This window comes from Streptomyces polygonati, from assembly GCF_042650325.1.
Lineage (GTDB): Bacteria > Actinomycetota > Actinomycetes > Streptomycetales > Streptomycetaceae > Actinacidiphila > Actinacidiphila polygonati.
Genome location: NZ_JBHSBB010000003.1, coordinates 169,604 through 227,274, shown reverse-complemented (window position 1 = coordinate 227,274; position 57,671 = coordinate 169,604). Strand labels below are relative to the sequence as shown.

Sequence of the window (57,671 nt, the reverse complement as noted above, 5' to 3'; positions counted from 1 at the left end):
GGTGCGCTTGCGGGAGGCGTCCCCCTCGTACATCGCGCCGATCTGCGGCACGGTGACGTGCGACTCGTCGATGACCAGCAGGAAGTCCTCGGGGAAGTAGTCGATCAGGGTGTCGGGCGCGCTGCCCTGGCCGCGCCCGTCGATGTGCCGGGAGTAGTTCTCGATGCCGGCGCAGGTGCCGATCTGCCGCATCATCTCGATGTCGTAGGTGGTGCGCATCCGCAGCCGCTGGGCCTCCAGCAGCTTGCCCTGCTTCTCCAGCAGCGGCAGCTGCGTCTCCAGCTCCTGCTCGATGCCGGCGATGGCCCGCTCCATCCGCTCGGGTCCGGCGACGTAGTGGGTGGCGGGGAACACGTAGATCTGGCGGTCCTCGGTGATGACCTCGCCGGTCAGCGGGTGCAGGGTGTAGAGCGCCTCGATCTCGTCGCCGAACATCTCGATGCGGACGGCCAGCTCCTCGTAGACCGGGAAGATCTCGACGGTGTCGCCGCGGACCCGGAAGGTGCCGCGGCTGAAGGCCAGGTCATTGCGGGTGTACTGGATCTCGACGAATTTGCGCAGCAGCTGGTCCCGGTCGATGACGTCGCCCACATTGAGCCGGACCATGCGGTCGATGTACTCCTGCGGGGTGCCCAGGCCGTAGATGCAGGACACGGAGGCGACCACGACCACGTCACGCCGGGTGAGCAGCGAGTTGGTGGCGGAGTGGCGCAGCCGCTCCACCTCCTCGTTGATCGAGGAGTCCTTCTCGATGTAGGTGTCGGTCTGCGGGACGTACGCCTCGGGCTGGTAGTAGTCGTAGTACGAGACGAAGTACTCCACCGCGTTGTTCGGCAGCAGCTCCCGGAACTCATTGGCCAGCTGGGCGGCCAGTGTCTTGTTCGGCGCCATCACCAGGGTGGGGCGCTGGAGCCGCTCGATCATCCAGGCGGTGGTCGCGGACTTGCCCGTACCGGTCGCACCGAGCAGCACCACATTCTGCTCACCTGCGAGAATGCGCTTTTCCAGGTCGGTGATGGCGGTCGGCTGGTCACCGCTGGGCTGGTAGGGACTGACGACCTCGAAGGGCGCCACACTGCGTTCGATGTCTGATACGGGCCGCATGAGTCAACGGTACGACGCCCCACCGACAATCGTCCGTGCCCGCTTCCGCCCCCGGCTGTCGGACCCCCGCCCTAGGCTTGTCGGCGTGACGGATCTTGGGTGGACGGTGATGGACGCGCCGATCGGGCCGCTGCTGCTGGGCGGGACGGAGCAGGGGCTGGCGCTGGTGTGCTTCCGGGCGGAGGGGGCGACGGTGGAGCGGGCCCTGGAGTCGGCCGGGCGGCGGCTGGGCCGCTCCCCGGTGGCGGACGCGGAGCGTCTCGCGCCGGTCACCGAGCAGTTCGACGCGTACTTCGACGGGACGCTGCGGGAGTTCTCGCTGGAGCTGGACTGGTCGCTGGTCACCGGCTTCGCCCGGCGGGTGCTGCGCGAGCTCGCCGCAGGCGTGCCGTACGGGGCGGTGGTGGGCTACCAGGATCTGGCCGACCGGGTGCGCGAGCCGGGCGCGGCCCGCGCGGTGGGGGTCGCGATGGGATCCAACCCGCTGCCGGTGGTCGTGCCGTGCCACCGGGTGATCGAGAGCGACGGCGGCATAGGCGGCTTCGGCGGCGGGCTGGAGATCAAGCGCTCGCTGCTGGCCCTGGAGGGTGTGCTGCCCGCGCCGCTGTTCTGACCGGTCCGCCCGGGCGGTCCCTGTGCCCCGCTCCTCATTCCTCCGGGCTGCGGGGGTCCGGGACGGCCGCCGGGGAGCCGGTGGGGAGCTCGGCCGGAGCCGCCCTGTCGAGTTCGGCGGGCGCGGCGTCGGCGGCGGGCTCCACCGCGGGGGGCGCCGGAGCGGGCTGGGCGGGCTGGGCCGCCGGGGCGGGTGCGGGCGGCGGCGCGGGCTGGGGGCTCTGGCCGGCCCGGTCGAAGAAGCGCAGCATCTCCACCGGGAAGGGCATCACCAGGGTGGAGTTCTTCTCGGCGGCGACCTCGACCACGGTCTGCAGCAGCCGCAGCTGGAGGGCCGAGGGATTGGCGTCCATGGTCTGCGCCGCCTCGGACAGCTTCTGTGACGCCTGGAGCTCGCCGTCGGCGGTGATGATGCGGGCCCGCCGCTCGCGGTCCGCCTCGGCCTGCCGGGCCATGGACCGCTTCATCGACTCCGGCAGCGTCACATCCTTGATCTCCACCCGGTCGATGTGCACACCCCAGCCGGTCGCGGGCGTGGACAGCATCAGCTCCAGCCCCTCGTGCAGCCGCTCCCGGCCGGACAGCAGATCGTCCAGGTCGCTCTTGCCGATGATGGACCGCAGGGAGGTCTGGGCAACCTGGAGCATCGCGAACTGGTAGTTCTGCACGTCCACCGTGGCGCGGATCGGGTCCACCACCCGGAAGTACAGCACCGCGTCCACCCGTACCGACACATTGTCCCGGGTGATGCCATCCTGAGCGGGCACCGGCATGGTGATGACCTGCATATTGACCTTGGTCATCCGGTCGGCGAAGGGCAGCAGCAGACGCGGCCCGGGCTCCTTCGGCAGCCGATTGACGCGGCCGAAGCGGTAGATCACCCCGCGTTCGTACTCCTTGACGATCCGCAGACTGCTCGGCAGCACGATCAGGCCGAGTACCGCGACGACGATCAGCAGGATGACGACGGCTTCCATGTCCCGCTCCGCTCCCCTTGACTGGCAAGGGTGTGAAGATACTGACGAATGCCGGGCCGTGCGGGGGCGACGGCGATTTTCCGGCGGGGAGCTGTGAGGATCAGCTCGGGTCGAAGCGGGCGGCGGCCAGATAGTCCGGGCGCGGGTCGAGCGCGGCGGCCAGCCGGAAGTGGCGCTTGGCCTCATCGGCGCGGTTGGAGCGCTCCAGGGTGCGGGCGAGCGCGAAGTGCGCGAACGCGTTGTCCGGCTCGCGCTCCAGCACGATCTGGAACTCCAGCTCGGCTGGCCGCAGTTGGGCCGCCGCGAAGAAGGCGCGGGCACGCAGCAGCCGGGCCGCGGTGTTCTCGGGGTGTGCGGCGATCACCGGGTCGAGGAGCTTGACCGCGCCGCGCGGGTCGCGCGCGGCGAGCAGCTGCTCGGCGGCGCGATAGTCGATGACGTGCGTTTCCGGGGTGCGTTTGGGCAAAGCCGCCTCCCTGTATCGGGGCACGGATGACGACTGGGTCGTCCGATTTCAGATACCCCAACGCGTCCGGCCGCAATCACATTCCCCCGCGGGAGGCGCCGCGGGAGACGGCGAGCAGGCCGCCCGGCCGTTCAGCGCTGCTCGCGCAGCCGGTCCCACACCGCGCGGACCTGGGGTTCCAGCGCTTCCAGCGGGCCGTCGTTGTCGATCACGAAGGTCGCCAGGGCCAGGCGCTGCTCGCGGGTGGCCTGGGCGGCGATGCGGGCCCGGGCGTCGTCCTCGGTCATGCCGCGCAGCCGGACCAGCCGGTCGAGCTGGGTGGCGGGGTCGGCGTCCACCACGACGACCTGGTCGTAGCGGCCGGCCAGGCCGTTCTCGGTGAGCAGCGGGACGTCGTGCAGCACGATGTCGTCGGGTCCGGCGGCCTGCTGGAGTTCGGCGGCGCGGCGGCCGACCAGCGGGTGCATGATCGCGTTGAGCGCCTTGCGGCGGTCCTCGTCGCCGAAGACGATCGCGCCGAGCGCCGGGCGGTCCAGCGTGCCGTCGGGCCGGAGGATCCGCTCGCCGAACTCGGCGACCACCGCGGCCAGTCCCTCGGTGCCGGGCTCCACCACTTCGCGGGAGATGCGGTCGGCGTCGATCAGCACCGCGCCGTACGAGGCGAGCAGTCGCGACACCTCGCTCTTGCCGGCGCCGATGCCGCCGGTCAGCCCCACTGTCAGCATGGCGGACAGCCTACGGGGTGCCGGCGGGCGGTCAGCGGCCGTCGTCCTCGCGGTCGGCGAGGAATCGTTCGAACTCGGCGGCGAGGTCGTCGGCCGAGGGCAGGTCGACGGACTCGGCGATCAGATTCTCCCGGCTCTGCGTGCCGGCGACCGCGTCGTACTGGCTTTCCAGGCCGCGCACCACCGAGACGAGCTCGCTGTCGCCCTCGGCCACCTGGCGGTCGATCTCGACCCGCACCGTATGTGCCTCGTTGCGCAGCGCGTGGGCGATCTCGGGCAGCACCAGGCCGGTGGCGGCGGTGATGGTCTCCAGCACCGCGAGCGCCGCGTCCGGATACGGCGAGCGGGCCAGATAGTGCGGTACGTGGGCGGCGACTCCCAGCACGTCCCGGCCGGCTTCGGCCAGGCGCAGCTCGATCAGGGAGGCGGCGCTGCCGGGCACCTGCGCCTCGTCGAACCAGGCGCGGTGGCCGGGCATCAGATCCACCCGGTTGCCGTGCGGGGTCAGGCCGACCGGGCGGGTGTGCGGGACACCCATCGGGATGCCGTGGAAGTTGATGGACAGCCGCACGCCGAGGCGCTCGACGACCTGGAGCACCGCGGTGCTGAAGCGCTCCCACTCCACGTCCGGCTCGGAGCCGGCCAGCAGCAGGAAGGGGGTGCCGGTGGTGTCCTTGACGAGGTAGAGGTCGATCTCCGGCGCCTCGTAGGCGGACCAGTGGTCGCGCTCGAAGGTCATCAGCGGGCGGCGCGCCCGGTAGTCGACCAGGCGGTCGGCGTCGAAACTCGCGATCAGCTGGTTGTCGAGGCGGTCCAGCAGTTGGCGGGCGATCTGCTCGCCGGTCTCGCCGGCGTCCATATAGCCCTCGAAGTAATAGAGCAGTACCGGCCCGGTGTCACCGACCGCCTCATCGACGGCCTCGGCCCCGCCCGGCACGTACTCGTACAGTCCTTGCGGATCCAGCACGGTGATCGTCCTCCTCGCTCTGTGTCACCCACAACGAACGGAACCTGCTCGCCATTCCCCGCCGCCCCACCCGAAGGGGTGGTTCGCGGCCGGGGATTCGGCGTCTGTCGCGCTCTCCTGGATCGAACGGCGGGTGGAACGCACCGCGGGTCCGCACCCCCCGAAAGGGGTGCGGACCCGCGGTCACCGCTGGGTGTCCTGGATCAGGACTGGCCGCCCGCGAGCTTCTCGCGGAGGGCGGCGAGGGCCTCGTCGGAGGCCAGGGCACCGGAGGTGTCCTCGGACTCCGAGGAGTACGAGCCGCCGCCACCGCCGCCACCGGCGGCCGGGGCGGGAGTCGCGGAGCCGGCTTCGGCCGCCGCCTGCTCGTCGGCCTCGCGGGACTTGATGACCTGCGCCTGGTGCTGCTCGAAGCGGGTCTGAGCCGTGGCGTACTGGCCCTCCCACTCCTCGCGCTGCTTCTCGTAGCCCTCGAGCCAGTCGTTGGTCTCGGGGTCGAAGCCCTCGGGGTAGATGTAGTTGCCCTGGTCGTCGTAGGACGCGGCCATGCCGTACAGGGTCGGGTCGAACTCGACCGAGGCCGGGTCGGCGCCGAACGACTCGTTCGCCTGCTTGAGCGACAGCGAGATACGGCGGCGCTCCAGGTCGATGTCGATGACCTTGACGAAGATCTCGTCGTTGACCTGGACGACCTGCTCCGGGATCTCCACGTGGCGCTCGGCCAGCTCGGAGATGTGCACCAGGCCCTCGATGCCCTCGTCCACCCGGACGAACGCGCCGAACGGAACCAGCTTGGTGACCTTGCCGGGGACGACCTGCCCGATCTGGTGGGTCCGGGCGAACTGCTGCCACGGGTCTTCCTGGGTCGCCTTCAGCGACAGGGAGACGCGCTCGCGGTCCATGTCCACGTCCAGGACCTCGACCGTGACCTCCTGGCCGACCTCGACGACCTCGGAGGGGTGGTCGATGTGCTTCCAGGACAGCTCGGAGACGTGCACCAGGCCGTCGACACCGCCGAGGTCGACGAACGCACCGAAGTTGACGATGGAGGAGACGACGCCGGAGCGCACCTGACCCTTCTGCAGGGTGGTGAGGAAGGTCTGGCGGACCTCGCTCTGGGTCTGCTCCAGCCAGGCACGGCGGGACAGGACCACGTTGTTGCGGTTCTTGTCCAGCTCGATGATCTTCGCCTCGAGCTCCTTGCCCACATAGGGCTGGAGGTCGCGCACCCGGCGCATCTCCACGAGCGAGGCGGGCAGGAAGCCGCGCAGGCCGATGTCGAGGATGAGACCACCCTTGACGACCTCGATGACGGTACCGGTGACGATGCCGTCCTCTTCCTTGATCTTCTCGATCGTGCCCCACGCGCGTTCGTACTGCGCACGCTTCTTCGAGAGGATCAGGCGACCTTCCTTGTCCTCCTTCTGAAGGACAAGGGCCTCGATCTCATCGCCCACCTTGACGACCTCATTGGGGTCGACATCGTGCTTGATGGAGAGCTCGCGGGAGGGGATGACACCTTCGGTCTTGTAACCGATGTCGAGCAGGACCTCGTCCCGGTCGACCTTCACGATGACGCCGTCGACGATGTCGCCGTCGTTGAAGTACTTGATCGTCTCGTCGATCGCCGCGAGGAAGGCTTCCTCGTTGCCGATGTCGTTGACCGCCACCTGCGGGGTGGTACGAGGGGCCTCGGTGCTGCTCGTCATTAGGGAAAGGACTCCGGTACGGACAGTAAGTCGTAGGTACTGCTACGCCGGGAACCCTTTTCGCTCCCTGCCGAATTCCGGACGGCCACCATGGGCCGAGAGGTCTGCGACAGATCCGAGCGCGGCCTGCTAGGTCTGAGGCGCGCAGGCTCGCAGCGCAACTTGTAGCATACGGGGGCGGCCGTGCACGGTCAATGCACGAAGAGCGCACGACGCGCGTAACGGACCGAACCGGAGCAACTCGCCCACCCGCAGGTCTTCTCAGAGAGTACGACGACTGCCGCGATGATCCAAGCACCCGAACCTGAAGCTACCCGTCGTATTGCCGGTATCGGCGAGAGCAGCCGCGCGAACCGCCACTGGTGGGACCGCAACGCGGACGACTACCAACTGGAGCACGGCGAGTTCCTGGGCGACGCCCGCTTCGTCTGGGGCCCGGAAGGACTGGACGAGGCGGACGCCGGGCTGCTGGGGCCGGCCGCCGGGCTCAAGGACCTGGCGGTACTGGAGATCGGCGCGGGCGCCGCGCAGTGCTCCCGCTGGCTGGCCGCCCGCGGCGCCCGCCCGGTGGCGCTCGACCTGTCACGGCGCCAGCTCCAGCACGCCCGGCGGATCGACGAGGAAGTCCCGGGCGGGCCGGTGCGGCTGGTGCAGGCCGACGCCGGCGCGCTCCCCTTCGCCGACGCCTCCTTCGACCTGGCCTGCTCCGCGTACGGCGCGCTGCCGTTCGTCGCGGACAGCGCGCGCGTGATGCGGGAGGTGCGGCGGGTGCTGCGGCCCGGCGGGCGTTGGGTCTTCTCGGTCACCCACCCGGTGCGCTGGGCCTTCCCCGACGAGCCGGGCCCCGACGGCCTGACCGCCGCCAGCTCCTACTTCGACCGCACCCCGTACGTCGAGCAGGACGACCGCGGGATCGCCGTCTACGTCGAGCACCACCGCACCCTCGGCGACCGGGTCCGGGAGATCGCGGCGGCCGGTCTGCGCCTGGTCGACCTGGTCGAGCCGGAATGGCCGGCCTGGAACGAGCAGGAGTGGGGCGGCTGGTCCCCGCTGCGCGGCCGGCTGCTGCCGGGCACCGCGATCTTCGTCTGCGTCGCGGAATGACGCGGCCGGCGCCGTCCGCGGTGAGCGGCCCGCCCGCGACGGCACGGAGGTGACCGGCGGCGGCCCCGGCGCCGCGCTGCGCGCCGAAGGGCACGCGCTGCCGGTCGCCTCGGCGGTGCCCGCGCTGCTCGCCGCGCTGCGGGACTCCGGCCGCGCGGTGCTGTCCGCGCCGCCCGGCACCGGCAAGACGACCCTGGTCCCGCTGCTGATCGCCGGGTCCACCGGCGGCCGGGTCCTGGTGGCCGAACCGCGGCGGATGGCGGCGCGGGCCGCCGCCCGCCGGATGGCGTGGCTGCTGGGCGAGGAGGTGGGCGGCACCGTCGGCTTCACCGTGCGGGGTGAACGCCGGGTCTCGGCCCGCACCACCGTCGAGGTGGTCACCACCGGTGTGCTGCTGCAACGCCTGCAACGGGACCCCGAACTCGGCGGTGTCGGCACGGTGATGCTGGACGAATGCCATGAACGGCATCTGGACGCGGACACCGCGATGGCGTTCCTGCTGGACGTACGGGCGGTGCTGCGGCCGGAGTTGCGGCTGCTGGCCGCGTCCGCCACCACCGACACGGGCGCGTGGGCGGCGCTGCTCGGCGGTCCGGACGGCCCGGCGGCGCCGGTGGTCGAGGCGCACGGCGTGCCGCACCCGGTGACCGTGCGCTGGGCCCCGCCGCCCCGGCCGGTCCGCCCGCCGCACGGCATGCGCGTGGACCCGGCGCTGCTGGAGCACGTGGCCGCGACGGTACGGCGGGCCCTGCGGGAGGACGACGGCGATGTGCTGTGCTTCCTGCCCGGCACCGGCGAGATCGCCCGGGTCGCCGGGATGCTCGGCGGCGCGGGTGTGGAGGTCCTGCAACTGCACGGCCGGGCGCCGGCCGCCGTGCAGGACGCCGCGCTCGCGCCCGGGGACCGGCGCCGGGTGCTGCTGGCGACCTCGGTGGCGGAGTCCAGCCTGACCGTGCCCGGGGTACGGATCGTGGTGGACAGCGGGCTGGCCCGCGAACCGCGGATGGACCACGCCCGCGGGCTCGGCGCGCTCACCACCGTCCGGGCCTCGCGGGCCGCCGCGGACCAGCGGGCGGGGCGCGCCGGGCGTGAGGGGCCGGGCACGGTGCACCGCTGCTGGGCCGAGGCGGAGCACGGGCGGCTGCCGGCCCGCCCGGCGCCCGAGATCGCCCTGGCCGACCTCACCGCCTTCGCGCTGCAGACCGCCTGCTGGGGCGACCCCGACGCGAGCGGACTGGCCCTGCTCGACGCCCCGCCCGGCGGCGCGCTGGCCGCCGCCCGCGCCACCCTGCGCGATCTGGGCGCCGTCGACGCGGCCGGCCACGCCACTTCCCGGGGCCGCCGCCTGACGCATGTGGGCCTGCACCCCCGTCTCGCCCGCGCCCTGCTCGACGCCGCCCCGGTCACCGGCCCGGGCCGCGCCGCCGAGATCACCGCGCTGCTCTCCGAGGAACTGCCCGCCTCGTACGGCTCGGACCTCGCGGCCGCCTGGCGGGCGGTGCGCCGGAGCACGGACGCGTACACCGGGCGCTGGCGCGGTGAGGCGCGGCGCCTGGAGGCGGCGCTGCGCGCCGACGAGCCGGACGGCGACAGGGGCGGGGGCGGCGGAGGCGGCGCCCGGAGCGGCGCGGTCACCGATGACACCGCCGCCGGGCTCGTCGTCGCCCTCGCCTTCCCCGAGCGGGTGGCGCGGCGGCGCGGGCCGGGGACGTATCTGATGGTGGGCGGCACCGCGGCCGAGGTGACCGGCGCGATCGGCGAGACGCCGTGGATCGCGGTGGCCGTCGCGGACCGCGGCGTGGGCAGGGCGGCGGCGCGGGTACGGGTGGCCGCCGCGGTGGACGAGGAGACCGCGCGGACCGCCGCGGCCGGACTGCTGGCGGCCTACGAGGAGGTGCGCTGGCGGGACGGGGACGTGGTGGCCCGCCGGGTGGAGCGGCTGGGCGCGGTCGAGCTGGCGGCCTCGCCGCTGCGGCGGCCCGACCGGGCGGCGGTGCGGGCCGCGCTCGTCGAGGGCCTGAGAGCCGAGGGCACCGGGCTGCTGCGCTGGTCCCGCGACGCCCAGGACGTACGGCAGCGCATCGCCTTCCTGCACCGGGTGCTCGGCGAGCCGTGGCCGGACGTGTCGGAGGGCGCGCTGCTGGCGCGGGCCGAGGAGTGGCTGGGCCCGGAGCTCACCGCGGCCCGCCGCCGGGCCGATCTGGAGCGGGCGGACGCCGGCGCCGCGCTGAACCGGCTGCTGCCGTGGGCGAGCGGCCAGGCCGGCCGGTTCGCCCAACTGGCCCCGGAGCGGCTGGAGGTGCCCAGCGGTTCCCGGATCAGGCTGGACTACGGGGGCGAGCAGCCGGTGCTGGCGGTCAAGCTGCAGGAGCTGTTCGGGCTGCGGGAGACCCCGCGCGTGGCGGGGGTACCGGTGCTGGTGCACCTGCTGTCGCCCGCCGGACGGCCAGCGGCGGTGACCGCGGATCTGGCGTCCTTCTGGCGCGAGGGCTATCGGTCGGTGCGGGCGGAGTTGCGCGGCCGCTATCCCCGGCACCCGTGGCCGGAGGATCCCTCGACGGCCACCCCGACCCGCCGAACGAACAACCCCCGCCGCTGAGCGACGGGGGTTGCCGGCTGCCGGTGTGGGAGCGGTGCGTCAGCGCGGGGCCTTGGTGACCGCCGCCTCCGTCCCGGTCGGCGACGGCGTGGGGCTGTCCGTCGGCGTGTCCGTGGCGCAAGGGTCGGGCGTCGGTGTGGCGGTGTCCGTGGGCGACGGCGAGACGCTGTCGGTCGGGGTGGGGGTCGGGGTGTCCGTCGGGCAGCCCGGCGTGGTCGGGGTGGCGGTGGGCGAATCGGTCGCCGTGGGCGTCCCGGTGGTCGGCGTGCCGGTCGGGCTTCCCGAGGTCGGGCTGGTCGTCGGCGTACCGGTCGGGCTGGCGGTCGGCGACACGGTGGGCGTCGGGGAGGAGCTGCCGCCGGCCGGCCCGCTCGGAGTGGGCGAGGCTGAGGGGGACACCGACGGGGTGGGCGAAGAGCTGGGCGACGGGCTGGTGGACGGCCTCGGCGTGCTCGGCGGCGGCGGGATGATCCCGGGGCCGGGCGTACCGGAGCGGTCCGGCACCGAGACGGCGCCGCCGGCCAGGAAGTGCTCGTACCAGGACCTCACCAGGTCCAGGTAGGCCTGCGAGTGGTTGTAGCCGAGGATGGCCCGGTCCATCTCCTGCGGGACGGCGAGGTCACGGCCGTCGGCGCACAGGTAGCGGCCCGCGGCGAGCGCGGCGTCGTAGACGTTGTTGGGGTCGCGGACCCCGTCGCCGTTGCCGTCGGCGCCCCAGGTCTCCCAGGTGGAGGGGATGAACTGCATCGGCCCCACCGCCCGGTCGTGCAGCGGGTCGCCGTCGTAGCGGCCGTTGTCGGTGTCGCTGATGTTCGCGAAGCCGTCGCCGTTCAGCACCGGGCCGAGGATCGGTGAGTAGGTGGTGCCGTTCGCGTCGACCGCGCCGCCGCGGGCCTGCCCCGACTCCACCTGGCCTATCGCGGCCAGGAGTTGCCACGGCAGATGGCAGCCCGGGTCGCTCGCGGCGAGGTCCGCCTCGGCGCGCTGATAGGCCGCCAGCACGGTCGTCGGCAGGCTCGCCCCGCCGGGCGACACCGTCAGCGACGAACCGCCGGTCGTGCCCGGCGGCACCGGGGCGAGCGGCACCGTCGGCGTGTTCAGCGGCGGGACCTCGGTGATGTACGGCGAACCGCCGTCGATCTCCGGGCCGGCCGGTGCGCCGTCGGCGAGCTGCTGCTGATCCTGTGCGGCGGCATGCGTGTGGGCCACCGGGAGAAACCCGGGTCCCTGTGAAGCGCTGAGCGCGGCCATGGCCGCCGCGGCCACCGCCGTCCCGGCCGCTGTTCTGCGAAGTCTCCGGCCGTACCGCCGCGCCGACATATCGCGGTCCCTCCCACGTACGAGATGCGCGCGCGTCCCGGCGCGACAACTCGGTTGACCCTACGGCAACTTCCTGGCCCAAACCACAGTCCGGCGGCGATACACAGGGTACGAATCAGCACAATTGCCCATCCCTCCGGGTCTGGGGAGGGACCTTTCACCGAGGGGACGCGACTCGTTCACACAGACATCGCGCAGCACCGGCCCGGAGGTGCCAACCATGCACCTCCGGGGCGGCGCGGAGCCGGTGCGTCGGCCCACCGTCAGCTCGGCGCTCGGCTCGGCTCAGCGGGTCGGCGGCTCGACGTCGGCGGGCGGCTCAGTGCGCCGCCGACTCCCAGTCCCGGCCGACGCCCACCGAGACGTCCAGCGGCGCCCGGAGCGGATACGCCCCGGACATCTCCCGGCGCACCAGCTCCTCGACCTTCTCCCGCTCCCCCGGGGCGACTTCGAGCACGATCTCGTCGTGCACCTGGAGCAGCATCCGCGAGGACAGCTCCTCCTTCGCCAGCGCGTCGGCCACCCGCAGCATCGCGATCTTCACGATGTCCGCCGCCGAACCCTGGATCGGGGCGTTCAGTGCCATCCGCTCGGCCATCTCACGCCGCTGCCGGTTGTCACTGGTGAGATCGGGAAGATAGCGGCGCCGTCCGAGCAGGGTCTCGGTGTAACCGATGATCCGGGCCTCCTCCACCGCCCGGCGCAGATAGTCCCGCACCCCGCCGAACCGCTCGAAGTACGTCTCCATCAGCACCCGGGCCTCGGCCGCGTCGATCCCCAGCTGCTGCGACAGCCCGAAGGCCGACAGCCCGTAGGCCAGCCCGTACGACATCGCCTTGATCTTGCGGCGCATCTCCGGGTCCACCTTGTCCCGCTCCACCGAGAACACCTGCGAGCCGACCGTGGTGTGCAGATCCTCACCGGTGGTGAACGCGGCGATCAGTCCCGCGTCCTGCGACAGGTGCGCCATCACCCGCAGCTCGATCTGACTGTAGTCGGCGGTCAGCAGCGACTCGTAGCCCTCCCCGACCACGAAGCCGCGCCGGATCGCCCGGCCCTCGTCCGTACGCACCGGGACATTCTGCAGATTGGGGTCGGTGGACGACAGGCGGCCGGTGGCGGCGACGATCTGGCTGAAGGTGGTGTGCACCCGCCCGTCCGGCGCCACCGACTTGACCAGGCCCTCCACGGTGACCCGCAGCTTGGCCTGCTCACGGTGCCGCAGCATGATCACCGGCAGCTCGTGATCGGTCTGCCCGGCCAACCAGGCCAGCGCGTCCGCGTCGGTCGTGTAACCCGTCTTGGTCTTCTTGGTCCTGGGCAGCGCCAGCTCGCCGAACAGCACCTCCTGGAGCTGCTTGGGCGAGCCCAGGTTGAACTCGTGGCCGACCGAGGCGTGCGCCTCGCCCACCGCGTGCTGCACCGCGGCGGCGAACTGCTGCTCCAGACCCTCCAGATGGGGCCGGTCGGCGGCGATACCCGCACGCTCCATCCGCGCCAGCAGCGCCGATGTGGGCAGCTCCACCTCGTGCAGCAGCTCGACGGCCCCGACCTCCGAGAGCCGCTCGGCGAACACCGCGCCCAGATCCAGCACCGTACGGGCCTGCACCATCAGCGCCTCGGCAGCGGCGGACTCCTCGTCGTCCCCCTCCTCACCGAAGGCCAGCTGCCCGCTCCCGGTGTCGGCCGGCGCCAGCTCGCGGCCCAGATACTCCACCGACAGCACGTCCAGCGCGAAGGAACGGCGCCCCGGCTTGATCAGATACGCCGCCAGCGCGGTGCACATGGTGATGCCCTCGATCCGCCAGCCCTGCTCGGCGAACACCCGCGTCACATTCTTCGCGTTGTGCACCACCTTCGGGGCGTCCGGATCGGCCAGCCATGCCGCGAAGGCCTTGTCGTCGGCCTCGTCCAGCCGCGACGGATCGAACCAGGCCGCGTCCTGCGCGGAGGCCATCGCCACCGCCGAGACACTGCCGCTGCCCAGCTCCCAGGTGTCCACCGTGGACAGCCCGAGGGTCGCGCCGGCGTGCTGGTCGAGCCACTGCGGCAGATCGCCCGCCGCCAGCAGCGTCCCGTCCACCGCGATGCCCTCGGCGACCGCCTCCTCCACCAGTTGCGCGCCCGGATCGGCCGCGAACAGCCGCTCCCGGAAATTGGGATTGCGGAACTCCAGCACGTCCAGCACCCCGCCGAGCGCGGTGCGGTCGTACGGCTCCCGCGCCAGGTCGGCCGCCGTGGCCGACAGCGCGACCTCGCGGTCCAGCTCCGTCAGCCGCCGGTTCAGCTTCACCGCGTCCAGATGGGCCCGCAGATTCTCCCCCGCCTTGCCCTTCACCTCGTCCGCCCGCTCGCACAGCTCCGCGAACGACCCGAACTGCGTGATCCACTTCGCGGCGGTCTTCTCCCCCACCCCCGGGATGCCGGGCAGATTGTCCGAGGGGTCGCCCCGCAGCGCGGCGAAGTCCGGATACTGCCGCGGGGTCAGTCCGTACTTCTCCACCACCTTCTCCGGGGTGAAGCGGGTCAGCTCGGAGACACCCTTGGTCGGATACAGCACCGTCACGTTGTCCGAGACCAGCTGGAAGGCGTCCCGGTCGCCGGTGACGATCAGCACCTCGTGGCCCAGCGCCTCGGCCTGGGTGGCCAGGGTCGCGATGACGTCGTCCGCCTCGAAGCCCTCCACCGCGAACCGGCGCACCGCCATCGCGTCCAGCAGCTCCCCGATCAGCTCGACCTGGCTGCGGAACTCGTCCGGTGTCTTCGTACGCGTCGCCTTGTACTCCGGATACTCGTCGAACCGCCAGGTCTTCCGGGAGACGTCGAACGCGACCGCCAGATGCGTGGGCTGCTCGTCACGCAGCGTGTTCGCCAGCATCGAGGTGAAGCCGTAGATGGCGTTCGTCGGCTGACCCGTGGACGTGTTGAAATTCTCCACCGGCAACGCGTAGAACGCGCGATAGGCCAGCGAATGTCCGTCCAGCAGCAGCAGCCGGGGGCGGTCGGTCGTCGTCTTCGTTGCTTTCTCTGCCACCCCTCGATCCTCCCACGCGGGTCCGACAACCGGCCGCCACCGAGGGTTGTCCACAGTTCTCCACAAGGCACCGGTCACCACCGCGCGGCTACGTGGCAGGGTAGGAGACATGGCGAAGAAGCCGCCGATCGGCGACCCCGTACAGGACGCACCGCACGTCGGTGCGCCGAAGCACGCCGCCGCGGGGCTGCCCGCGATCGGGCACACCGCGAAGATCGCCGGAGCCCAGATGGGCGCCCGGCGAGCCACCCTCACCCTGCTCAAGGTCAACCAGAAGGACGGCTTCGACTGCCCCGGCTGCGCTTGGCCCGAGGGCGAGCGCCGGCACACCTTCGAATTCTGCGAGAACGGCGCCAAGGCCGTCGCCGAGGAAGCCACCCTCCGCCGGGTCGGCCCCGACTTCTTCGCCGCCCACCCCGTCGCCGACCTCGCCCACCGCAGCGGGTACTGGCTGGGCCAGCAGGGCCGCATCACCCAGCCCGTGTACCTCCCCGAAGGCGGCACCCACTACGAAGCCATCCCCTGGGAGCGCGCCTTCGCGCTGATCGCCGACGAGCTGACGGCGCTGGACACCCCCGACGAAGCCGTCTTCTACACCTCGGGCCGCACCAGCAACGAAGCGGCTTTCCTCTTCCAGCTCTTCGCCCGCGAATTCGGCACCAACAACCTGCCGGACTGCTCCAACATGTGCCACGAATCGTCGGGCTCGGCACTCACCGAGACCCTCGGCGTCGGCAAGGGCAGCGTCCTGCTCGAAGACCTCTACCAAGCCGAACTCATCATCGTCGCGGGTCAGAATCCCGGCACCAACCATCCCCGGATGCTGACCGCGCTGGAGAAGGCCAAGCGCGGCGGCGCGAAGATCGTCACCGTCAATCCGCTGCCCGAAGCCGGCCTGGAGCGCTTCCGCAACCCGCAGACCGCGGCCGGCCTGGTCGGCCCGGGCACCGCGCTCAGCGATCTGCACCTGCCGATCAGACTCGGCGGCGACCAGGCGCTCTTCCGCGCCCTCGGCCGGCTCCTCATCGAAGCCGACGCCCTCGACGACGACTTCATCGCCACCCACACCCATGGCTTCGACAGCTACAGGGACGCAGCGCTCAGCACCGACTGGGACGAAGTACAGCGGGCCACCGGGCTCGACCGCGGCCGGATCGACGAGCTCTTCGCCCTTGTGCTGGGTGCGAAGAGCACCGTCGTGTGCTGGGCCATGGGCCTCACCCAGCACAAGCACGCCGTCCCCACCATCCGCGAAGTCGTCAACTTCCTGCTGCTGCGCGGCAATGTCGGCCGCCCCGGCGCCGGCGTCTGCCCCGTCCGCGGCCACTCCAACGTCCAGGGCGACCGCACCATGGGCATCGTCGAACGCCCACCGGCCGCCTTCCTCGACGCCCTGCGGCGGGAATTCGGCTTCGAGCCGCCCCGCGCCCACGGCTACGACGTGGTGCGCGCCATACGCGCCCTGCGCGACGGCGCCGCCAAGGTCTTCTTCGCCATGGGCGGCAACTTCGTCGCCGCCTCCCCCGACACCGAGGTCACCGAAGCCGCCATGCGCCGGGCCCGCCTCACCGTGCACGTCTCGACCAAGCTCAACCGCTCCCACGCCGTCACCGGCGCCCGCGCCCTGATCCTCCCCACCCTCGGCCGCACCGAGAAGGACCGGCAGACCGGCGGCGACCAATTCGTCACCGTCGAGGACTCCATGGGCATGGTCCACGCCTCGCACGGCGGCCTCGCCCCCGCCTCACCGCACCTGCTGTCCGAGACCGCCATCGTCGCCCGGCTCGCCCGCGCGGTGTTCGGCGACCGCAGCACCGTGCCCTGGGCGGAGTTCGAAGGGGACTACGACCTGATCCGCGAGCGCATCGCCCGGGTCGTCCCCGGCTTCGCCGACTTCAACACCCGCGTCCGGCGCCCCGGCGGCTTCACCCTCCCCCACGCCCCCCGCGACTCGCGCACCTTCCCCACCGCCACCGGCAAGGCCAACTTCACCGCCGCGGCCGTCGAGTACCCCGCCGTCCCCGAGGGCCGCCTGCTGCTGCAGACCATCCGCTCCCACGACCAGTACAACACCACGATCTACGGCCTCGACGACCGCTACCGGGGCATCACCGGCGGCCGGCGCGTCGTCCTGCTGCACCCCGACGACGCCACCGCCGCCGGACTCGCCGACGGCGACTACACCGACCTCGTCAGCGAATGGACCGACGGCACCGAGCGCCGAGCCGACGGCTTCCGTGTCGTCCACTACCCCACCCCGCGCGGCTGCGCCGCCGCCTACTACCCCGAGACCAACGTCCTCGTCCCGCTCGACCACACCGCCGACACCAGCAACACCCCCGCCTCCAAATCCGTCGTCATCCGGCTGGAGCGCCCGCACCCGCCGCGCCCCTGAGCACCCCGATCCGATAGAAACTCCCCAACAGCCACGGACCAGCCGCCGACCAACGGAGCCACCTCATGGGCGAGCAGACCATCACCACCGTCTTCCCCGCGGAAGTCCTCCAGCAGTACGCCGACCTCGGCGTGGAACTCCCCGCCCTCTTCTCCGGCGGCGATCTCGGCGAGCGCATGGGCATCCGGGTCCTCGAAGCGTCCCCCGACAAAGTGGTCGGCACCATGCCCGTCGAGGGCAACACCCAGCCCTACGGCCTGCTGCACGGCGGCGCCTCCGCCGTACTGGCCGAAACCCTCGGCTCGGTCGGCGCGATGCTGCACGGCGGCCCCACCAAGATCGCGGTCGGCGTCGACCTCAACGCCACCCACCACCGGGGCCTGCGCACCGGCACCGTCACCGGCACCGCCACCCCCGTCCATCGCGGCCGCTCGTCGGCCACCTACGAGATCGTCATCACCGACGAGTCCGACAAACGCATCTGCACCGCCCGCCTCACCTGCATGCTCCGCCCCACCACAGCCGGCGCGACCACCCAGACCCCGGCGTCCTAGCACCGGTGCCGGCTTGACCGGACGTGGATCCATGGACGTGCCAGGCGCGAAAGGCCGCTCGGGACATAGCGGTTGGCCGGCTAGACGAACGCGGACCGCGGCCCTCGGCGCAGGACTGATGGCGTCGCGCCGGATATCGAGGCCGTCCCGCACCCTCACCGGGGTGGACGAGAGGCACGGGTGAACTGCCTTATCGAGGGGTTCACCCGGTGCAGCGTTACTGCTGGAGCAACGCTCACCTTGGAAATGAAGGTAAAGTGCCCCGGGTCGGACTCGAACCGACACTGGATGGGTTTTGAATCCATTGCCTGCTGCCAATTGGGCTACCGGGGCCCCGCGAAACAGAGGATAGCCTACTACCTCCGCGCCCCAACCCTAGCCGAGCTGGGTAGGCTCTAAGAGCAGGTCCCGTCATGAACCGAGGAGCACCGTGAGCGCCCCCGATGAGTCCGCCACCCCCCAGGACGAGCAGCCGCCGCAGGTCGAGAAGCAGGCGGAGCCGGAGACTGAGAAGTCGCATGTGCCGCCTTTGACGACCAGGGTCGTCATCGCTGAGGACGAGGCGCTGATCCGGCTGGATTTGAAGGAGATGCTGGAGGAGGAGGGGTACTCCGTCGTCGGGGAGGCCGGGGACGGGGAGACGGCGGTGAAGCTCGCCGAGGAGCACCGGCCGGATCTGGTGATCCTGGATGTGAAGATGCCGGTGCTGGACGGAATCTCGGCGGCCGAGCGCATCGCCGGGGAGAAGTTGGCGCCGGTGCTGATGCTGACGGCCTTCTCGCAGCGGGAGTTGGTGGAGCGGGCCAGGGACGCCGGGGCGATGGCGTATCTGGTGAAGCCCTTCACGAAGAGCGATCTGGTGCCGGCCATCGAGATGGCGGTGAGCCGCTTCCAGGAGCTGCGCGCGCTGGAGTCGGAGATCGCTGATCTGTCGCTGCGTCTGGAGACGCGGAAGCTGGTGGACCGGGCGAAGAGCGTGTTGCAGACGAAGTACGGGTTGTCGGAGCCGGCCGCTTTCCGGTGGATCCAGAAGACGTCGATGGACCGGCGGATGTCGATGCAGGCGGTCGCGCAGGCCGTGATCGACGAGGTCGCCGAGAAGTAGCCCCTGGCGGACCGCGCTGTCGCGACAGGCGGAAGGGCCCGTACCCATGGTGGGTACGGGCCCTTCCGGCTGATCGGCGTGCGTGCGGGCTGCTCAGTCCTCGCCGAGGTAGGTCTTGCGGACGCCTTCGTCGTGCAGGAGTTCCTGTCCGGTCCCGGAGAGCTTGATGGTGCCGATCTCCATCACATGGGCCTGGTCGGCCAGCGAGAGCGCCGCCTGGGCGTTCTGCTCGACGAGCAGGATGGTGGTGCCCTGGGACTTGAGTTCCACGATGGTGGACATGATCTTCTGCATCATGATCGGCGACAGGCCCATGGAGGGTTCGTCGAGCATGAGCAGTTTGGGCTGGGACATCAGGGCGCGGCCCATGGCGAGCATCTGCTGCTCGCCGCCGGACAGGGTGCCGGCCGCCTGGCGGCGGCGTTCGCCGAGGATGGGGAAGAGCTCGTAGGCGCGTTCGATGTCCTTGGTGATTCCGGCCGGGTCCTTGCGGAGGTAGGCGCCGAGCTGGAGATTCTGCTCGATGCTGAGCCGGGGGAAGATGTGGCGGCCTTCGGGCGAGTGGGCCAGGCCGAGGGCCACGATCTTGTGCGCGGGGACCCGGGCGAGCGGCTTGCCGTCGAAGACGACGCGGCCGCCGACGGGCTTGAGCAGGCCGCTGAGGGTGCGCAGGGTGGTGGTCTTGCCGGCGCCGTTGGTGCCGATCAGGGTGACGACCTGGCCGGCTTCCACGGAGAAGCTGATGCCTTTGACGGCTTCGATCTTGCCGTAGGCGACGCGGAGGTTCTCGACTTCGAGCAGTGCGGTCATCGGTCGTTCTCCTGCTGCTCGTCGTCGGCCGGGGCCGCTTCGTCCGGCGCGGGCTGCTCCCCGGCCGGCTGCTCCGCCGCCGAAGCCACTTCCGAAGCCGCCGCCGAAGTCGCCGCCGGCTGCGCCTCGCCCGTTTCGCCCTCTCCGGCGATCGGCTCGCCGAGATACGCGGCGATGACCCGTTCGTCGCGCTGGACGACCTCGGAGGTGCCTTCGACCAGCAGCTGGCCCTGGACGAGGACGGCCACCCGGTCGCAGAGGTTGAAGATGAACCGCATGTCGTGCTCGATGACGAGGACGGCGATGCCCTGGTCCCGGATGGCGAAGACGAGTTCCTCGGTGGCCCGGGTCTCCTGGGGGTTCATGCCGGCGGTGGGTTCGTCCAGCAGCAGCAGTCCGGGTTCGCTGGCCAGTGCCCGGGCTATTTCGAGCTTGCGCTGTTCGCCGTAGGGCAGGTTGCGGGCGAGGTGCTCCGCCTTCTCGGCCAGGCCGGTGAACTCCAGGAGCTCCATGGCCCGTTGGCGGGACTTGGCTTCCGCCTTGTGGTAGCCGGGGCCGCGGATGAGGGCCGACAGGAGTCCCTCGCGGGTGCGGGTGTGCCGGCCGACCAGGACGTTCTCCAGCACCGTCATATTGGCGAACAGCCGGATGTTCTGGAAGGTACGGGCGAGCCCGGCCTTGGTGACGAGGTGGGGCTTGGGCGGCAGGACGGTGCCGCGGTAGCTGACGGTGCCCTCGGTGGGGACGTACAGCCCGGTGAGGCAGTTGAAGAAGGTGGTCTTGCCGGCGCCGTTGGGGCCGATCAGGCCGACGATCTCGCCGCTGTTGACGGTCAGGGACACGTTCTGAACGGCGGTGAGGCCGCCGAAGCGCATGATGACGCCGCTGGCCTGCAGCAGCGGGACGCTGTCGGGGGTCTGGGCGGGGACGGGCGCCTGGGTGCTGGTGGTGGTCATGGTGTCTTTCACGCCCCTGCCGTGCTGGCCGGGACGGTGTCGTCGCCGAGTGGGCGCTGCGCGGGGACCAGGACGGCGTCCTCGTGGAACTCCAGCTTGCGGCGGCGGTCGGCGATGACGCCTTCCGGCCGGAACCGCATGATGAGGACGAGGGCGATGCCGAAGGCGAAGAGCTGGTAGTTCGCCAGGAAGTCCAGCTTCTCCGGGATGAGGTAGAGCAGCGCGGCGCCGAGGAAGGGTCCGCTGACCGTTCCCATGCCGCCGAGCACGACGGCCGCGAGCAGGAACGCCGAGTTGGGCGCCGCGGCTCCGGCGAACTGGTAGGGGTTGGGTACGACGGCGTAGGTGACGTGCGCGCTGACCGTTCCGGCGAGTCCGGCCAGCGAGGCGCCGAGCGCGAAGGCGATGAGCTTGACCCGGAAGCCGTTGATGCCCATGGCAGTCGCGGCGGTCTCGTCCTCGCGGATGGCGACCCAGGCGCGGCCGATGCGGGAGTCGGCGGCGCGGGTGAAGATCAGGACGACGATGCCGGTGATGATCAGCATCAGGAAGAAGTAGTTGGCGAACCGGCCCAGGGTGATCGAGCCGAGGTTGTGCGCGACGCCGAGGTTGAAGCCGAAGAGCGACAGGTCGGGGATGTTCGAGATGCCGTTCGGGCCGTTGGTGATGTTGGGGCCGGAGCTGCCGTCCATGTTGTTGACGGCGATGCGGAAGATCTCACCGAAGCCGAGGGTGACGATGGCCAGGTAGTCGCCGCGCAGCCGCAGGGTCGGCGCGCCGATCAGGACGCCGAAGACCAGCGAGGCGGCCATGCCGGTGAGCGCGGCGGCCCAGAAGGGGAACTGGGTGCCGGACCAGATGGAGTACTCGGAGCCGGAGACGAGCGCCGCGGCGTAGGCGCCGACGCCGAGGAAGGCGACATAGCCGAGGTCGAGCAGTCCGGTGAGGCCGACAACGATGTTGAGGCCGAGGGCGGTGGTACCGAAGATGAGGATGTTGACGCCGATATTGGCGAAGTGGTCGTTGTGCTGGATGAACGGGTAGGCGATGGCGGCCAGGAAGCCCATCGCCCGGGTGAAGTTGCGGTTGGCGGCGCTGAGCTGGGAGAACTGCGCGGCCAGTCCGGAGGCGTTGAGCGCCCAGACACCGAAGCACAGGACGAGCGTGAACCCGACGAAGAGCTCGCCGTAGCCGGTGGCGATGCCGTAGTTGAAGAGGAACAGCCCGATGGCGGCGGCGACGGTGATGATCGCCCGCTGGAGCCAGCCGGGCAGCCTGCGCGCGTCGGGCACGGGGCGGGTGATGCCGCCGAGGCGCAGCGAGACGACGAAGGCGATGAACCCGTAGGGCAGGCCGGGTACGTGGATCCGGTTCCGGTCCGGGTCGGGCGTCCGCCGGTCGACGGGCAGGCCGAGTGCCCCGATCAGGGTGGCGAGGGTGGCGCCCGCCGCGAGGAAGGCTCCGGGGTCGAGGTTGGCCGTGCCGCCGAGTTCCGCCGCGATGGCGACGACGGTGTACCAGGTGGTGGCGAAGGCGCCGAGGGTGAAGATCAGGGTGGCGTTGTTGCTGCCGGTCGGGTTGAGCCCGCGCAGGCCGCGCAGGCCGTAGCCGGCCACCGCGTACAGCAGGGTGAGGGCCGCGGCGACGAGCGTGATGATCTGCAGGCCGCCGGGGTATCCGGTGACGGTCAGGTCGCCGGGGAAGTCCGTGGTGTAGGTCCAGGACAGGAAGGTGGAGACGATGGTCAGGGCGGCGCCCGCGGTGGTCAGCGCGCGGGCGGCGGCGGTGGGCAGCTTGATGACCGGGGAGGTCTCGTGGGTGCGCTGCTCGGAGGCGATGGGGGTCTCGGTGATGGTCATCTCGCTCACGCCCTGTCCGCTACGCGTTCGCCGAACAGCCCCTGTGGCCGTAGCAGCAGGACGACGATGAGCAGAACGAAGGACCAGACCGCCGACCAGGCCTGGCCGCCGAGCTGCTCCATGCCGGGGATGTTGGCGATGTACGCGGTGGCGAGCGCTTCGGCGATGCCGAGCACGAGGCCGCCGATCATGGCGCCGTAGATGTTGCCGATGCCGCCGAGGACGGCGGCGGTGAAGGCCTTCAGGCCGGCCTGGAAGCCCATGCTGTAGTCGACCGAGCCGTATTTGAGCCCGTAGGCGACGCCGGCGATGGCGGCGAACAGGCCGCCGATGGCGAAGGCGACCACGATGATGCGGTTGGTGTCGATGCCCATCAGCTGGGCGGTGTCCGGGTCCTGGGCGGTGGCCTGCATGGCACGGCCGGTGCGCGAGGTGCGGACGAAGAAGGCCAGCGCGGTCATGCTGATCAGACCGGCGGCGAGCAGGAAGACGTCGGCGGACTGGATGTCGACCGAGCCGAGGTGGTACGGGCCGCCGGGCAGCTGCGGGAAGGACCGCGCGCTCTTGGCGTCCGGGTACCAGTTGAAGACGGCTTGCTGGAGCGTCAGCGACAGGCCGATGGCGGTGATCAGCGGGGCCAGCCGGGGGCCGCCGCGCAACGGGCGGTAGGCGAGGCGTTCGGCACCGATGGCGATGAGGACGGCGATGATGGCGCCGCCGACGAGCATCAGCGGGAGCGCCAGCCACATCGAGGTGCCGCTGGGGAGGTTGATGTAGACCGTGAGGGCGCCGAACCCGCCGGTCATGAAGATCTCGCCGTGGGCGAAGTTGATGAGCTGGACGATGCCGTACACCATCGTGTAGCCGATGGCGATGAGCCCGTACATCGAGCCGAGGAACAGCCCGTTGGCCAGCTGTTGCGGCAGAGTGTGCACCGCATGGCCTCCATGTCGCTGGGAGCAGGGGGGTACGAGGGGTGGGGCGGGGGTGGGGCGGGGGTGGGGCGGGGGTGGGGCGGGGGTGGGGCTGGGTACGCGGGGGCCCGCGCGGCAGGCCCGGTCGCCGTTTCGGCGGAACACAGGCTGTGGCGCGGGCGGTTGGGGCCCGCGCGGTGAAGCGCGGGCGGTGGAGCGCCGGCGGCGGACCGCGGGCAGTGGGCCGCACGGCGGATGCGCAGCCGCGCGGCCCCGGGTGTTCCCGCGGTGGGAGGTCAGCCGGTGTAGGTACCGCTCTGGACCGCGACCCACTTGCCGCTCTTGACCTGGTACACGGTCAGCTGCTTGTTGGTGGTGTCGCCGTACTGGTCGAAGGAGACATGGCCGGCGATGCCGTCGAAGTCGCTCTTCTGGACCGCGTCGATGAGCTTCTCGCGGGCGACCGAACTGGCCGGCAGCTTGCCGCCGTTGGCGTCCATGACGGTCTTCACGGCCTTGATGATGGCGGTGGCGGCGTCGTAGGAGTAACCGCCGTAGGTGCCGTAGTCACCGGGGTAGTTGTTGGCCTTGTAGGTCGCGATGAAGTCCTTGGCGGCCGGCAGGGTGGTGACGGGGACACCGACCGACGTGGCCAGGTCGCCCTCGGACGCGGCGCCGGCCACCTGGATGTAGGTGTCGGAGAAGATGCCGTCGCCGCCCATCAGCGGGATGTGCGCGCCGGCTCCCTTGAGCTGCTTGGAGAGCAGCTGGGCCTCGTCGTACTGGCCGCCGTAGTAGAGCAGGTCGGCGCCCGAGTTCTTGATCTTGGTGACGAGGGTGCCGAAGTCCTTGTCGCCGGTGTTGACGTGGTCGGTGCCCGCCACCTTGCCGCCGAGCTCGGTGAAGTGCTGCTTGAACAGGTTGGCCAGGCCGGCGCCGTAGGCCTGCTTGTCGTCGACGACGTAGACCTTCTTCTTGCCCGCGTTCTTGTACGCGTACTCGGCGGCGAAGCCGCCCTGGATCGCGTCGGTGGTCGCGGTGCGGAAGTAGTCCGTGAAGGGGCGCGCCTTGGTGCCGGTCGCCCAGTCCTTGCCCTGCGTCAGGTCGACGGCGGTGTTGGACGGGGAGATCTCGACCATCTTGGCGGAGGCGAAGACCTGCTGCATCGAGCGGGCGACACCGGAGTTGAGCGGGCCGACGGCGGCGTAGATGCTGGGGTCGCCGGTGATGGCGGTGGCGTTCTGCTGGCCGGTGGCCGGCAGCGCCTTGTCGTCGAACGCCTTGAGGCTGAAGTGGACGCCGGGCACCAGGTTGTTCTTGTTGGCGTCGTCGACGGCGATCTTCACGCCGTACTGGATGCCCAGGCCGGTCGCGGAGTTGGAGCCGGTGAGCGGGGCGTCGACGCCGATGACGACGTTGGTGCTGGCGGCGCTGGTGCTGTCCCCGCTGCCCTTCTTGTCGTCGTCGCTCCGCGAGCCGCAGGCGGTGAGGGTGAGCGCTCCCGTGGCAAGCACGGAAGTCATTATCAGCAAGGAACGGTTACGCACAATCAGTCCTTTCCCCTGGCGCGGCCGTCTCTGATGAGAGGCCGAGTCGCGCGCTGGAACCCGAACTGACAAATCCGGTGGCGCAGTGACTGGCCGTGACTCTAGGCGTGGTGAGGGGGGTCGCGCAGAGGTGCGGCGAAGAGTGTGACTGTCTTGTTATGCCAATCCGAAACTTTTGAGCTTCTGCTGAGGTTTCATCAGGCCTCTCGTCCCAATTGGCCTGCTATGCGCGGCAGTCCGCATGATGAGAACCCGCACTTCCGATGTGGCGCGGACGGGCGCCGGGCGGGTGCGGGCGGTCGAACCGGCAAGATCTCACGGGTCGGGACAACGGCAGCTCGGCGGGCCGGTGCGGGACGACTTGGATCTTTGAATCCGTATTGCGTCGAGGTTACGCTGCGTTAATTGCCTGCGGATTGCCTGCCGATTGCCTGCGCCGGGCCGCTTAGCGCGCGGGCGAATGGCGGTGCCCCCGCCGGTGCGTCGGGCGGGGGCACAAGAGAGGTCAGCAGTAAAAGGGGAATAGCGCCTGTCGGTCACCGGCCCGGACGGATTCACGCTCCGCGGCGGCTGGGCGTGGCGTGCCCGCGGTCATCGCTTGGGCGAGTCGTCCTCGCCGATGTGGTGGACGCGGACCATGTTGGTGGTGCCGGGCATGCCGGGCGGGGAGCCGGCCGTGATGACCACGACGTCGCCCTTCTTGCAGCGGCCGATCCGCAGCAGCTCCTCGTCGACCTGCTGGACCATCTCGTCGGTGGTCTGCACCATCGGGCCGAGGAAGCTCTCCACGCCCCAGGTCAGATTGAGCTGCGAGCGGGTGGCGGGCTCCGGGGTGAAGGCGAGCACCGGGATCGGCGAGCGGTAGCGGGACAGGCGCCGTACGGTGTCGCCGGACTGGGTGAAGGCGACCAGGAAGCGGGCGCCGAGGAAGTCGCCCATCTCGGCGGCGGCGCGGGCGACGGCGCCGCCCTGGGTGCGGGGCTTGTTCTGGTCGGTGAGCGGCGGCAGGCCGCCGGACAGGATCTCCTCCTCGGCCGCGGTGATGATCCGCGACATGACCTTGACGGTCTCGATCGGGTACTTGCCGACGCTGGTCTCGCCGGACAGCATCACCGCGTCGGTGCCGTCCATCACGGCGTTGGCGACGTCGCTGGCCTCGGCGCGGGTGGGCCGCGAGTTGTCGATCATCGAGTCGAGCATCTGGGTGGCGACGATGACCGGCTTGGCGTTGCGGCGGGCGAGCGCGACCGCGCGCTTCTGCACCATCGGCACCGCCTCCAGCGGCATCTCGACGCCCAGGTCGCCGCGGGCGACCATGATGCCGTCGAAGGCGTCGACGATGTCGCTCAGGTTGTCGACCGCCTGCGGCTTCTCGACCTTGGCGATGACCGGGACGCGGCGGCCCTCCTCGTCCATGATCCGGTGCACGTCCTGGACGTCCCGTCCGGTGCGGACGAAGGACAGCGCGATCACGTCGGCGCCGATCCGCAGGCCCCAGCGCAGGTCGCGGATGTCCTTTTCGGACAGGGCGGGCACCGAGACCGCGACCCCGGGGAGGTTGAGCCCCTTGTGGTCGGAGATCATGCCGCCCTCGATGACCATGGTGTGCACCCGGGGGCCCTCGACGTCGGTGACTTCGAGAGTCACCCGTCCGTCGTCCACCAGGATGCGTTCGCCGCGGGCGACATCGGCGGTCAGACCCTTGTACGTGGTGCCGCAGATCTGCTGGTCACCCTCGATGTCGTCCATCGTGATGGTGAACTCGTCGCCGCGTTCAAGGAGTACCGGCCCTTCGGCGAAGCGGCCGAGCCGGATCTTCGGGCCCTGAAGGTCGACCAGGATGCCGACGCTGCGACCGCTCTCCTCGGCGGCCTTGCGAACCCTTCGGTAACGGTCCTCGTGCTCGGCGTAGGACCCGTGGCTCAGGTTCAGGCGGGCCACGTCCATGCCGGCGTCGACCAGTGCTTTGATCTGGTCGTACGAGTCGGTGGCGGGTCCCAGAGTGCAGACAATTTTGGCTCGGCGCATGTATCGAGCGTATGACTTACTCGTTGGTAGGGAACACGGTGACGGCAACTGCCCAACGACGTCTGGATTAACGCTTGTTGACAAGTATCGAAGTGTGCAGGGTCGCGCTCTGATGAGCATTCCGGTCACCCTCGGTGGCCGGGAGCGTGTCTTACCGGCACCGACCGGTGGCGCGGCGTGCCGCGAAAGGTGGCATTCGGTGCCGCGGTGAGCGGCATACGGCCCCCCGACAGGGGGTGTCGCGGCAGGGGCGTGGTGGTCCAGAATCTACGCGCGTCGTACCCCGCTCCGGCCCCTCACTTCACCGGGAGACCAGATGGCCCTCAACCGCAGGGACTTCATCAACCGATCGGCCGCCACCGGCGCCGGCCTGGCGCTGACCGGGGCGGTCGGCACCGCCGCCGCGTCGCCCGCCGAGGCTGCCGATCACCGGCACGGCCACGAGCACCCCCCGAAGACCTTCAGCCTGCGCGTGCTCGGCACCACCGATCTGCACGGTCACGCTCTGAACTGGGACTACTTCACCAACGCCGCCTACGACGACGCCACCCACAACGACGTGGGCCTGGCCAAGATCGCCACCCTGGTGGCCGGCGCCCGGCAGGAGAAGGGCCACGACCGCACCCTGCTGATCGACGCCGGCGACATCATCCAGGGCACCCAGCTGTCGTACTACTACGCCCGGGTCGAGCCGATCACCGGCGCGCACAAGGGCCCGCGCCACCCGATGGCGCTGGCCATGAACCATCTGAAGTACGACGCCGCCGCGCTCGGCAACCACGAGTTCAACTACGGCATCCCGCTGCTGCGCGCCTTCCAGGAGCAGTGCGACTTCCCGCTGCTGGCCGCCAACGCGGTCGACGCCAAGACGCTGCGGCCGGCCTTCCCGCCGTATCTGGTCAAGGAGATCCGCGTCGAGGGCCGCCCGGCCGTCAAGGTCGGCATCCTGGGCCTGACCAACCCGGGTATCGCGGTGTGGGACAAGGCGAATGTGCAGGGCAAGCTGGCCTTCCCCGGCCTGGTGGAGCAGGCGAAGGTCTATGTGCCGAAGCTGCGGGCGCTGGGCTGCGACGTGGTGATCTGCACCGACCACTCCGGTCTGGACGGCAGCACCTCCTACGGGGACGCGGTGCCCTACCCGGAGAACGCCTCCTCGCTGGTGGCCCAGCAGGTCCCCGGCATCGACGCGATCCTGGTCGGCCACACCCATGTGGAGCGGCCGCAGACGCTGGTCGTCAACCAGCAGACCGGCAGGACGGTGGTGCTGTCCGAGCCGCTGTACTGGGGCATGCGGCTCAGCGTCTTCGACTTCGACCTGGAGTTCGAACACGGTCGCTGGCAGGTCACCTCGGTCACCGCCGAGGTCCGCAACGCCAACACCGTCGAGGAGGACCCGGTGGTGGCCCGGCTGGTGCACGACGAGCACCAGAAGGTGGTGGGCTATGTCAACCAGGTCGTCGGCAGCTGCTCCGAGGCGATGTCGGCGGCCGAGTCGACGTACAAGGACACCCCGATCGTCGACTTCATCAACCTGGTGCAGGCCGACACCGTCCGGGCCGGGCTGGCCGGCACCGCCTACGCCTCGCTGCCGGTGCTGTCCGAGGCGTCGCCCTTCTCCCGGACCGCCGCCATACCGGCCGGGCAGGTGTCGCTGCGCGATGTCGCCGGGCTCTACGTCTACGAGAACACCCTGGACGCGAAGATCCTCACCGGCGCCCAGGTGAAAGACTACCTGGAGTGGTCCGCGGCCTACTTCGTGCAGACCGCGCCGGACGCCCCGGTGGACGTCACGAAGATCACCAACGCCAACAACACCCCCGACTACAGCTATGACGTGCTCAGCGGGGTGTCGTACGACATCGACATCTCCCAGCCGGCCGGCTCACGGATCACCGCGCTGACCTTCGGCGGCGCGCCGGTCGACCCGGCGGCCTCCTTCGTGCTGGCGGTCAACAACTACCGCTCCGGCGGCGGCAGCAACTACCCGCATGTCGCCGCCGCGACCTCGGTGTGGTCCAGCTCGGACGAGATCCGCAACACGATCATCGCCTGGGTGCAGGCGCACGGCACGATCGACCCGTCGTCCTTCGGCGGCGACACGTGGCGGCTCACCCGCGCCGGAGTGCCGCTGTTCGGGTAGGCACGTCGCTCGCGGCGGTTCCGTCGAGGCCGAAGGTGGTGAAGGCGGTCCTGGCGGGCAGCGGATAGTGCTCCTCCCCGGTGAGCAGACCGGTGAGGTCGTTGAGCACCGACGCCGACCGCCAGGCCGCGAGTCCGAGGTCGGGGGCGCCGACGCCGTGGCTGTGGCGCTCGGCGTTCTGTACGTAGATCCGGCCGGTGATCGAGGCGTCGAGTTCGAGGCGGTGCCGGGCGTCGACCCTCGGCCGGCCCGCCGCGTCCTTCTTGATGGCCGCGTCGAGCGGGCCGAGCAGCCGGTCCAGCGGGCGCTCCCGGTAACCGGTGGCCAGCACCACGGCGCTGGTGATCAGCCGGGTACGGGTGCCCTGGTCGGCGTGCTCCAGGTGCAGTTCGATGCTCTGGGTGCCGATCCGGCCGGCCGTGCGCACGGTGACCCCGGGGGTGAGGACGGCGTCCGGCCAGCCGCCTTCGAGGGTCCGGCGGTAGAGCTCGTGGTGGATCGCGGTGATGGTCTCGGTGTCGATGCCCTTGTGGAGCTGCCACTGCCCGGGCAGCACCCGGTCGCGGACGGATTCGGCCAGCCCGTGGAAATAGCGGCTGTAGTCGGGGGTGAAGTGCTCCAGGCCGAGCTTGCTGTACTCCATCGGAGCGAAGGCGGGGGTGCGGGCCAGCCAGGTCAGGCGCTCACGCCCGGCCGGGCGCGCCCGCAGCAGGTCGAGGAACACCTCGGCGCCGGACTGCCCGGAGCCGACGACGGTGATGTGGTCGGCGGCCAGCAGCCGCTCGCGCTGGTCGAGGTAGTGCGCGGAGTGGACCACCGGCACGGTGGGGCTCTCGGCCAGCGGGCGCATCGGCTCGGGTACGTAGGGGACGGTGCCGATGCCGAGGACGAGGTGGCGGGCGTGGGTGCGGCCCAGCGCCTCGGCCTCGCCGTTCGCGTCGAGCCGGGTGTGGTCGACCTCGAAGCGGGCGGCGGCCGGATTCCAGCGCACCGAGTCGACCTGCTGCCCGAAGTGGACGCTGGGCAGTGCGTCGGCGACCCAGCGGCAGTAGGCGTCGTACTCGGCGCGGTGGACGTGGAAGCGCTCGGCGAAATAGAAGGGGAACAGGCGTTCGCTCGACTTGAGCCAGTTCAGGAACGACCAGCGGCTGGCCGGATCGGCGAGGGTCACCAGGTCGGCGAGGAACGGCACTTGGAGGAGGGCGCCGTCGATGAGCAGCCCGGGGTGCCAGTGGAAGGCCGGGCCCTGGTCGTAGAAGGCCGCGGTGAGGCCCGGGATGCCGTCGGCGAGGGCGGCCAGCGAGAGGTTGAACGGCCCGACCCCGATGCCGAGCAGGTCGTAGGGCTCCTCGGCGCCGGGCGCGGCCGGGGCGGGATCCGCCGCCGCCGGCTCCGCGGCTACCGGCTGCGGCGGCACCTCGGGCGCCGCGGCGGGAACGACGGCTACGGGGATGGTCAGCGGGACGCCCACGGGATCGGTCACCGGCCGGGTCATGGGGTCGGCCAGGGGATCGGTGGCCGGGGCGGTGACCGGCTGGGGGGCGGGCGCGGTCCCGGTGCCCGCGGCGGGCGCGGGCAGCGCGACGGTCCCCGCGGCGGGAGGGTCCGGGACGGGCTCCGGGGCCGATGCGGGCATGGGGGGCGTCGGAGCGTTCATCGGGCGGTGATGCCTTCCGTTGCGAGCTGGAGGAGCGCGTCGAGGTCTTCCGGGCGCAGATACGGGTTCAGCAGGGTCGCCTTGAGCCACAGCCGGCCGTCGGCGCGGGCCCGGCCGAAGACCGCCCGGCCCCCGTACAGCAGCCGGCGGCGCAGTTCGGCGACCGCCTCGTCGTCGGCGGCGCGGGGCCGGAACAGCACGGTGCTGATCGTCGGCTGTCCGTACAGCACCAGGTCGGGGTGCTGCTCGACCTTGGCGGCGAGGTCCCGGGCCCGGTCGCAGACCGCGTCCACCAGGGCGGCCATGCCCTCCCGGCCGAGGGCGCGCAGGGTGACGGCGACCTTGAGGACGTCGGGGCGGCGGCTGGTGCGCAGCGAGCGGCCGAGGAGGTCGGGCAGCCCGGCGTCGGTGTCGTCGCCGGCGTTCAGATAGTCGGCCTGGTGCTCCAGCGGGCGCAGGGCGGCGCTGTCGGGGACGGCGAGCAGCCCGGCCGCGACCGGCTGCCAGCCGAGTTTGTGCAGGTCGAGGGAGACCGACACGGCGGACTGGAGCCCGTCGAGCTTGCCGGACTCGCGGCGGCTGAACAGCAGCGGGCCGCCGTAGGCGGCGTCCACATGGAGCTCGGCGCCGTAGTGGGAGGTGACGGCGGCGATCTGGCGCAGCGGGTCGATCGCGCCGGTGTCGGTGGTGCCGGCGGTGGCCACCACCAGGGCGCGGACCGGCAGTTCGTCCAGCGCGCCGGCGACGGCCGCCGGGTCGAGCACGCCGGTCGGGGTGTCCACCACCATCGGGTGCGGCAGTCCCAGCAGCCAGGCGGCGCGCAGCACGCTGTGGTGGGCGCTGGCCCCGCACACCACTTGGACCCGGGGGCCGCCGGCCGCCCGCTCCCTGGCCAGCAGCAGCGCGAGCTGGTTGGACTCGGTGCCGCCGGTGGTGACCAGCGCGTCGGGCGCGGGCAGGTCGGGGAAGACCAGTGCGGCCAGGGCGCGGGTGACCCGGATCTCCAGCTCACCGGCGGCCGGCGCCTGGTCCCAGGAGTCCAGCGAGGGATTCAGCGCGGACGCGGCCAGGTCGGCGGCGGCGGCCACCGCCAGCGGCGGGCAGTGCAGATGGGCGGCGCAGAACGGCTCGGCGGGATCGGCCGCGCCCTCGGCGAGCATCCGGACCAGGGTGTGCAGGGACTCGCGCTCGCCTCGGCCGTCCCGGGGCATCGCCTCGCCCAGCGCCTCGTCGACGCCGGCCGCGACCGCGGCCGGCCCGCCGCGGGGCACCGGCCCCCCGCGCCGACGCGCCCCTTCGGTGAGCGCGTCGAGCACGAGCTGCACCAGCGGACGCAACTCCTCCGCCCCTTGACGGCCTCCGGCAAGAGCGGGCATCGGCATGGACGGTCCTCATGGCTCGGCGTATCGCCGGTGCCGCGGCCGGAAGGGCTCACCGCTTCGCGACGCCCGGCCAACCCTTCCGGCCGCGGCACCAGCTCGCCCTGCTCAACGACGATTGCGCCGAATGGGTACGTATCCGGCCGCCGACCGGCGGATTCCCGGACCCCGGCGGGCCGGGCGCGCCCGGCCCACCGCCGTGGGAGGCCGGGGGCTCAGCCGCCGAAGGCGGACCGGACCCGCAGGATCCGCTCCAGTTCGTCCAGGCGGTCGGCCAGCGCGCGGTGCAGCGCGGGGGTGAGCGTCGGGTCGCCGAGGGCGGTACGGCCCGCGGCCAGCGTCCCGGCGTCCACCGCGGTGTCCGGGAAGCCGGCCCGCCCCGCGGTCTCCGCGATGGCGGGGCCGCGCCGGGCGGCGAGGGCGGCGGCGTCGGTCCAGTAGCGGGGGACGAAGTCCCGTATCAGCTCCAGCTGTTCGGGGTGCCAGAAGCCCTCGGCGGTCGCGGCGAAGAGGTAGTTGGACAGCGAGTCGTCGTGGAACAGCGACTGCCAGGCGGCCTCCTTGGCCTCGGCGTCGGGCAGCGCCGCCCGGCAGCGGGCCGCGCCCTCACGGCCCTTGGCGCTGGGGTCGCGGGCCTCCTGCGCGGCGATGTCGGCGGGGCCGGCCGCGCCCAGCACGGTCAGCCGCAGCAGCATCTTCCAGCGCAGTTCGGGGTCGACCGGGCAGCCGCCGGGGATGGCGTCCGCGTCGTACCAGCGGCGCAGCTCGGCCGCGTCCTCGGCGGTGATCGCCGCGTCGACCAGGCTGCGGGTGGCGGCGAGCCGGCTGTCCCGCGGTCCGGTGGCCAGCAGGGCGCGGCTGGTGGCGGCGAGCGAGGTGAGCGCTTCCTGGCGCAGCCGCGGCGCCAGGAAGCGGTCGGCGACGTGGTCGCGGGCGAAGCCGAGGACGGCCTCGATGATGAACGGGTCGGTCTCGGCGGGCAGATGACGCGCGACCAGCGCGAGGTGGTCGGCGGGCGCGGTCCGCGCGTCGCGGACCAGGTCGCGGGCCGCCTTCCAGGTCACCGCCCGGCTCAGCGGGTCGGGCAGCGTGGCCAGCGCCTCGGTGACGGCCTCCCACGAGTGCTCGTCGAAGCGGACCTTGGTGTAGGACAGGTCGCCGTCGTTGAGCAGGATCACATCGGGCCGGGGACCGTCCAGATCGCGTTTGCCGACCGCCGAGGTCGCCACGATGTCGAGGGTGACGCGCTCGCGCGGCACCAGCCGGGCCGGCACGCCGGCCACCCGGTCGTAGAGCCCGGCCTCGACGCGGTGCGGGCGGCTGCCGCTGTGGGTGACCTCCAGCCGCCAGCCGCCGGGGGCCGGGGACGCCACAGGGGTGAGGATGTCGATGCCGCTGGTCCGCAGCCAGGCGTCGGCCCAGGCGGGGACATCGCGTTCGGTGACGCCGGACAGCGAGTCGATGAAGTCGGCGAGGGTGGCGTTGCCGAAGCGGTGCCGGGCGAAGTGCTCGTTGATACCGGCCAGGAAGTCCTCGCGGCCCAGCCACGCGACGAGTTGCCGCAGCGCGGAGGCGCCCTTGGCGTAGGAGATGCCGTCGAAGTTGGTGAGCGCGGACTCGGTGTCGGGCACCGCCTCGGGCTCGGGCGCCACCGGGTGGGTGCTGGGGCGCTGGTCGGCGTCGGAGCCCCAGGACTTGCGGGCCACCGCGAAGTCGGTCCAGGTGCCGGTGAAGCGGGTGGCCTCGGAGACCACCTGGTAGCCCATGTACTCGGCGAAGGACTCGTTCAGCCAGATGTCGTCCCACCAGCGCAGCGTCACCAGGTCGCCGAACCACATATGGGCCATCTCATGGGCGATCACCACGGCGCGGAACTGCGCCTCGCTGGGGGTGACCGCGGAGCGGTGCACGAAGTCGTCGCGGAAGGTGACCAGGCCCGGGTTCTCCATCGCGCCGGCGTTGAACTCGGGGACGAACGCCTGGTCGTAGGAGTCGAACGGATAGGGCTCGTCGAAGATCTCGCCGTAGTGGTCGAAGCAGCGGCGGGTGAGGTCGAACAGCTCCTCCGCCTCCCGGTCCAGGTGCTCGGCCAGCGAGCGGCGGCAGTGCAGGCCGAAGGGGAGCCCGGCGTGCTCGGTGCGCACCGAGTGGTAGGGCCCGGCGGCCACCGCCAGGAAGTAGGTGGCCAGCGGCGGGGTGGTGGCCAGCCGCCAGCGGCCGGGGGCGGTACGGGTCGCCACGCCGTTGCCGAGGACCGTCCACGGCTCGGGCGCGGTCACCTCGACGTCGAAGACCGCCTTGAGGTCGGGCTGGTCGAAGGCGGCGGCCACCCGCTGCACGTCGTCCATGAACAGCTGTGTGTAGACGTACGCCTCGCCGTCGGCCGGGTCGGTGAAGCGGTGCATGCCCTCGCCGGTCCGGGAGTAGCGCATGTCGGCCTCGACCCGCAGCTCGTGCTCGCCCGCCGCCAGCCCGGTCAGCGGCAGCCGGTTGTCCTCCAGCGACGCCGGGGCCAGCTCCGCGCCGTCCAGGGTCACCCGGTGGAGGGCGGCGGGCTTCAGCTCGGCGAAGGTGTCACAGCCGCGCAGCGCGGTGAAGCGGATCGTGGTGGTCGAGCCGAAGACCTCCTCTCCCCGGGTGAGGTCGAGGTCGATCGCGTAGTGCTGGACGGTCAGATCGTGGGCGCGGGTCTCCGCCTCGGCGCGGGTGAGAGCAGGCATGCGAATCATGTTGCCGCACGTCACCGGTCCGGGGATACCGCTTTCCGCCCCGAGCTGAGCCCGGCGGCCGGCCTGGGTCGGGCCCGGCGCGGGCTGCCGCGGGCCCGGGGCCGGGACAGCGGCCCGGTGCGGCGCGTAGGCTCGATGACCACGGGGAGGTGCCGATGGCCGAGCCGGCCGAGCCCGGTACGCCGACCGCCGCGAGCGGTCCGATCGTGCACGGCTTTCCGCATCTGGCGACGATACGGGCGGCGCTGACCGCGCTGTACCGGCGGCTGTCCGCGGACGGCGTGGCGCGGTTCGCGGCGAGCGTGCGTCCGGAGCTGGTGGACTTCCCCGACGACGAGGATCTCTATCTGGGCGCCCAGCGGGTCGCGCGGGTGATGGTGCGGCACTTCCGGCTGCCGGACGCCCGGATGGTGATCGGCTTCCGGGACATGGTGCACGCGGGCCATGTGGAACTGGCGGCGGGCCCCGAGTACTTCGTCGAACTGCACGCGCGCTTCCGTACCGACCGGCGTGATGTGGGCGCGGCGCTGGCGCACGAGGTGATGCATGTCCATCTGCACCGGCTGGGGCTGGAGTTCCCCGGCACCCGGGACAACGAGATCCTCACCGACACCGCGACGGCGTATCTCGGCGCGGGCTGGCTGCTGCTGGACGCCTACCGCGAGGAGGCCGCGATCCGCGGCGAGCGGCTGGTGATGTCGGCGTACAAGCTGGGCTATCTCACGCCCGAGGAATTCGGCTATGTGCTGGCCAAGCGGGCGCTGGCCTTCGGTGACGACATCGAGCCGTGGTTCCGCAGTCCGCAGGCGCGCGAGGCGTACCGGGTGGGGCTGGCGCGGGCCCGGGCGGATCTGCGGCGGCCGCCGCTGGCGGCGGCGGGGTGGGCGGCGCGGCGGCGGTACGCCAAGGACCGCCGGGCGGCCACGAGCCCGGGGGCGGCTCCCCCGCCCGGCGGTGATTACGCGTTCGAGGGGTCGCCCTCGGGGCTGCGGGTGTCCTTTCCCTGCCCTACGTGCCAGCAGCGGATCAGGGTGCCGTGCAGGGGGAGGGTGCGGGCGCGGTGCGGGCTGTGTCTCACCACGCTGGAGGTCGACACATGAGCCGGTGGGCGGGGCCGTGACCGCGGGCGTCCGCCTTCCGGGGAAAGGGAACAGCGCCCGCCTCCGTGGTCGGGGAGGGGCGGGCGCTGTGGGTGGTGCTGTGTACCGCACGTCGTCGGGCGGGACGGTGGGACAGGTGGGGCCCTCAGACGGTGAGGGGGCGGTCGGTCGGTCGGATCGGGGCGTGCAGGGCGGACGGCAGGCCCATGAGGTAGGTGTCCACCTCCTTGGCCGCCGAGCGGCCTTCGGCTATCGCCCAGACGATCAGGGACTGGCCGCGGCCGGCGTCGCCGGCCACGAAGACACCCTCGACATTGGTCGCGTAGGCGCCGTCACGCGCGATGTTGCCGCGGGCGTCGAGCTGGAGACCGAGCTGCTCGATCATGCCGTTGCCCTGATCGGTGCCGGTGAAGCCCATCGCCAGGGTGACCAGGTCGGCCGGGATGATCCGCTCGGTGCCCTCCTGCGGGACGAAGGTGCCGCCCTCGAAGGCGACCTCGACCAGGTGGAGTTCACGGACCCGGCCCTGCTCGTCGCCGGTGAACCGCACGGTGTTGACGGCGTAGACCCGCTCGCCGCCCTCCTCGTGCGCGGAGGTGACCTTGTAGACCATCGGCATCGTCGGCCACGGCTGGTGCGCCGGGCGGTCGTCGGACGGCCGGGGCATGATCTCCAGCTGGGTGACGGACAGCGCGCCCTGGCGGTGGGCGGTGCCGACGCAGTCCGCGCCGGTGTCGCCGCCGCCGATGACGACGACGTGCTTGCCCTCGGCGGTGATCGGCGGCGCGACGAAGTCGCCCTCCTGCACCTTGTTGGACAGCGGCAGGTACTCCATCGCCTGGTGGACGCCAACCAGTTCGCGGCCCTCGACCGGCAGGTCCCGCCACTGGGTGGCGCCGGCCGCGATGACCACCGCGTCGTAGCGCTTGGCGAGCTTGGCGGCGTCCAGGTCGGTGCCGATCTGCACACCGGTGCGGAATTTGGTGCCCTCGGCGCGCATCTGCTCGATGCGGCGGTTGATGTGCCGCTTCTCCATCTTGAACTCGGGGATGCCGTAGCGCAGCAGTCCGCCGATCCGGTCGGCCCGCTCGTAGACCGCGACGGTGTGGCCGGCCCGGGTGAGCTGCTGGGCGGCGGCCAGGCCGGCCGGGCCCGAGCCGATCACGGCGACGGTCTTGCCGGACAGCCGCTCCGGGGGCTGCGGGGTGACGTCCCCGTTGTCCCAGGCCTTGTCGATGATGGTGACTTCGACGTTCTTGATGGTGACCGCGGGCTGGTTGATGCCGAGCACGCACGCGGACTCGCAGGGCGCCGGGCACAGCCGCCCGGTGAACTCAGGGAAGTTGTTGGTGGCGTGCAGCCGCTCGCTGGCGGCGGTCCAGTCCCCGCGGTAGGCGTAGTCGTTCCACTCGGGGATCAGATTGCCCAGCGGGCAGCCGTTGTGGCAGAAGGGGATGCCGCAGTCCATGCAGCGGCCGGCCTGCTCGCTGATGATCGGCAGCAGCCCACCGGGAACGTAGACCTCGTTCCAGTCCTGCCGGCGTTCCTCGACGGACCGGGTCGGCGCTGCGACCCGTGGCGTGCTGAGGAAGCCTTTGGGGTCAGCCATTTGCCGCCTCCATCATCTTCGCGGTGGTCTCGGACTCGGACAGTCCGGCCTGCTCGGCGGCGTTCTTGGCGGCGAGCACTGCTTTGTAGTCCCTCGGCATGACCTTGCCGAAGCGGGTGAGGGCGCCGCCCCAGTCGGCGAGCAGCCGCTCGGCGACGGTGGAGGCGGTCTCCTCGCGGTGGCGGCGCACGACGTCGTGCAGCCACGTGATGTCGTCGGCGTCGAGCGCCTCGACGGCGACCATGCCCGGGTTGACGGCCGCCGGGTCCAGGTCGAGGACGTAGGCGATGCCGCCGGACATGCCGGCCGCGAAGTTCCGCCCGGTGGAGCCGAGCACCACGGCCCGGCCGCCGGTCATGTACTCGCAGCCGTGGTCGCCGACGCCTTCGGCCACCACGGTGGCGCCGGAGTTGCGGACGCAGAACCGCTCGCCGGTCCGGCCGCGCAGGAACAGCTCGCCGCCGGTGGCGCCGTAGGCGATGGTGTTGCCGGCGATGGTGGACTCCTCGGCGAGGTGGTCGGCGCCGCGGTCGGGCCGGACGATCACCCGGCCGCCGGACAGCCCCTTGCCGACGTAGTCGTTGGCGTCGCCTTCGAGCCGCAGCGTGACACCGCTGGGCAGGAAGGCGCCGAAGGACTGGCCGGCCGAGCCGGTGAAGGTGATGTCGATGGTGCCCTCGGGCAGGCCGGCGCCGCCGTACTTCTTGGTCACCTCGTGGCCGAGCATGGTGCCGACCGTGCGGTTGACATTGCGGATCGGCAGCTGGGCGCGGACCGGGGCGCCGGACTCCAGCGCCTCGGCGGCCAGCCGGATCAGCTCGTTGTCCAGCGCGCGGGCCAGACCGTGGTCCTGGCCGGTGCTGTGGTGCAGCACGGCGCCCTCGGGCAGCTCCGGCACGTACAGCAGCGGGGCCAGGTCCAGGCCCTGTGCCTTCCAGTGGTCGACCGCGCGGCCGGCGTCGATCAGCTCGGCGTGGCCGACGGCCTCCTCCAGGGTGCGGAAGCCCAGCTCGGCGAGGATCTCCCGGACCTCCTCGGCGATGAACTCGAAGAAGTTCACCACGAACTCGGGCTTGCCGCTGAACCGCTCGCGCAGCACCGGGTTCTGGGTGGCGACGCCGACCGGGCAGGTGTCCAGGTGGCAGACGCGCATCATGATGCAGCCGGAGACCACCAGCGGCGCGGTGGCGAAGCCGAACTCCTCGGCGCCGAGCAGGGTGGCGATCACGACGTCGCGGCCGGTCTTCAGCTGGCCGTCGGTCTGCACGACGATACGGTCCCGCAGTCCGTTGAGCAGCAGCGTCTGCTGGGTCTCGGCCAGGCCCAGCTCCCAGGGTCCGCCGGCGTGCTTGAGCGAGGTCAGCGGGGAGGCGCCGGTGCCGCCGTCGTGCCCGGAGATCAGCACCACGTCGGCGTGCGCCTTGGACACCCCGGCGGCGACGGTGCCGACGCCGACCTCGGAGACCAGCTTGACGTGGACACGCGCCTTGGGGTTGGCGTTCTTCAGGTCGTGGATGAGCTGGGCGAGGTCCTCGATGGAGTAGATGTCGTGGTGCGGCGGCGGGGAGATCAGGCCGACGCCGGCCGTGGAGTGCCGGGTGCCGGCGATCCACGGGTAGACCTTGTGACCGGGCAGCTGGCCGCCCTCGCCGGGCTTGGCGCCCTGGGCCATCTTGATCTGGATGTCGTCGGCGTTGACCAGGTACTCGCTGGTGACGCCGAACCGGCCGGAGGCGACCTGCTTGATGGCGCTGCGCCGGGCGGGGTCGTAGAGCCGGTCCGGGTCCTCGCCGCCCTCACCGGTGTTGGACTTGCCGCCGAGCTGGTTCATCGCGATGGCCAGCGTCTCGTGCGCCTCGCGGGAGATCGAGCCGTAGGACATGGCGCCGGTGGAGAAGCGCTTGACGATCTCGGCGACCGGCTCGACCTCGTCCAGCGGGACCGGCGGGCGGTCGGCCTTGAGGCCGAACAGGCCGCGCAGCGTCATCAGCCGCTCGGACTGCTCGTTCACCCGCGAGGTGTACTGCTTGAAGATGTCGTAGCGCCGGGTGCGGGTGGCGTGCTGGAGCCGGAAGACGGTGTCCGGGTCGAACAGGTGCGGTTCGCCCTCGCGGCGCCACTGGTACTCGCCGCCGATCTCCAGCCTGCGGTGCGCGGCGGCGATGCCGGAGACCGGATACGCCTTGGCGTGCCGGGCGGCGACCTCCTCGGCGATGACGCCGATGCCGGCGCCGCCGATCTTGCTGTCGGTGCCGTGGAAGTAGGTGTCCACGAAGTCGGTGTCCAGGCCGACGGCCTCGAAGACCTGCGCGCCGCGGTAGGAGGCGACGGTGGAGATGCCCATCTTGGACATCACCTTCAGCACGCCCTTGCCGAGGGCCTTGATCAGGTTGCGGATCGCGTGCTCGGGGTCGCCGGCCGGCAGGAAGGTGCCGGCCCGCACCAGGTCCTCGACGGACTCCATGGCGAGGTAGGGGTTGACGGCCGCGGCGCCGTAGCCGATCAGCAGTGCCACATGGTGCACCTCGCGTACGTCGCCGGCCTCGATGAGCAGGCCGACCTGGGTGCGCTGCTTGGTGCGGATCAGGTGGTGGTGGACCGTGGAGGTGAGCAGCAGCGACGGGATCGGGGCGTGCTCGGCGTCGGAGTGCCGGTCGGACAGCACGATCAGGCGGGCGCCGTCCTCTATGGCGGCGTCGGTCTCGGCGCAGATCTCGGCGAGCCGGGCCGCCAGCGCGTCGCCGCCGCCGGTGACGCGGTACAGGCCGGACAGGGTGGCGGCCTTCATGCCGGGCATGTCGCCGTCGGCGTTGACGTGGATGAGCTTGGCCAGCTCGTCGTTGTCGATCACCGGGAACGGCAGCGTGATGTTGCGACAGGAGGCGGGGCTGGGCTCCAGCAGATTGCAGGACGGGCCGATGGTGGACACCAGCGAGGTGACGAGTTCCTCGCGGATGGCGTCCAGCGGCGGGTTGGTGACCTGCGCGAACAGCTGGGTGAAGTAGTCGAAGAGCAGCCGGGGCCGCGCGGACAGGGCGGCGATCGGCGAGTCGGTGCCCATGGAGCCGATCGGTTCGGCGCCGGCCCGGGCCATCGGCGCCAGCAGCACGCGCAGTTCTTCCTCGGTGTAGCCGAAGGTCTGCTGGCGGCGGGTGACCGAGGCGTGGGTGTGCACGATGTGCTCGCGCTCGGGCAGGTCGGCCAGGTCGATCAGACCGGCTTCCAGCCAGTCGCTGTACGGGTGCTCGGCGGCGATGCCGGCCTTGATCTCGTCGTCCTCGACGATGCGGTGCGAGACGGTGTCGACCAGGAACATCCGGCCGGGCTGCAGGCGGCCCTTGCGGACGATCTTCTCCGGGGCGATGTCGAGCACGCCGGACTCGGAGGCGAGCACCACCAGGCCGTCGTCGGTGACCCAGTAGCGCCCCGGGCGCAGGCCGTTGCGGTCCAGGACCGCACCGACCACGGAGCCGTCGGAGAAGGTGACGCAGGCCGGGCCGTCCCAGGGCTCCATCAGGGTGGAGTGGTAGCGGTAGAAGGCCCGGCGGGCCGGGTCCATCGACTCGTGGTTCTCCCAGGCCTCCGGGATCATCATCAGCACGCTGTGCGGCAGCGAGCGTCCGCCGAGGTGCAGCAGCTCCAGCACCTCGTCGAAGGACGCGGTGTCGGAGGCGCCGGGGGTGCAGATCGGGAAGATCCGCTCCAGGTCGTCGGACCCGAAGCGGCTGCCGGCGGCGCTGAACAGGTCGCTGGCCAGCTGCGACTCGCGGGCCCGCATCCAGTTGCGGTTGCCCTTCACCGTGTTGATCTCGCCGTTGTGCGCGACGAAGCGGTACGGATGGGCGAGCGGCCAGCTCGGGAAGGTGTTGGTGGAGAAGCGGGAGTGGACCAGCGCGATGGCGGTGGCGAACCGCTCGTCGGACAGGTCGGGGAAGAACGGCTCCAGCTGGCCGGTGGTCAGCATGCCCTTGTAGATGATCGTCCGCGCGGACAGCGACGGGAAGTACACGTCGGCCTCGCGCTCGGCGCGCTTGCGCAGCACGAAGGCGAGTCGGTCCAGCTCGATGCCGGAGCGCTGCCCGGACGGGTCGGCCAGGAAGAGCTGCGCGAAATAGGGCATGGTGGAACGGGAGGTGGTACCGAGCAGGTCGGGGTCGGTCGGGACCTCGCGCCAGCCGAGGACGGACAGGCTCTCCTCGGCGGCGATGCGCTCGATGGCGTCGACGGCCTTGGTGCGGTCGTCGTGCTCCGGGGGCAGGAAGGCGAGACCGACGGCGTAGTGCCCGGCGGCCGGCAGGTCGAATCCGGCGGTGGCGCGCAGGAAGGCGTCCGGGACCTGGAGCAGGATGCCCGCGCCGTCGCCCGAGTCGGGCTCGGCGCCGGTGGCACCCCGGTGCTCCAGGTTGCGCAGGACGGTGAGCGCCTGGTCGACGAGCCCGTGGCTCGCCTCACCGGTGAGGGTGGCCACGAAACCGACACCACAGGCGTCGTGCTCGTTGCGGGGGTCGTACATCCCCTGCGGGGCGGGGCGCCCGTCCATGAACGCGGAACGCGAACGCATGGCTCTCCCGTCGTCGTCTTTGGCTGATATGCATCGCCTGTTCCCAGGCGTGAGCAACAGGGACGACGTTGGCCCTCTGCGATTTCGTGCAGGTTACATGATGACCGGATGTTCGAGAAGCGGATAACTGCTTCCAGTATGTGGACATACCGGAGGGTGGAGCGATCAGTTCAGGCCAGCACGCAAGCACGATCGTCGGTCGCGTCCGTTCCTGTCACGCAGCCTGGCGGCTCTGCCGGCGCGTTACGCATTGATGCCCCGTGTGGGCGTATCCGAAACGAGCGGGAAACACGAGCTTCGCACCGCCGCGACGCGGCGTCACAGGAGCGGGGTGGGCGGGACAGGACGGGCGGCGGTCTAGCCGACCGCCGTACCGATAACCGTGCCGAGGGCGAAGGTAATCCCGCCGGCCGCGCCGCCCAGGGCCAGCTGCCGCAGTCCGCTGTACCACCAGGAGCGCGCGGTCACCCGGGCCACCGCGGCGCCGCAGCCGAAGAGCCCGGCCAGCGCGAGCAGCACGGCCGGCCACAGCGCCTGGCCGCCCAGCAGATACGGCAGCACCGGCAGCAGCGCGCCCAGTGCGAACGCCACGAAGGAGGAGGCCGCGGCTATCAGCGGCGAGGGCAGGTCGGTGGGGTCGACGCCCAGTTCCTCACGGGCGTGGATCTCCAGCGCCCGCTCCGGATCGGCCGACAGCTGCCGGGCCACCTCGTGGGCCAGCGCCGGCTCCACCCCGCGCGACACGTACAGCTCGGCCAGTTCGCGCAGCTCCTCCTCGGGGTGCCGGCGCAGTTCGATCCGCTCCACGTCCAGCTCGGCCTCGACCAGCTCGCGCTGCGAGGCCACCGAGGTGTACTCGCCGGCCGCCATCGAGAAGGCGCCGGCCGCCAGACCGGCCAGCCCCGTCACCACCACGGTCCGGCTGGAGACGTCGCCGCCGGCCACACCGGTCATCAGCGCGAGGTTGGAGACCAGCCCGTCCATCGCGCCGAACACGGCGGGGCGCAGCCAGCCGCCGCTGACATCGCGGTGGGAGTGGTGGGGGACGTGGTAAGGGGCCGCGGGCCCGGTTCCGGGGGTCTGCTCGACGGTCGCTTCAACGGCTGCGGTCATCCGGTCCACCCCTTCCCAGGGGCAGCCCACTGCCGCCCATCAGTTCGACCGTACGCACGATTCCGGTCGGCCGCCAGCAAGGAAAGGCTGCCCTGACCTGCGAGAACGCCCCTCGATGAGGGGCGTTCTCGGATGCTCCGGCGGGTGCGCGGCGGCGTTGGCGGCGGGCCGTCAGAGGCTCTTGGACGCGCTTTCGTGCTGGTCAGCCGACTCGGCGCCGGCCGGCGTGGCGGGCTCTCCGGCCGGCTCCGGATCCGGCCGGGCGGGATCGGGCGCGTCCGCGGGGGTGGCCGCCGAGTCCGCGGCCTGCTCGGCTGCGTCCCCGGTGTCTCCTGCTTCGGTGGCTTCGGGGGCTTCGTCGCCCGCGCCGGGCTCACCGCTCGCCGCGGTGACCGGCAGGGCGGCGATGTCGGGCTCGACGACTTCCTCCAGGCCCGGGTGGCGGCGGGCGGAGAGCACGAAGTAGACGACGGCGCCGGTGAAGACGACGATCGCCGTCCAGTCGTTGAGCCGCAGGCCGAGGATGTGGTGGGCGTCGTCCACCCGCAGATACTCGATCCAGAACCGGCCCACCGTGTACGAGGCGACGTACAGCGCGAACGCCCGCCCGTGGCCCAGCCGGAAGCGGCGGTCGGCCCAGATGACCAGCAGGGCCACCCCGACGCACCACAGCGACTCGTAGAGGAAGGTCGGCTGGTACGTCGCCAGGCCCGGGGTCCCCTCCGGCCGGTGCGCCGGGTCGATCTTCAGGCCCCACGGCAGTGTCGTGGCCCGCCCGTAGAGCTCCTGGTTGAACCAGTTGCCCCAGCGGCCGATCGCCTGCGCCAGGGCGATGCCCGGCGCGATGGCGTCCGCGTAGGCGGGCAGGGCGATGCCCCGGCGCCGGCAGCCGATCCAGGCGCCCAGCGCGCCGAGCGCGATGGCCCCCCAGATGCCGAGGCCGCCCTGCCAGACCTTGAAGGCGTCGACCCAGTCCTTGCCGCTGCTGAAGTACAGCTCGTAGTCGGTGATGACGTGGTAAAGACGCCCGCCGACCAGACCGAAGGGCACCGCCCACACGGCGATGTCGGCGACCGTGCCGGCCTTGCCGCCGCGGGCGAGCCAGCGCTTGCTGCCGAGCCATACGGCTACGAACACGCCGATGATGATGCAGAACGCGTAGCCGCGCAGCGGAAGCGGTCCGAGGTGGACGACTCCCTGCGAAGGGCTGGGGATGAATGCGAGGTTCATGGCAATGACCGACGCTACCTTGCCGGACGGGTGGTAGGGCAACCCGCCCGGCTACGGCTGGATAACTTCCCCCGTTCCTCTCCACTGCTCCGGCCCGGTCCGGGAGGGGGCCGGAGACGGTCAGGCGGCGGTCAGGAGGGGTTCAGGAAGGGGTCGGGCTGACCTTCCCCGGCTGTTTGCCCTTGTTCGCCCGCGCGACCATCTGCTGGAGCGAGGCGGGGGTGAGCGGGGCGCTCTGGCTGCCGAAGATGTTCTTGCCGTTGAGCAGCACGGTGGGGGTGGAGGTGAAGCCGGAGGAGTTGAAGGCGTCGTCGGACTTCTTCACCCAGCTGTTGTGTGTGCCGTTGTTCACACAGGCGGTGAAGGAGGGTGTCTTCAGGCCCTTCACCTGGCCGGCCAGCCGGAGCAGGGTGTTCTTGTCGGCGAAGGTGTCCTTCTGCTCCTCGGGCTGGTTGGCGTAGAGCACGTCGTGGTAGGCGCGGAAGTCGCCGGCGTCCTGGGCGCAGCCGGCCGCGTTCGCGGCGGTCAGCGAGCCGGAACCGCCGAGATTGCCGTCGATCAGCGTCACCAGGTGGTATTCGGTGCGCAGCTGCCCGCTGTTCTCCAGTCCCTGGATGGTCGGCGTGAAGGTCTTCTCGAAGGAGTCGCAGGCGGGGCAGCGGAAGTCCTCGTAGATCGTCAGCGCCGAGGGGGCGTCGGAGGCGCCGACCGGGATCACCAGCTTGTCGTTGCCGATCGCGCCCTTGGGGGCGCTCACCTCGCCCGCCGAGTCGCTGCCGCCGCCACCGCTGTCGTTGTCCGAGACGACCACGCCGATCAGGGCGCCGACGACCAGGACCCCGAGGACGGCGCCCGCCACGATCCCGGTCCGCTTGCGTTTGGTCTTGTTCTGCTCCTTCGCCCGCTGTTCCTGGAGCGCCTCGCGGGCGCTGCGTTTTCCGTCACGGTTCTTGTCGCTCACGCCCCTGGCAACGGTGTGGGGAGACGCTCAGCGTCTCCCCACACCGTTTTTCGCCCTCCGGGGTGAAAAGAATCCGTCCTCGGAGTGATGCGGCGGCCCCCTCAGCGGCCGTCCGCGGCTGTCAGCCGCGCTTGCGGACGCCCTCGGCGAGTTCGGCGGCCAGCGCCCGCACCGCGTCGAGTCCGCCGGCCGGGTCGTCCGCGTGGTCCAGCAGCCGCTTGACGAACGCCGAGCCGACGATCACACCGTCGGCGAAGCCGGCCACCTCGGCGGCCTGGGCCGCGTCGGACACGCCCAGGCCCACGCAGACCGGCAGCTCGGTGCCGGCCCTCGTCCGGCGCACCAGGTCGGCGGCCTGGGCGCCGACACTGGCCCGGGTGCCGGTGACACCCATCAGCGAGGCGGCGTAGACGAAGCCGGTGCCGGCCGCGGTGATCTTGGCCAGCCGCTCGTCACGGCTGGAGGGCGCGACGACGAAGACGGTGGCCAGACCGTGCAGTTGGGCCGCCTTCCGCCATACCTCGGACTCCTCCACCGGCAGGTCGGGCAGGATGCAGCCCGCGCCGCCGGCCTCGGCCAGCTCCGCGGCGAACCGCTCGGCGCCGTAGCGGTCCACCGGGTTCCAGTAGGTCATCACCAGCACCGGCTTGCCGGAGGCGGCGTGCGCCTCCCGTACGGTCCGCAGGACGTCGGCGATGCGCACGCCGTTCTTCAGCGCGATGTCGTCGGCGGTCTGGATGACCGGCCCGTCCAGCACCGGGTCGCTGTGCGGCAGGCCGACCTCGACGACGTCGGCGCCGCCCTCGAAGACGGCCTTCACCGCTTCGATACCACCGTCCACGGTCGGGAACCCGGCCGGCAGATAGGCGATGAGCGCGGCGCGGCCCTCGGCCTTGGCGCCCGCGAGGGTCTCTTCGAGCAGGGTGATCCGTCCGGCCGCTGTCTGGGTGCTCACTTCGCCGCCACCTCGTGCTCCTCGTCGACGTCGGCCGTCGGCTCGTACAGCCCGAAGTAACGGGCCGCGGTGTCCATGTCCTTGTCGCCGCGCCCGGAGAGATTGACCAGGACCAGGCCGTCGGGGCCCAGCTCGCGGCCGATCTCCAGCGCGCCGGCCAGGGCGTGGGCGCTCTCGATGGCGGGGATGATGCCTTCGGTACGGGACAGCAGGCGCAGGGCCCGCATCGCCTCGTCGTCGGTGACCGAGCGGTACTCGGCGCGGCCGGAGTCCTTCAGATAGGCGTGCTCGGGGCCGACGCCCGGGTAGTCCAGGCCGGCCGAGATCGAGTACGGCTCGGTGATCTGGCCCTCGTCGTCCTGGAGCACGTACGAGCGGGAGCCGTGCAGGATGCCGGGCTCGCCCTCGGTGAGGGTCGCGGCGTGCTCGCCGGTCCCGATGCCGTGCCCGGCCGGTTCGCAGCCGATCAGCCGCACCCCGGCGTCGGGCAGGAAGGCGTGGAACAGGCCCATGGCGTTGGAGCCGCCGCCGACACAGGCCACCGCGGCGTCGGGCAGCCGCCCGGCCCGCTCCAGCAGCTGGCGGCGGGCCTCGACCCCGATCACCCGGTGGAAGTCGCGGACCAGCGCGGGGAAGGGGTGCGGGCCGGCCACCGTGCCGAACAGGTAATGGGTGCGGTCGACATTGGCCACCCAGTCGCGGAAGGCCTCGTTGATGGCGTCCTTGAGGGTGCGGCTGCCGGACTTCACCGCGACGACCTCGGCGCCCAGCATCCGCATCCGGGCGACATTGAGGGCCTGCCGCTCGGTGTCGACCTCGCCCATGTAGATGGTGCAGTCCAGGCCGAACAGGGCGCAGGCGGTGGCGGTGGCCACGCCGTGCTGGCCGGCGCCGGTCTCGGCGATCACCCGGGTCTTGCCCATCCGCCGGGTGAGCAGGGTCTGGCCGAGCACATTGTTGATCTTGTGCGAGCCGGTGTGGTTGAGGTCCTCCCGCTTGAGGAAGACCCGGGCGCCGCCGGCCTGCTCGGCGAACCGCGGCACTTCGGTGAGGGCGCTGGGGCGGCCGGCGTAGTTGACCATCAGGTCGTTCAGCTCGGCGGCGAAGGCGGGGTCGGCCTTGGCCTTCTCGTACTCGACGGCGACCTCGTCCACGGCGGCGACCAGCGCCTCCGGGATGAATTTGCCGCCGAAGGCCCCGAAATACCCCTCGGGGGTCGGCACGACGCCTTCGGGGTCGGGAAAGAAGAACTCGTTTTTTTCTGACATGGGTGTCCCCTGGCAGGTGGGTCAGTGGCTGAGGAGATGCTGGAGCCGCCGGACGGTCGCCTCTACGCCGCCGCCGGCCAACGCTGTACGCGGATCAGCCGCGACGCCATCGCCTGCCGTTCACCTGACCGGGCTCTCCCCCGATCACGTACCGCACCCGCCGCCCGAGCACCCGCCTGGCCGGCGCACGGCAGCCGCGGGGGCGGCAACCGGGAGCGAGACGGGAGGCGATGGGCACGGGTGGGAGTCTAGCGGGTGCCGCAGGCGGCGCCGAGGCCCGGCCGTCTCCGGACCGTCCGCCAGCGGTGGCCGGGTGCTCCGGGCGGTGCCCGGACCCGGCTGCCCTGCCCACTCCGGCCGTCTCCGGACCTTCCCGGCCAGGTCGGCTTGTCGCGCAGTTCCCCGCGCCCCTGATGGGCACCGCACGGCGCCCGGTGACCCAGGCGGTGCGCCGCTGGGCCCACCTGACGCCCGACGGCTCGCCGGTAGCCAGCGGGCCGAAGGGCGCGCCGGTGTCGAAATGGGGGCACCTCCCAGCGTTAGCTGGGGGAGAGAACGCGCGGATGTCCTGAGTGGGGGTCCCCCCGGACGGAGTCTGGGGGAGAAGGATCGAGCACGATCGACCTCCCCCGGCTAACGCTGGGAGGTGCCCCCACACCGGACTTTGAGCGCCCGGCGGCGAGAGGGCGGCAAAAAGGGGGAAAGGGCGGTGCCCCCTCGGACGGTGCCCACGAAACGGCACCCATCAAAAGGCACCCGGGGGAACCCTCAGTCCCGCCCGTTTCGCAGTGCGGGATGCGCCCCCGCCGCCACCAGGTCCGCCACCGCCGTGCGGGGGTCCTTGCCGGTGACCAGGGACTCGCCGACCAGGACCGCGTCGGCGCCGTCGTGGGCGTAGGCGATCAGATCATGGGGGCCGCGGACGCCGGACTCGGCGACCTTGACGATGCGGTCCGGGATGCGGGGGGCGACCCGCGCGAAGGTGCCGCGGTCGACTTCGAGGGTCTTGAGATTGCGCGCGTTGACGCCGATCACGCGGGCGCCGGCGTCCACCGCGCGGGCGACTTCCTCCTCGTCGTGGACCTCGACCAGCGGGGTGAGCCCGATGGACTCCGCGCGCTCGATCAGGGAGACGAGTGCGGGCTGGTCCAGCGCCGAGACGATCAGCAGGGCGAGGTCGGCGCCGTAGGCGCGGGCCTCCCAGAGCTGGTAGGCGGTGACGATGAAGTCCTTGCGGAGCACCGGGACGTCCACCCTGGCACGGACCGCTTCGAGGTCGGCGAGCGATCCGCCGAAGCGTCGCTGCTCGGTGAGGACGCTGATCGCGGCCGCGCCGCCCGCCTCGTAGTCGGCGGCCAGACCGGCCGGATCGGCGATCGCGGCGAGCGCGCCCTTGGACGGGCTGGACCGCTTGACCTCGCAGATCACGGTGACGCCCTCCCCCCGCAGCGCCGCCACCCCGTCCTTGGCGTCCCGTGCGCGGGCGGCCCGCCGCTTGAGGTCGTCGAGGGTCACCCGGGCCTGTCGCTCGGCGAGGTCGGCTCGGACTCCGTCGATGATCTCGTCGAGCACACTCACGCGAGAACTCCCCTTTCGGCCGGGTCGAGCAGCGAAATGATCAAGCCAGCGGCGGGAGCCGCCGGCACCCCCGATGGTATCCGGCAGCGGCCGGACTACCCGCATCCGGTGATTCGATGGCCCCCCACCTGGACGAACGTGCGTCCGAGCCGGCCGGACCGGCCCCGGGGGTCAGGGCGCGAGCGCCGCACCGAAGGGCAGATTCCGGACAACGGTGAAGGCGATCACCAGGGCGATCGCCAGATTCCGCCAGGCCGGCCGCAGCGCGGGAGCGAAGGTCCGGCCCCGGGCCGCCCGGGTGAACCAGCCGGCCCAGAGGACCGCGAAGACCAGGTATCCGGCCACGGCGAGCGCGTTGCAGCCCAGCGCGGTGCGCAGCTGTCCGTGCGCGAGGGCGTGGGCGCCGCGCAGACCGCCGCAGCCGGGGCAGGACAGGCCGGTGTAATAGCGCAGCGGGCAGAGCGGATAGTGACCGGGGCTGTCGGGGTCGACCGCGGCGACGTAGCAGAAGGCGCCGACCACCCCGCCGAGTACGGCGACCGGTACGGCGGTGCGGCGCAGCGCGGCGCGCAGGCCGCCGGACACGGCCGGGGCTCCCGGCGGTACGGGCCCCGCGGCCGGGACGAGCCGGTCCGCGGGCCGCGCCTCGGGTCCGGCCCTGCGGAACGGCGGGGTGCGCGGCGGCGGGGTCACGCCGTCGATTCTGCCGCCGGACGCACGAAGGCGCAGCGCGCGGACGGTGGGGTCCGGCGGCTGCGCCCTTGGTGCTCGGTGTGTCCGGCGCCCGATCGCCGCGTTCTCAGGTCACCATGCCGGTCAGGCGTTCGCGGGGCTGCGGGGCTCTTCCTGCTCGGCCTTGGTGGCCTCCGCGCGGGCGCTCTCGACGTAGCCCGGCTCCTTCGCGCCCAGCCCCATCAGCTTCATCACGCCGCCCACGATGGGGCCGAGCAGGATCAGGCCGATGGACGCCCAGAAACCGGCCGGCTCGGCGGCGACCACGAATCCGCCGCCGACGCAGAACCCGATGAAGGAGATGATCACGCCGGTCCAGGCGGCGGGTGTGTGTCCGTGGTCGTGCGTGGCCGCCATGAGTACTCCCTGGTGCTCTCGGTAGGGGGCTTCCTTCGCCACCCACTCCGTCTTCCATTGTTGCGCGTGTGCCCGGCGCATCGCGCACGGGGGGTGGTCCGCCGGGGACGGGCGGGACCGGTCGGAGGGGCGGCGCGCGCGGTCGGCGCGGGCCTCAGCGCGGCGCCGTAGCCGTGGGGTCCTCGCCGCGGTCGAGCGCCTTCCACAGGTCCTCGGCGCGGTCGGGGTCCAGCGGCGCGGCGGCGGCCCGGCGGGGCACCGGCCGCTTGCCGTCGGCCCGGTCGTAGCGGCTGGACATGGCGGGCCAGCGGGGACCGTGGCGCAGCGCGAGCAGGCCCGCGATCAGCAGCAGCAGGCCGCCGGCCACCCCGACCAGCGGCCAGGACGTGGTGGTGACGTGCGTGGCGGTGGCGCGGGTGAGGCCGGTGGCGCCGGCCGCCGCGGTGTTGACGGCCGCGTGGTCGCCGCGGCGGGCGAGGACGACCGCCACCACACCGATACCGCTGAGTGTGAGCAGGCCGGAGACCGCGTAGCGGCCCACCCGGCGTACCGCGAAGACCGCGACCAGCGCGGCCAGTCCGACCAGGGCGAGGGCTCCGGGCAGCGCGGTGGTCTGGCTGCCGGTGGCGTGCACGGTGAGTTCGCGGCCGGCCGAGGACGCGGTGCCGTGCGACCAGGGCTTGCCGGCGGCGAACAGCACGAGCGCCGAGCCCAGGGCGCCCAGCGGCAGGGCGAGCGCGAGCGCCCGCATCGCGGTCCGGCGGCGGTCGGCGCCGGGCGCGGGTGCGGGGTGTTCGGTTGCCGCGCGGGGCGGGGGGACGTCGGTCACCCCTCCACTATCGCCGGTCGGCCGCGCCGCGCGGCCGCCGGGGCCCGAAGGCAAAGCGGAGGCAAAGATTCCGGCATCCCTTCTTGTTGTCGTGTGCCCATCAGCATACGTTCACCCGCGCCCCTCCAATCACTTCAGACAGCAGGAGCAACACGGGTCCCACACACCACCGTCACATCGCTCCCGCGACCTCCACTCCCCCCACAAAACAGGAGGCAGTCGCTTTGCCGTTCACTCTCGGCTCCACCCCCAGCCCCACCCCCACCCCCAGCCCCGCCCCGAGTTCCCCGAGTTCCGCCCCCGCCGCCCGCCGTACCGCTCTCACCCTCACCGCGGTGGCCGCCCTGGCCCTTTCCGGCCTGGCCCTCGCTCCGGACGCGGGCGCGCGGTCCGCCGCGCACCGCCTGACCACCGCGCGGTCCTGCGCGGTCAGTACGAAGCCCGGCATGATGGCCTGTCAGGCCGTGCGGGTCACCTCCGGCGCCGACACCCTGGCGAAATCCAGCGGTTCGACCGATGCGGCGGCCGCCCCCTCCGGCTGGGGCCCGGCCGATCTGCTCAGCGCCTACGCCCTGCCCGCCACCGGAGGCGCCGGCGCGACGGTGGCGGTCGTGGACGCCTACGACGACCCGAACGCCGAGGCGGACCTCGCCGCGTACCGCTCCACCTTCGGTCTGCCGGCCTGCGGTTCGGCCGACGGCTGCTTCCGGAAGGTCGGCCAGAGCGGCGGCGCGTCCCCGCTGCCGGTGCCCGACCGGGCCTGGGCCGAGGAGATATCCCTCGACCTGGACATGGTCAGCGCGATCTGTCCGCAGTGCCACATCCTGCTGGTCGAGGCCACCACGTCCGCGATCGACGACCTGGGCGCCGCGGTGAACACCGCGGTCTCACTCGGCGCGGGGTACGTCTCCAACAGCTACGGCGGCGGCGAGTCGTCCGCCGACCCCTTCTTCGACAGCCAGTTCTTCGACCATCCGGGGGTGGCGATCACCGCCAGCGCCGGCGACGCGGGCTACGGCGCCGAGTACCCGGCCGCCTCCCAGTACGTCACCGCGATCGGCGGCACCTCGCTGGCCAGGGACTCCTCGGCGCGCGGCTGGGGCGAGACGGCCTGGGGCGGCAGCGGCTCCGGCTGCACGTCCTTCGACCCCAAGCCGGTCTGGCAGCACGACGCCGAGTGCGCCGGACGCACCATCGCCGATGTGTCGGCGGTCTCCGACCCCAGTACGGGTGTGGCGGTGTACGACACCTACGGCGGTGACCAGGGCTGGGAGGTCTTCGGCGGCACCAGCGTCGCCTCGCCGATCATCGCCTCGGTCTACGCGCTGGCGGGTACGCCGTCACCCGGCTCGTACCCCGCGTCCTTCCCCTACGCCCACCCGGAGGGGATCAACGACGCGGCCGGCGGCTCCAACGGCTCCTGCTCGGGCTCCTATCTGTGCACCGGGCTGACCGGCTACGACGGCCCGACCGGACTGGGCACGCCCCAGGGGCTGACGGCCTTCCAGGGCTGAGCCGCCGCCGGCCGGGGGCCCGGCGGGGTCAGACCCGGTACACGCTGCGCACGTTGTCGCGCGGCGCGGGCCGTTTGCCCCCGGCCGGGCCCTCGGCGAAGGCGCGCAGCAGATTCTCGGTGGTCCTGGTGACGAACTCCCGGGCCCGCGCGTCCATGCCGTGGTCGCGGCCGTCGTCACCCGTACCCGCCATCAGCGCCTCGACCCAGCGCATCGTCCCGCTGGCGAAGACCCCCGCGCCGCTCGGCACCGTGTAGTACGCGGAGTCCGCGTGGCTGGCCCGCCCGTGGCACACCAGCGGCGAGTGGGCGACGATCTCCAGCGGCGAGGGGGCGGTGAAGTGCGGCACCACCCGGTCGTACTCCACGCCGACCAAGTGGTCGAAGGACTCGCCGCGGCCGACCCCGGTGCCCGCGAAGAGCCAGTGGCCGGGGCGTTCCACGACGTAGGGGGCGTCGGTGGGGAAGCCCTCGTAGATGACCCCGGTCAGTGCGGACTCCGGGTCGGCGGCCGGATGGCTGCGGAAGTCGGTGGTGGCCATCGAGGGGTGCTTCGCCAGATACGGATCGGCGGCGTAGTCGGTCTTGTAGCAGACCACCGTACGGACGGGCCCGCTCGGCCCGCGCTCCAGCCGGACCCGGCGGTAGCAGGTGTTGGCGCCGAGGAAGGCCAGATTGGTGCCGGCGTCCCGGGCCGCGGTGACATGCCGCCGCTGCTCGGGCGTCCAGTACTCGTCGTGCCCGAGGGCCACCGCCGCGGTGGCGCCGCGCAGCACGGCCGGCGCGAGGTGGACGTCGGGGCCGGTGGTGTAGGCCAGCGGGATGCCCAGCCGCTCCGCGAGCACCACCACCGCCCGCTCGTAGACCAGGAACTTCTCCGCGCCGCTCCGGTCGTAGGGCCGGTCGAAGCTGACGGCCATGGACCGGTAGGCGTAGGCGCCGCCCTGGCCCTCGTAGAGGCTGTAACCGCCCCACAGGTTGTAGGCCTGCCAGGTCGCCGGGGCGTGCATCAGCACCGTTTTGCCGATCCCGCTCACCGAGCGGACGATCAGCGGCACATACCGCTGGTGGCCGTTCTCCGCGTCGAGCCGCAGCAGATAGGCCCCTTCGGGCCAGTCATCGGTACGCACCCGCAGGGTCGGCTCCCAGTCGGCCCGGATCGTCCGGGTGGCGGGGACCAGCCGCGCCCGGCCCTGGACCCGGCCCGGCACCCGGCCCGACCTCCAGACCCGCCGGGCCTGCGCCCCGCCGTACCAGCCGACCCGGTAGGCCGAGACGCGGAAGCCGGGCGCGGTGGTCGACACATGGAGGGTGAAGTCCTCGCCGGGCAGCACGCTGACCTTGTCGGTGTAGCCCTGCACCGCGTCGGCCGGACCGGTGGAGCGGATACGCCAGTCGGCGTCGCCCGGGCGCCCGCGCTCCTGGGCGGCGGAGGGGGCCGCGCTCCGGCTGTGCTCGCCGGCGTCGCATCCGGCCACCGCCCCGGCGGCGGCGACCGCGGCGCCGGCCGCGACCGCCCCGAGGAACCGCCGGCGCCCCAGGGGCTCGCCGTCCCCGCTCTCGCCCGGTCCTTCGGGCCCGGGGCGCCCCGCCTCGTCGTCCATCGCTCCGACTCCGTCCCGCCCGCCGCCTCGCGCGCTCGGCACGATCCTGCGACGGCCGGGGTGGCCCGGCGACCTGGAGCGGTCCATCAGCGGGGTGCCGGTGGCGGGGACGGACGCCGGTCCGGCGCCGGAGCCCGGCGCCGGAGGCGGGACCTACGAGCGCGGGCGCATCGCGTTGGCCGTCGCGACCGCGCGCAGCACCGCCGCCGCCTTGTTGCGGCACTCGGTGTCCTCGGCGTCCGGGTCGGAGTCCGCGACGATGCCCGCGCCCGCCTGGACATAGGCGGTGCCGTCCCGCAGCAGCGCGGTACGGATCGCGATCGCGGTGTCGGAGTCGCCGGCGAAGTCCAGATAGCCGACGCAGCCGCCGTACACGCCCCGGCGGGACGGCTCCAGCTCCTCGATGATCTGCATGGCGCGCGGCTTCGGCGCCCCGGACAGGGTGCCGGCCGGGAAGCAGGCGGTGAGCACGTCGAAGGCGCTGCGGCCCTCGGCGACCTTGCCGGTGACGGTGGAGACGATGTGCATGACGTGCGAGTAGCGCTCCACCGACATGAAGTCGACCACCTCGACCGAGCCCGGCTCGCAGACGCGGCCCAGGTCGTTGCGCCCCAGGTCGACCAGCATCAGGTGCTCGGCGCGCTCCTTGGGGTCGGCGAGCAGTTCCTCGGCGAGCGCGCTGTCGGCCTGCGGGGTGGCGCCTCGCGGGCGGGTGCCGGCGATCGGGTGCAGCAGCGCCCGGCCGTCCTCGACCTTGACCAGCGCCTCGGGGCTGGAGCCCACCACGTCGAAGGCGCCGCCCTCGTCGCCCGGGAAGCGCAGCAGATACATGTAGGGGCTGGGGTTGGTGGCCCGCAGCACCCGGTAGACGTCGAGGGCGCTCGCCTCACAGGGCGTCTCGAACCGCTGCGAGGCCACCACCTGGAACGCCTCGCCGGCCCTGATGCGCTCCTTGATGTCCTCGACGGCCGCCTTGAAGTCCTCACCGCCCCAGCGCGCGGTGTACTCGATCTCGACCGCGCCGGGCAGCGCCGCGGGCTCGCTCGGCGCCGACCGGGCCAGGTCGGCCTCCATCGCGTCGAGCCGGGCCACCGCGTCCGCGTAGGCCTCGTCGACGCCGGTGACCTCGTCGTTGTGGTTGATCGCGTTGGCGATCAGCAGCACGCTGCCGTCCCAGTGGTCGAGCACCGCGAGGTCGGAGGTGAGCAGCATCGTCGCCTCCGGCAGCCGCAGCACGTCCTCGGCGTGCTCGCCGATCCGCTCCAGCCGCCGCACGATGTCGTAGCCGAGGTAGCCGACCATGCCGCCGGTGAAGGGCGGCATGCCGGCCGACAGGTCGCGCGGGGTGTGCAGGGCCTCGACGGTGGCGCGCAGCGCGACCAGCGGGTCGCCGTCCACCGGGACGCCGACCGGCGGTGTGCCCAGCCAGCGCGCCTGCCCGTCGCGCACGGTCAGGGTGGCGGCGGACCGCACCCCGACGAAGGAGTAGCGGGACCAGGACCTGCCTCCCCCCGCGCCCCCGGCGGCGGACTCCAGCAGGAAGGTGCCCACCCGCTCCCCCGCGAGCTTGCGGTAGAGGCCGACGGGGGTGTCGCCGTCCGCGAGGAGGCGCCGGCTGACCGGGATGACTCGGCGGTCGACCGCGAGCTTGCGGAAGGTTTCGAGGTCCATGGCGGCGACCCTACTGGCCCGGCGCCGGCATCAGTACGTCGGCGTCGAAGCAGGTCCGGTCCCCGGTGTGGCAGGCGCCGCCGACCTGATCGACCGTGACGAGCACGGTGTCCCCGTCGCAGTCCAGCGCGACGGCCTTGACGTGCTGGACGTGGCCCGAGGTGTCGCCCTTGACCCAGTACTCCTGCCGGCTGCGGCTCCAGTAGGTGGTGCGGCCGGTGGTCAGCGTGCGGTGCAGCGCCTCGGCGTCCATCCAGCCGAGCATCAGCACCTCACCGGTGTCGTACTGCTGGGCGATGGCCGGCACGAGTCCTTCGGGACTGCGCTTCAGGCGGGCGGCGATGGCGGGATCGAGTGAGGTCGCGGGCATGCCACCATTCTGCCGTCGATCCCCGGCAACGGGAAAAGCCGCATAACTGGCCTATTCGGCAGGCGAGTTGTCCACCATTCGGTGTCATTCGGCGTTCGCTCGCCGTTGTCACCCGTATGCGGCATCCTGCCTCCATGGGTTTTCCTCCGCCGCCGCACGATGATCCCCCGCCGTATCCCGGACCGGGGGACGGCTACGGCCCGCAGCAGGGGACGCCCCCTCCCCCGCCACAGGGCGAGGGCGGCTACACCCAGGTGTATCCGCAGGCGGGTGGGCAGGGGTACGGCTACCCGCAGCAGGGTGAGCAGGGCTACGGCTACCCGCAGCAGCAGGACGGCCAGGGCTACGGCTATCCCCAGCAGCAGGCCGGCCCCTACGGCCCGCCGCCCGGGGTCTACGGCACCCCGCCCCCGCCCGGGGACTACGACAGCACGCCCGAGTACGCCTACGGCTATCCCCCGCCCGCCGCCGACGGATACGGGTACGGCTACCCGCCGCCGCCCCCGCCGAGGAAGAGCAGGCGCGGCCTGTGGATCGCCGTCGGCGTGCTGGTGGTCGCCGTGGTCGTCGGCGCGGCCGGCGGGATCCTCGGCAGGAGCGGCGGCGGCAAGGACACGGCCGGCGGCAAGCCGAGCGCGACGGTCAGCCCGCCGCCCGCCCTGCCGTCCGGCCCGGGCGTGCCCGCGGTCCCGACGCCGTCCCCCGACCTCACGACCCCGGCCGTGCCCAGCGACCCGGCGGCCACGCCGACGCCGACGCAGAAGCTGGTGCCGTACGTGGTGCTCGCGCCGAACAGCTGCTTCGACGCGCCGACGCTGACCCGGACCGTGGACGCCGTCACCCCGCGCTCGTGCTCCTCGGCCCACGACGCGCAGGTGGTGGCCAACGAGACGCTCTCCGGCACCTTCGCCACCGACGTCGCCATCCAGACCCGGGCGCTGAGCCTGTGCACGGCCGACGCGAAGAAGCACGTGCCGGCCGACGGCAAGGAGTACTACCCGTACGCGCTGTTCCCGAAGCTGGTCACCTACCAGACCCAGCAGCGCAAGACGGTCACCTGCTCGCTCACCCGCAACAACGGCACCAATGGGGTGAAGCTCTACGCCAAGCTCGGCTGAACCGGTGGCGCGAGGAGCGGACGTACGGACCGCCGGGAACTAACCTGGTGTCATGCCGACCTACGCGCAGCGTGAACGCCTGATCCTCGCCGACTTGCTGGAGGGGTCGGGGCCCGAGGCCCCGACGCTGTGCGAGGGGTGGAAGACCCGGGATCTGGCCGCGCACGTGGTGGTGCGCGAGCGCCGCAGCGACGCGGCGGCCGGCGCGGTGATCCCGCAGCTCGCCGCCCGACTCGACCGGGTCCGGGGCGAGTTCGCCGCGAAGCCCTACGAGGAGCTGATCCAGCTGATCAGGTCGGGGCCGCCGCGGCTGTCCCCCTTCTCCGTCAAGCAGCTCGACGAGATGGCCAACACCGTCGAGTTCTATGTGCACGCCGAGGACGTACGGCGGGCGGCCCCGGACTGGACGCCG

The 57,671-nt window shown here is 72.0% G+C and carries 43 protein-coding genes and 1 tRNA gene (2 of these 44 running past the window's edge); 11 read left to right on the top strand and 33 right to left on the bottom strand.

Translation table 11 applies throughout. The annotated features are described in order from the left end of the window. Positions 1-1,104: the 5' portion of an excinuclease ABC subunit UvrB gene (uvrB, locus tag ACFO3J_RS02965; protein ID WP_386425825.1), read on the bottom strand. Its footprint begins 993 nt before the window's first position; the window shows 1,104 of its 2,097 coding nt (coding positions 1-1,104); it begins with the start codon at positions 1,102-1,104; the stop codon falls past the left edge of the window. A 109-nt stretch (positions 1,105-1,213) separates the two neighbouring features. On the opposite strand from uvrB, the gene ACFO3J_RS02960 reads away from it, so the two are divergent. Beyond that, entirely contained in the window at positions 1,214-1,717 is a 504-nt protein-coding gene (locus ACFO3J_RS02960; RefSeq protein ID WP_386426035.1) for a methylated-DNA--[protein]-cysteine S-methyltransferase, read from the top strand. Positions 1,718-1,751: 34 nt separating this feature from the next. Here the strand turns inward: ACFO3J_RS02960 and ACFO3J_RS02955 are convergent, their stop codons facing one another. From ACFO3J_RS02955 to rpsA, 5 genes are all read right to left on the bottom strand, one after another. Further along, a complete protein-coding gene (locus ACFO3J_RS02955) occupies positions 1,752-2,693 on the bottom strand; it encodes a slipin family protein (protein WP_386425823.1) in 942 nt (313 codons plus the stop codon). A gap of 100 nt (positions 2,694-2,793) precedes the next feature. Then, positions 2,794-3,159 (bottom strand): tetratricopeptide repeat protein, encoded by a 366-nt coding sequence (locus ACFO3J_RS02950; RefSeq protein ID WP_386425821.1) that lies wholly within the window; start codon positions 3,157-3,159, stop codon positions 2,794-2,796. Positions 3,160-3,290: 131 nt separating this feature from the next. Further along, a complete protein-coding gene (gene coaE, locus ACFO3J_RS02945; protein ID WP_386425819.1) occupies positions 3,291-3,884 on the bottom strand; it encodes a dephospho-CoA kinase in 594 nt (197 codons plus the stop codon). A gap of 31 nt (positions 3,885-3,915) precedes the next feature. After that, positions 3,916-4,851, bottom strand: coding sequence for a PAC2 family protein (locus ACFO3J_RS02940; protein WP_386425818.1), 936 nt, complete (start codon positions 4,849-4,851; stop codon positions 3,916-3,918). Between the two features lie 203 nt (positions 4,852-5,054). Further along, the gene (gene rpsA, locus ACFO3J_RS02935) at positions 5,055-6,560 is read right to left on the bottom strand and encodes a 30S ribosomal protein S1 (RefSeq protein WP_386425816.1); all 1,506 of its coding nucleotides are present in this window, start codon (positions 6,558-6,560) and stop codon (positions 5,055-5,057) included. A 285-nt stretch (positions 6,561-6,845) separates the two neighbouring features. Here rpsA and ACFO3J_RS02930 point away from each other — a divergent pair, with 285 nt between their 5' ends. Together ACFO3J_RS02930 and hrpB are read left to right on the top strand one after the other, a co-directional pair. Then, positions 6,846-7,664, top strand: coding sequence for a class I SAM-dependent methyltransferase (locus ACFO3J_RS02930; protein WP_386425814.1), 819 nt, complete (start codon positions 6,846-6,848; stop codon positions 7,662-7,664). Between the two features lie 49 nt (positions 7,665-7,713). After that, the gene (gene hrpB, locus ACFO3J_RS02925) at positions 7,714-10,263 is read left to right on the top strand and encodes an ATP-dependent helicase HrpB (protein ID WP_386425811.1); all 2,550 of its coding nucleotides are present in this window, start codon (positions 7,714-7,716) and stop codon (positions 10,261-10,263) included. Between the two features lie 39 nt (positions 10,264-10,302). On the opposite strand, the gene ACFO3J_RS02920 is transcribed toward hrpB, so the two are convergent. Together ACFO3J_RS02920 and polA are read right to left on the bottom strand one after the other, a co-directional pair. Then, complete coding sequence (locus ACFO3J_RS02920) at positions 10,303-11,472, bottom strand: lytic transglycosylase domain-containing protein (RefSeq protein ID WP_386425808.1); 1,170 nt, start codon at positions 11,470-11,472, stop codon at positions 10,303-10,305. Between the two features lie 430 nt (positions 11,473-11,902). Then, the gene (gene polA / locus ACFO3J_RS02915) at positions 11,903-14,617 is read right to left on the bottom strand and encodes a DNA polymerase I (RefSeq protein ID WP_386425805.1); all 2,715 of its coding nucleotides are present in this window, start codon (positions 14,615-14,617) and stop codon (positions 11,903-11,905) included. A gap of 109 nt (positions 14,618-14,726) precedes the next feature. On the opposite strand from polA, the gene ACFO3J_RS02910 reads away from it, so the two are divergent. Both ACFO3J_RS02910 and ACFO3J_RS02905 read left to right on the top strand, forming a co-directional pair. Beyond that, positions 14,727-17,012, top strand: a complete 2,286-nt coding sequence (locus ACFO3J_RS02910) for an FdhF/YdeP family oxidoreductase (RefSeq protein WP_386425803.1) — start codon at positions 14,727-14,729, stop codon at positions 17,010-17,012. Positions 17,013-17,077: 65 nt separating this feature from the next. Then, positions 17,078-17,566 (top strand): PaaI family thioesterase, encoded by a 489-nt coding sequence (locus ACFO3J_RS02905; protein WP_386425800.1) that lies wholly within the window; start codon positions 17,078-17,080, stop codon positions 17,564-17,566. A gap of 258 nt (positions 17,567-17,824) precedes the next feature. On the opposite strand, the gene ACFO3J_RS02900 is transcribed toward ACFO3J_RS02905, so the two are convergent. Further along, positions 17,825-17,899 (bottom strand) — tRNA-Leu (locus ACFO3J_RS02900). Between the two features lie 187 nt (positions 17,900-18,086). Between ACFO3J_RS02900 and ACFO3J_RS02895 the strand changes: the two genes are divergently transcribed. After that, complete coding sequence (locus ACFO3J_RS02895; protein ID WP_386426033.1) at positions 18,087-18,671, top strand: ANTAR domain-containing response regulator; 585 nt, start codon at positions 18,087-18,089, stop codon at positions 18,669-18,671. Positions 18,672-18,764: 93 nt separating this feature from the next. Here the strand turns inward: ACFO3J_RS02895 and ACFO3J_RS02890 are convergent, their stop codons facing one another. The 6 genes from ACFO3J_RS02890 to pyk form a co-directional block, all read right to left on the bottom strand. Continuing rightward, positions 18,765-19,481, bottom strand: coding sequence for an ABC transporter ATP-binding protein (locus ACFO3J_RS02890; RefSeq protein WP_386425798.1), 717 nt, complete (start codon positions 19,479-19,481; stop codon positions 18,765-18,767). Then, positions 19,478-20,437: an ABC transporter ATP-binding protein gene (locus ACFO3J_RS02885; protein ID WP_386425795.1), complete on the bottom strand. Its 960-nt coding sequence runs from the start codon at positions 20,435-20,437 to the stop codon at positions 19,478-19,480. The genes ACFO3J_RS02890 and ACFO3J_RS02885 overlap by 4 nt, the downstream gene beginning before the upstream one ends. A gap of 8 nt (positions 20,438-20,445) precedes the next feature. Then, a complete protein-coding gene (locus ACFO3J_RS02880; protein ID WP_386426031.1) occupies positions 20,446-22,296 on the bottom strand; it encodes a branched-chain amino acid ABC transporter permease in 1,851 nt (616 codons plus the stop codon). Positions 22,297-22,301: 5 nt separating this feature from the next. Next, entirely contained in the window at positions 22,302-23,231 is a 930-nt protein-coding gene (locus tag ACFO3J_RS02875) for a branched-chain amino acid ABC transporter permease (RefSeq protein ID WP_386425793.1), read from the bottom strand. A 275-nt stretch (positions 23,232-23,506) separates the two neighbouring features. After that, the gene (locus ACFO3J_RS02870) at positions 23,507-24,733 is read right to left on the bottom strand and encodes a branched-chain amino acid ABC transporter substrate-binding protein (RefSeq protein ID WP_386425790.1); all 1,227 of its coding nucleotides are present in this window, start codon (positions 24,731-24,733) and stop codon (positions 23,507-23,509) included. A gap of 615 nt (positions 24,734-25,348) precedes the next feature. Next, complete coding sequence (pyk, locus tag ACFO3J_RS02865; RefSeq protein WP_386425788.1) at positions 25,349-26,785, bottom strand: pyruvate kinase; 1,437 nt, start codon at positions 26,783-26,785, stop codon at positions 25,349-25,351. Positions 26,786-27,101: 316 nt separating this feature from the next. Between pyk and ACFO3J_RS02860 the strand changes: the two genes are divergently transcribed. Then, positions 27,102-28,925, top strand: coding sequence for a bifunctional metallophosphatase/5'-nucleotidase (locus tag ACFO3J_RS02860; protein WP_386425787.1), 1,824 nt, complete (start codon positions 27,102-27,104; stop codon positions 28,923-28,925). Here the strand turns inward: ACFO3J_RS02860 and ACFO3J_RS02855 are convergent. From ACFO3J_RS02855 to pepN, 3 genes are all read right to left on the bottom strand, one after another. Continuing rightward, on the bottom strand, positions 28,894-30,561 hold the full coding sequence (locus ACFO3J_RS02855; RefSeq protein WP_386425784.1) for a lysine N(6)-hydroxylase/L-ornithine N(5)-oxygenase family protein: 1,668 nt from the start codon (positions 30,559-30,561) through the stop codon (positions 28,894-28,896). The genes ACFO3J_RS02860 and ACFO3J_RS02855 overlap by 32 nt on opposite strands. 17 nt (positions 30,562-30,578) lie before the next feature. Beyond that, positions 30,579-31,964 (bottom strand): pyridoxal phosphate-dependent decarboxylase family protein, encoded by a 1,386-nt coding sequence (locus ACFO3J_RS02850; protein ID WP_386425781.1) that lies wholly within the window; start codon positions 31,962-31,964, stop codon positions 30,579-30,581. Positions 31,965-32,176: 212 nt separating this feature from the next. Beyond that, a complete protein-coding gene (gene pepN / locus ACFO3J_RS02845) occupies positions 32,177-34,681 on the bottom strand; it encodes an aminopeptidase N (RefSeq protein ID WP_386425779.1) in 2,505 nt (834 codons plus the stop codon). Between the two features lie 164 nt (positions 34,682-34,845). Between pepN and ACFO3J_RS02840 the strand changes: the two genes are divergently transcribed. Next, the gene (locus ACFO3J_RS02840) at positions 34,846-35,790 is read left to right on the top strand and encodes a hypothetical protein (RefSeq protein WP_386425776.1); all 945 of its coding nucleotides are present in this window, start codon (positions 34,846-34,848) and stop codon (positions 35,788-35,790) included. A gap of 145 nt (positions 35,791-35,935) precedes the next feature. On the opposite strand, the gene ACFO3J_RS02835 is transcribed toward ACFO3J_RS02840, so the two are convergent. The 12 genes from ACFO3J_RS02835 to ACFO3J_RS02780 all read right to left on the bottom strand — a co-directional run bounded on the left by ACFO3J_RS02835 (position 35,936) and on the right by ACFO3J_RS02780 (position 50,983). Continuing rightward, positions 35,936-37,399, bottom strand: a complete 1,464-nt coding sequence (locus ACFO3J_RS02835; protein ID WP_386425774.1) for a glutamate synthase subunit beta — start codon at positions 37,397-37,399, stop codon at positions 35,936-35,938. After that, positions 37,392-41,960, bottom strand: coding sequence for a glutamate synthase large subunit (gene gltB / locus ACFO3J_RS02830; RefSeq protein ID WP_386425771.1), 4,569 nt, complete (start codon positions 41,958-41,960; stop codon positions 37,392-37,394). The genes ACFO3J_RS02835 and gltB overlap by 8 nt, the downstream gene beginning before the upstream one ends. 357 nt (positions 41,961-42,317) lie before the next feature. Continuing rightward, positions 42,318-43,073 carry a VIT1/CCC1 transporter family protein gene (locus ACFO3J_RS02825; protein ID WP_386425769.1) on the bottom strand — a complete coding sequence of 252 codons (756 nt, stop codon included), beginning with the start codon at positions 43,071-43,073 and terminating at the stop codon, positions 42,318-42,320. 171 nt (positions 43,074-43,244) lie between these two features. Further along, complete coding sequence (gene lgt, locus ACFO3J_RS02820) at positions 43,245-44,303, bottom strand: prolipoprotein diacylglyceryl transferase (RefSeq protein ID WP_386425766.1); 1,059 nt, start codon at positions 44,301-44,303, stop codon at positions 43,245-43,247. A gap of 142 nt (positions 44,304-44,445) precedes the next feature. Next, positions 44,446-45,264: a DsbA family protein gene (locus ACFO3J_RS02815; RefSeq protein ID WP_386425763.1), complete on the bottom strand. Its 819-nt coding sequence runs from the start codon at positions 45,262-45,264 to the stop codon at positions 44,446-44,448. A 121-nt stretch (positions 45,265-45,385) separates the two neighbouring features. Next, the gene (trpA, locus tag ACFO3J_RS02810; RefSeq protein WP_386425760.1) at positions 45,386-46,219 is read right to left on the bottom strand and encodes a tryptophan synthase subunit alpha; all 834 of its coding nucleotides are present in this window, start codon (positions 46,217-46,219) and stop codon (positions 45,386-45,388) included. Further along, complete coding sequence (gene trpB, locus ACFO3J_RS02805) at positions 46,216-47,487, bottom strand: tryptophan synthase subunit beta (protein ID WP_386425757.1); 1,272 nt, start codon at positions 47,485-47,487, stop codon at positions 46,216-46,218. The genes trpA and trpB overlap by 4 nt, the downstream gene beginning before the upstream one ends. A gap of 94 nt (positions 47,488-47,581) precedes the next feature. Further along, positions 47,582-47,659: a hypothetical protein gene (locus ACFO3J_RS02800; protein ID WP_386426029.1), complete on the bottom strand. Its 78-nt coding sequence runs from the start codon at positions 47,657-47,659 to the stop codon at positions 47,582-47,584. A gap of 596 nt (positions 47,660-48,255) precedes the next feature. Then, positions 48,256-49,065 (bottom strand): indole-3-glycerol phosphate synthase TrpC, encoded by an 810-nt coding sequence (gene trpC / locus ACFO3J_RS02795; protein ID WP_386425755.1) that lies wholly within the window; start codon positions 49,063-49,065, stop codon positions 48,256-48,258. Positions 49,066-49,236: 171 nt separating this feature from the next. Beyond that, positions 49,237-49,758 (bottom strand): DUF2752 domain-containing protein, encoded by a 522-nt coding sequence (locus ACFO3J_RS02790; RefSeq protein ID WP_386425753.1) that lies wholly within the window; start codon positions 49,756-49,758, stop codon positions 49,237-49,239. Positions 49,759-49,881: 123 nt separating this feature from the next. Further along, on the bottom strand, positions 49,882-50,154 hold the full coding sequence (locus ACFO3J_RS02785; RefSeq protein WP_386425750.1) for an HGxxPAAW family protein: 273 nt from the start codon (positions 50,152-50,154) through the stop codon (positions 49,882-49,884). Between the two features lie 154 nt (positions 50,155-50,308). Beyond that, positions 50,309-50,983, bottom strand: coding sequence for a TIGR02234 family membrane protein (locus ACFO3J_RS02780; protein WP_386425748.1), 675 nt, complete (start codon positions 50,981-50,983; stop codon positions 50,309-50,311). 224 nt (positions 50,984-51,207) lie between these two features. Here ACFO3J_RS02780 and ACFO3J_RS02775 point away from each other — a divergent pair, with 224 nt between their 5' ends. Further along, on the top strand, positions 51,208-52,497 hold the full coding sequence (locus tag ACFO3J_RS02775) for a S53 family peptidase (protein WP_449343636.1): 1,290 nt from the start codon (positions 51,208-51,210) through the stop codon (positions 52,495-52,497). 28 nt (positions 52,498-52,525) lie between these two features. Here the strand turns inward: ACFO3J_RS02775 and ACFO3J_RS02770 are convergent, their stop codons facing one another. The 3 genes from ACFO3J_RS02770 to hisI all read right to left on the bottom strand — a co-directional run bounded on the left by ACFO3J_RS02770 (position 52,526) and on the right by hisI (position 56,141). Continuing rightward, positions 52,526-54,100: a N,N-dimethylformamidase beta subunit family domain-containing protein gene (locus ACFO3J_RS02770; RefSeq protein ID WP_386425745.1), complete on the bottom strand. Its 1,575-nt coding sequence runs from the start codon at positions 54,098-54,100 to the stop codon at positions 52,526-52,528. A gap of 153 nt (positions 54,101-54,253) precedes the next feature. Then, positions 54,254-55,771: an anthranilate synthase component I gene (locus tag ACFO3J_RS02765; RefSeq protein ID WP_386425743.1), complete on the bottom strand. Its 1,518-nt coding sequence runs from the start codon at positions 55,769-55,771 to the stop codon at positions 54,254-54,256. 10 nt (positions 55,772-55,781) lie between these two features. Continuing rightward, positions 55,782-56,141 (bottom strand): phosphoribosyl-AMP cyclohydrolase, encoded by a 360-nt coding sequence (gene hisI / locus ACFO3J_RS02760; protein WP_386425741.1) that lies wholly within the window; start codon positions 56,139-56,141, stop codon positions 55,782-55,784. A gap of 134 nt (positions 56,142-56,275) precedes the next feature. Here hisI and ACFO3J_RS02755 point away from each other — a divergent pair, with 134 nt between their 5' ends. Both ACFO3J_RS02755 and ACFO3J_RS02750 read left to right on the top strand, forming a co-directional pair. Beyond that, a complete protein-coding gene (locus ACFO3J_RS02755; RefSeq protein ID WP_386425739.1) occupies positions 56,276-57,259 on the top strand; it encodes a hypothetical protein in 984 nt (327 codons plus the stop codon). A 52-nt stretch (positions 57,260-57,311) separates the two neighbouring features. Further along, positions 57,312-57,671 carry the 5' portion of a TIGR03085 family metal-binding protein gene (locus tag ACFO3J_RS02750; protein ID WP_386425738.1) on the top strand. The gene runs 273 nt beyond the window's last position, so the window shows 360 of its 633 coding nt (coding positions 1-360); it begins with the start codon at positions 57,312-57,314; its stop codon lies beyond the right edge, outside the window.

Bases quoted from the DNA above. Each gene is read 5' to 3' on its own strand.
- ACFO3J_RS02755 (WP_386425739.1), top strand. From the start codon at position 56,276: ATGGGTTTTCCTCCGCCGCCGCACGATGATCCCCCGCCGTATCCCGGA.
- ACFO3J_RS02905 (WP_386425800.1), top strand. From the start codon at position 17,078: ATGGGCGAGCAGACCATCACCACCGTCTTCCCCGCGGAAGTCCTCCAG.
- ACFO3J_RS02825 (WP_386425769.1), bottom strand. From the start codon at position 43,073: ATGACCGCAGCCGTTGAAGCGACCGTCGAGCAGACCCCCGGAACCGGG.
- ACFO3J_RS02870 (WP_386425790.1), bottom strand. From the start codon at position 24,733: ATGACTTCCGTGCTTGCCACGGGAGCGCTCACCCTCACCGCCTGCGGC.
- ACFO3J_RS02955 (WP_386425823.1), bottom strand. From the start codon at position 2,693: ATGGAAGCCGTCGTCATCCTGCTGATCGTCGTCGCGGTACTCGGCCTG.
- ACFO3J_RS02930 (WP_386425814.1), top strand. From the start codon at position 6,846: ATGATCCAAGCACCCGAACCTGAAGCTACCCGTCGTATTGCCGGTATC.
- ACFO3J_RS02890 (WP_386425798.1), bottom strand. From the start codon at position 19,481: ATGACCGCACTGCTCGAAGTCGAGAACCTCCGCGTCGCCTACGGCAAG.
- ACFO3J_RS02885 (WP_386425795.1), bottom strand. From the start codon at position 20,437: ATGACCACCACCAGCACCCAGGCGCCCGTCCCCGCCCAGACCCCCGAC.
- ACFO3J_RS02850 (WP_386425781.1), bottom strand. From the start codon at position 31,964: ATGCCGATGCCCGCTCTTGCCGGAGGCCGTCAAGGGGCGGAGGAGTTG.
- ACFO3J_RS02840 (WP_386425776.1), top strand. From the start codon at position 34,846: ATGGCCGAGCCGGCCGAGCCCGGTACGCCGACCGCCGCGAGCGGTCCG.
- pyk (WP_386425788.1), bottom strand. From the start codon at position 26,785: ATGCGCCGAGCCAAAATTGTCTGCACTCTGGGACCCGCCACCGACTCG.
- ACFO3J_RS02960 (WP_386426035.1), top strand. From the start codon at position 1,214: ATGGACGCGCCGATCGGGCCGCTGCTGCTGGGCGGGACGGAGCAGGGG.
- rpsA (WP_386425816.1), bottom strand. From the start codon at position 6,560: ATGACGAGCAGCACCGAGGCCCCTCGTACCACCCCGCAGGTGGCGGTC.
- ACFO3J_RS02770 (WP_386425745.1), bottom strand. From the start codon at position 54,100: ATGGACGACGAGGCGGGGCGCCCCGGGCCCGAAGGACCGGGCGAGAGC.
- coaE (WP_386425819.1), bottom strand. From the start codon at position 3,884: ATGCTGACAGTGGGGCTGACCGGCGGCATCGGCGCCGGCAAGAGCGAG.
- trpB (WP_386425757.1), bottom strand. From the start codon at position 47,487: ATGTCAGAAAAAAACGAGTTCTTCTTTCCCGACCCCGAAGGCGTCGTG.
- ACFO3J_RS02910 (WP_386425803.1), top strand. From the start codon at position 14,727: ATGGCGAAGAAGCCGCCGATCGGCGACCCCGTACAGGACGCACCGCAC.
- lgt (WP_386425766.1), bottom strand. From the start codon at position 44,303: ATGAACCTCGCATTCATCCCCAGCCCTTCGCAGGGAGTCGTCCACCTC.
- ACFO3J_RS02860 (WP_386425787.1), top strand. From the start codon at position 27,102: ATGGCCCTCAACCGCAGGGACTTCATCAACCGATCGGCCGCCACCGGC.
- ACFO3J_RS02855 (WP_386425784.1), bottom strand. From the start codon at position 30,561: ATGCCCGCATCGGCCCCGGAGCCCGTCCCGGACCCTCCCGCCGCGGGG.
- ACFO3J_RS02880 (WP_386426031.1), bottom strand. From the start codon at position 22,296: ATGACCATCACCGAGACCCCCATCGCCTCCGAGCAGCGCACCCACGAG.
- ACFO3J_RS02765 (WP_386425743.1), bottom strand. From the start codon at position 55,771: ATGGACCTCGAAACCTTCCGCAAGCTCGCGGTCGACCGCCGAGTCATC.
- hisI (WP_386425741.1), bottom strand. From the start codon at position 56,141: ATGCCCGCGACCTCACTCGATCCCGCCATCGCCGCCCGCCTGAAGCGC.
- gltB (WP_386425771.1), bottom strand. From the start codon at position 41,960: ATGCGTTCGCGTTCCGCGTTCATGGACGGGCGCCCCGCCCCGCAGGGG.
- ACFO3J_RS02835 (WP_386425774.1), bottom strand. From the start codon at position 37,399: ATGGCTGACCCCAAAGGCTTCCTCAGCACGCCACGGGTCGCAGCGCCG.
- ACFO3J_RS02785 (WP_386425750.1), bottom strand. From the start codon at position 50,154: ATGGCGGCCACGCACGACCACGGACACACACCCGCCGCCTGGACCGGC.
- pepN (WP_386425779.1), bottom strand. From the start codon at position 34,681: ATGCCTGCTCTCACCCGCGCCGAGGCGGAGACCCGCGCCCACGATCTG.